General features: G+C 61.1%; 43 protein-coding genes and 3 pseudogenes. 26 read left to right on the forward strand and 20 right to left on the reverse strand.

Going from position 1 to position 45,713, the window contains the following annotated elements; genetic code table 11:
• Positions 1 to 816: ABC transporter substrate-binding protein (locus tag NW845_RS03845; RefSeq protein ID WP_414376926.1), on the forward strand; the 816-nt coding region annotated here is incomplete at its 5' end.
• Position 817: 1 nt separating this feature from the next.
• Here the strand turns inward: NW845_RS03845 and NW845_RS03850 are convergent.
• The 3 genes from NW845_RS03850 to NW845_RS03860 form a co-directional block, all read right to left on the reverse strand.
• Positions 818 to 2,983: a glycogen debranching N-terminal domain-containing protein gene (locus NW845_RS03850; RefSeq protein ID WP_414366104.1), complete on the reverse strand. Its 2,166-nt coding sequence runs from the start codon at positions 2,981 to 2,983 to the stop codon at positions 818 to 820.
• Positions 2,984 to 3,040: 57 nt separating this feature from the next.
• The gene (locus NW845_RS03855) at positions 3,041 to 4,123 is read right to left on the reverse strand and encodes a glycosyltransferase family 4 protein (RefSeq protein ID WP_414376928.1); all 1,083 of its coding nucleotides are present in this window, start codon (positions 4,121 to 4,123) and stop codon (positions 3,041 to 3,043) included.
• A gap of 207 nt (positions 4,124 to 4,330) precedes the next feature.
• The gene (locus tag NW845_RS03860; RefSeq protein WP_414376930.1) at positions 4,331 to 5,071 is read right to left on the reverse strand and encodes a hypothetical protein; all 741 of its coding nucleotides are present in this window, start codon (positions 5,069 to 5,071) and stop codon (positions 4,331 to 4,333) included.
• 252 nt (positions 5,072 to 5,323) lie between these two features.
• Here NW845_RS03860 and purF point away from each other — a divergent pair, with 252 nt between their 5' ends.
• The 11 genes and pseudogenes from purF to NW845_RS03915 form a co-directional block, all read left to right on the forward strand.
• Positions 5,324 to 6,871 (forward strand): amidophosphoribosyltransferase, encoded by a 1,548-nt coding sequence (gene purF, locus NW845_RS03865; RefSeq protein ID WP_414376932.1) that lies wholly within the window; start codon positions 5,324 to 5,326, stop codon positions 6,869 to 6,871.
• 41 nt (positions 6,872 to 6,912) lie between these two features.
• A complete protein-coding gene (gene def, locus NW845_RS03870) occupies positions 6,913 to 7,440 on the forward strand; it encodes a peptide deformylase (RefSeq protein WP_414376934.1) in 528 nt (175 codons plus the stop codon).
• 8 nt (positions 7,441 to 7,448) lie between these two features.
• Positions 7,449 to 7,865, forward strand: a complete 417-nt coding sequence (locus tag NW845_RS03875; RefSeq protein WP_414376935.1) for a thiol-disulfide oxidoreductase DCC family protein — start codon at positions 7,449 to 7,451, stop codon at positions 7,863 to 7,865.
• A 451-nt stretch (positions 7,866 to 8,316) separates the two neighbouring features.
• The gene (locus NW845_RS03880) at positions 8,317 to 10,371 is read left to right on the forward strand and encodes a pentapeptide repeat-containing protein (protein WP_414376937.1); all 2,055 of its coding nucleotides are present in this window, start codon (positions 8,317 to 8,319) and stop codon (positions 10,369 to 10,371) included.
• Between the two features lie 127 nt (positions 10,372 to 10,498).
• Positions 10,499 to 10,873, forward strand: a complete 375-nt coding sequence (locus tag NW845_RS03885) for a DUF1257 domain-containing protein (RefSeq protein WP_414376938.1) — start codon at positions 10,499 to 10,501, stop codon at positions 10,871 to 10,873.
• A 9-nt stretch (positions 10,874 to 10,882) separates the two neighbouring features.
• On the forward strand, positions 10,883 to 11,098 hold the full coding sequence (locus tag NW845_RS03890) for a DUF2997 domain-containing protein (protein WP_414376940.1): 216 nt from the start codon (positions 10,883 to 10,885) through the stop codon (positions 11,096 to 11,098).
• 98 nt (positions 11,099 to 11,196) lie between these two features.
• Positions 11,197 to 11,841: a helix-turn-helix domain-containing protein gene (locus tag NW845_RS03895; protein ID WP_414376942.1), complete on the forward strand. Its 645-nt coding sequence runs from the start codon at positions 11,197 to 11,199 to the stop codon at positions 11,839 to 11,841.
• Positions 11,838 to 13,367, forward strand: coding sequence for an Hsp70 family protein (locus NW845_RS03900; RefSeq protein ID WP_414376943.1), 1,530 nt, complete (start codon positions 11,838 to 11,840; stop codon positions 13,365 to 13,367). The genes NW845_RS03895 and NW845_RS03900 overlap by 4 nt, the downstream gene beginning before the upstream one ends.
• Positions 13,368 to 13,375: 8 nt before the next feature.
• The gene (locus NW845_RS03905) at positions 13,376 to 14,023 is read left to right on the forward strand and encodes a pentapeptide repeat-containing protein (RefSeq protein WP_414376945.1); all 648 of its coding nucleotides are present in this window, start codon (positions 13,376 to 13,378) and stop codon (positions 14,021 to 14,023) included.
• Between the two features lie 43 nt (positions 14,024 to 14,066).
• Positions 14,067 to 15,692 carry an AAA family ATPase gene (locus tag NW845_RS03910; RefSeq protein WP_414376946.1) on the forward strand — a complete coding sequence of 542 codons (1,626 nt, stop codon included), beginning with the start codon at positions 14,067 to 14,069 and terminating at the stop codon, positions 15,690 to 15,692.
• Between the two features lie 279 nt (positions 15,693 to 15,971).
• Positions 15,972 to 16,922, forward strand: a pseudogene (locus NW845_RS03915) (pentapeptide repeat-containing protein); the annotation flags it as partial.
• On the opposite strand, the pseudogene NW845_RS03920 reads toward NW845_RS03915, so the two are convergent.
• Positions 16,859 to 16,996, reverse strand: a pseudogene (locus tag NW845_RS03920) (hypothetical protein); the annotation flags it as partial. The pseudogenes NW845_RS03915 and NW845_RS03920 sit on opposite strands and share 64 nt — an antisense overlap.
• On the opposite strand from NW845_RS03920, the pseudogene NW845_RS03925 reads away from it, so the two are divergent.
• From NW845_RS03925 to NW845_RS03935, 3 genes and pseudogenes are all read left to right on the forward strand, one after another.
• Positions 16,947 to 17,102, forward strand: a pseudogene (locus NW845_RS03925) (pentapeptide repeat-containing protein); the annotation flags it as partial. The pseudogenes NW845_RS03920 and NW845_RS03925 overlap by 50 nt on opposite strands.
• Before the next feature lie 45 nt (positions 17,103 to 17,147).
• Complete coding sequence (locus tag NW845_RS03930) at positions 17,148 to 18,503, forward strand: pentapeptide repeat-containing protein (RefSeq protein WP_414376947.1); 1,356 nt, start codon at positions 17,148 to 17,150, stop codon at positions 18,501 to 18,503.
• Positions 18,504 to 18,513: 10 nt separating this feature from the next.
• The gene (locus tag NW845_RS03935; protein WP_414362442.1) at positions 18,514 to 18,684 is read left to right on the forward strand and encodes a hypothetical protein; all 171 of its coding nucleotides are present in this window, start codon (positions 18,514 to 18,516) and stop codon (positions 18,682 to 18,684) included.
• Here NW845_RS03935 and NW845_RS03940 read toward each other — a convergent pair.
• The gene (locus tag NW845_RS03940; protein WP_414376949.1) at positions 18,681 to 19,604 is read right to left on the reverse strand and encodes an NAD(+) kinase; all 924 of its coding nucleotides are present in this window, start codon (positions 19,602 to 19,604) and stop codon (positions 18,681 to 18,683) included. The genes NW845_RS03935 and NW845_RS03940 overlap by 4 nt on opposite strands.
• A gap of 173 nt (positions 19,605 to 19,777) precedes the next feature.
• On the opposite strand from NW845_RS03940, the gene ispE reads away from it, so the two are divergent.
• Entirely contained in the window at positions 19,778 to 20,746 is a 969-nt protein-coding gene (ispE, locus tag NW845_RS03945) for a 4-(cytidine 5'-diphospho)-2-C-methyl-D-erythritol kinase (RefSeq protein WP_414376951.1), read from the forward strand.
• Positions 20,747 to 20,844: 98 nt separating this feature from the next.
• Positions 20,845 to 22,248: a 3-isopropylmalate dehydratase large subunit gene (leuC, locus tag NW845_RS03950; protein ID WP_414364700.1), complete on the forward strand. Its 1,404-nt coding sequence runs from the start codon at positions 20,845 to 20,847 to the stop codon at positions 22,246 to 22,248.
• Positions 22,249 to 22,304: 56 nt separating this feature from the next.
• On the opposite strand, the gene thiD is transcribed toward leuC, so the two are convergent.
• The 9 genes from thiD to NW845_RS03995 all read right to left on the reverse strand — a co-directional run bounded on the left by thiD (position 22,305) and on the right by NW845_RS03995 (position 27,101).
• Positions 22,305 to 23,153, reverse strand: coding sequence for a bifunctional hydroxymethylpyrimidine kinase/phosphomethylpyrimidine kinase (gene thiD / locus NW845_RS03955; RefSeq protein ID WP_414364702.1), 849 nt, complete (start codon positions 23,151 to 23,153; stop codon positions 22,305 to 22,307).
• 37 nt (positions 23,154 to 23,190) lie between these two features.
• On the reverse strand, positions 23,191 to 23,391 hold the full coding sequence (locus NW845_RS03960; protein ID WP_414376953.1) for a hypothetical protein: 201 nt from the start codon (positions 23,389 to 23,391) through the stop codon (positions 23,191 to 23,193).
• A 30-nt stretch (positions 23,392 to 23,421) separates the two neighbouring features.
• Complete coding sequence (locus NW845_RS03965) at positions 23,422 to 23,730, reverse strand: 2Fe-2S iron-sulfur cluster-binding protein (RefSeq protein WP_414364706.1); 309 nt, start codon at positions 23,728 to 23,730, stop codon at positions 23,422 to 23,424.
• An 8-nt stretch (positions 23,731 to 23,738) separates the two neighbouring features.
• A complete protein-coding gene (locus tag NW845_RS03970; RefSeq protein WP_414364707.1) occupies positions 23,739 to 23,996 on the reverse strand; it encodes a DUF1816 domain-containing protein in 258 nt (85 codons plus the stop codon).
• 42 nt (positions 23,997 to 24,038) lie between these two features.
• Entirely contained in the window at positions 24,039 to 25,121 is a 1,083-nt protein-coding gene (gene rlmB, locus NW845_RS03975; protein ID WP_414376955.1) for a 23S rRNA (guanosine(2251)-2'-O)-methyltransferase RlmB, read from the reverse strand.
• A 32-nt stretch (positions 25,122 to 25,153) separates the two neighbouring features.
• A complete protein-coding gene (locus NW845_RS03980) occupies positions 25,154 to 25,585 on the reverse strand; it encodes a ribonuclease III domain-containing protein (protein WP_414364711.1) in 432 nt (143 codons plus the stop codon).
• A gap of 189 nt (positions 25,586 to 25,774) precedes the next feature.
• Positions 25,775 to 26,251, reverse strand: a complete 477-nt coding sequence (locus NW845_RS03985; protein WP_414364713.1) for a photosystem I reaction center protein subunit XI — start codon at positions 26,249 to 26,251, stop codon at positions 25,775 to 25,777.
• A gap of 125 nt (positions 26,252 to 26,376) precedes the next feature.
• Entirely contained in the window at positions 26,377 to 26,496 is a 120-nt protein-coding gene (locus NW845_RS03990; protein WP_011434365.1) for a photosystem I reaction center subunit IX, read from the reverse strand.
• A 59-nt stretch (positions 26,497 to 26,555) separates the two neighbouring features.
• The gene (locus NW845_RS03995; protein ID WP_414364715.1) at positions 26,556 to 27,101 is read right to left on the reverse strand and encodes a Photosystem I reaction center subunit III; all 546 of its coding nucleotides are present in this window, start codon (positions 27,099 to 27,101) and stop codon (positions 26,556 to 26,558) included.
• Positions 27,102 to 27,291: 190 nt separating this feature from the next.
• On the opposite strand from NW845_RS03995, the gene tsaD reads away from it, so the two are divergent.
• On the forward strand, positions 27,292 to 28,389 hold the full coding sequence (tsaD, locus tag NW845_RS04000) for a tRNA (adenosine(37)-N6)-threonylcarbamoyltransferase complex transferase subunit TsaD (protein ID WP_414376957.1): 1,098 nt from the start codon (positions 27,292 to 27,294) through the stop codon (positions 28,387 to 28,389).
• Here the strand turns inward: tsaD and mnmG are convergent.
• The gene (gene mnmG / locus NW845_RS04005; protein ID WP_414376959.1) at positions 28,350 to 30,284 is read right to left on the reverse strand and encodes a tRNA uridine-5-carboxymethylaminomethyl(34) synthesis enzyme MnmG; all 1,935 of its coding nucleotides are present in this window, start codon (positions 30,282 to 30,284) and stop codon (positions 28,350 to 28,352) included. The two genes, tsaD and mnmG, sit on opposite strands and share 40 nt — an antisense overlap.
• Positions 30,285 to 30,591: 307 nt before the next feature.
• On the opposite strand from mnmG, the gene thrC reads away from it, so the two are divergent.
• From thrC to NW845_RS04030, 5 genes are all read left to right on the forward strand, one after another.
• Positions 30,592 to 31,932, forward strand: coding sequence for a threonine synthase (gene thrC / locus NW845_RS04010; RefSeq protein ID WP_414376960.1), 1,341 nt, complete (start codon positions 30,592 to 30,594; stop codon positions 31,930 to 31,932).
• Between the two features lie 296 nt (positions 31,933 to 32,228).
• A complete protein-coding gene (locus tag NW845_RS04015; protein ID WP_414362426.1) occupies positions 32,229 to 32,504 on the forward strand; it encodes a ubiquitin-like small modifier protein 1 in 276 nt (91 codons plus the stop codon).
• 17 nt (positions 32,505 to 32,521) lie between these two features.
• Entirely contained in the window at positions 32,522 to 33,109 is a 588-nt protein-coding gene (locus tag NW845_RS04020) for a DNA-3-methyladenine glycosylase (RefSeq protein WP_414376962.1), read from the forward strand.
• A gap of 70 nt (positions 33,110 to 33,179) precedes the next feature.
• Complete coding sequence (locus NW845_RS04025) at positions 33,180 to 34,397, forward strand: peptidase C39 family protein (protein ID WP_414376964.1); 1,218 nt, start codon at positions 33,180 to 33,182, stop codon at positions 34,395 to 34,397.
• A 354-nt stretch (positions 34,398 to 34,751) separates the two neighbouring features.
• On the forward strand, positions 34,752 to 36,659 hold the full coding sequence (locus tag NW845_RS04030) for a hypothetical protein (protein ID WP_414376966.1): 1,908 nt from the start codon (positions 34,752 to 34,754) through the stop codon (positions 36,657 to 36,659).
• Here NW845_RS04030 and NW845_RS04035 read toward each other — a convergent pair whose 3' ends face one another.
• From NW845_RS04035 to NW845_RS04045, 3 genes are all read right to left on the reverse strand, one after another.
• Positions 36,660 to 38,126, reverse strand: coding sequence for a DASH family cryptochrome (locus NW845_RS04035; protein ID WP_414376968.1), 1,467 nt, complete (start codon positions 38,124 to 38,126; stop codon positions 36,660 to 36,662).
• A gap of 362 nt (positions 38,127 to 38,488) precedes the next feature.
• Entirely contained in the window at positions 38,489 to 38,803 is a 315-nt protein-coding gene (locus NW845_RS04040) for an HU family DNA-binding protein (protein ID WP_414371732.1), read from the reverse strand.
• A 239-nt stretch (positions 38,804 to 39,042) separates the two neighbouring features.
• On the reverse strand, positions 39,043 to 39,270 hold the full coding sequence (locus tag NW845_RS04045) for a cytochrome b6f subunit family protein (protein ID WP_414364736.1): 228 nt from the start codon (positions 39,268 to 39,270) through the stop codon (positions 39,043 to 39,045).
• A gap of 143 nt (positions 39,271 to 39,413) precedes the next feature.
• Between NW845_RS04045 and NW845_RS04050 the strand changes: the two genes are divergently transcribed.
• Positions 39,414 to 39,857: an ATP-binding protein gene (locus NW845_RS04050; protein WP_414376969.1), complete on the forward strand. Its 444-nt coding sequence runs from the start codon at positions 39,414 to 39,416 to the stop codon at positions 39,855 to 39,857.
• On the opposite strand, the gene NW845_RS04055 is transcribed toward NW845_RS04050, so the two are convergent.
• A complete protein-coding gene (locus NW845_RS04055) occupies positions 39,854 to 41,572 on the reverse strand; it encodes a DUF3352 domain-containing protein (RefSeq protein WP_414376971.1) in 1,719 nt (572 codons plus the stop codon). The genes NW845_RS04050 and NW845_RS04055 overlap by 4 nt on opposite strands.
• A 165-nt stretch (positions 41,573 to 41,737) precedes the next feature.
• Here NW845_RS04055 and pheT point away from each other — a divergent pair, with 165 nt between their 5' ends.
• Positions 41,738 to 44,215, forward strand: coding sequence for a phenylalanine--tRNA ligase subunit beta (gene pheT, locus NW845_RS04060; protein WP_414376973.1), 2,478 nt, complete (start codon positions 41,738 to 41,740; stop codon positions 44,213 to 44,215).
• A 106-nt stretch (positions 44,216 to 44,321) separates the two neighbouring features.
• On the forward strand, positions 44,322 to 45,224 hold the full coding sequence (gene argB / locus NW845_RS04065) for an acetylglutamate kinase (RefSeq protein WP_414376975.1): 903 nt from the start codon (positions 44,322 to 44,324) through the stop codon (positions 45,222 to 45,224).
• Here the strand turns inward: argB and NW845_RS04070 are convergent.
• On the reverse strand, positions 45,221 to 45,352 hold the full coding sequence (locus tag NW845_RS04070; protein WP_414364742.1) for a hypothetical protein: 132 nt from the start codon (positions 45,350 to 45,352) through the stop codon (positions 45,221 to 45,223). The two genes, argB and NW845_RS04070, sit on opposite strands and share 4 nt — an antisense overlap.
• Between the last annotated feature and the right edge of the window lie 361 nt (positions 45,353 to 45,713).

Raw genomic sequence — 45,713 nt, forward strand, 5'->3', positions numbered from 1 at the left:
TTTGTGGATCCCGTCAAAAGCCGCTGGTTCAACGATTTGAACTTCCGCCGGGCGGTGGCCCACGCCCTGAACCGGCAATTTTACGTCGAGAGCGTCCTGCAGGGGCTGGGCGAGATCCAGCACTCGGTCTTCTCCCCCGCCAGCCCCTTTTACCTCAGCCCGGCAGAGGGCCTGCCCACCTACGACTACGATCCCGAAAAGGCGCGGCAACTGCTCTTGGCTGCCGGCTATACCTACGACGCCGAAGGCCACCTACGGGATCCCGACGGCAACCGCGTCCGCTTCAGTCTCATCACCAACGCCGGCAACAACCAGCGGGAGGCCACCGGCGCCCTGATCAAGGCCGACCTGGCGCGGATCGGCATCACCGTTGACTTCACCCCCATTGCCTTCAACACGGTGGTGCAGCGCACCGACAGCCGCGACTGGGAAACCTTGTTGCTGGGCTTTGGCGGCGGCGGCACCGAGCCCAACAACGGCTCCAACATTTGGCGCAGCGATGGCCGCCTGCACCTGTTTAACCTGGGGGATCTGCCCGGCAATCCCGCCGAAGGAGTGGAAGTGAGCGATTGGGAGCGGGAGATCGACCGCATCTTTATTGCGGGGGTGCGGGAGCTGGACTTTGAAAAGCGCAAGGCCCTCTACGACCGCTTTCAAGTGATCATCCAGGAACAACTGCCCCAGATCGGCACCTTCAACCCCCTGGTGCTCTCGGCCCTGCGCAACCGCCTGCAAGGGGTGGATCCCCGCCCCATCCTCGGCCCTCTCTGGAACCTGGATCAGCTTTCCATCCAGGACATGCTGCAGGAGCGGTAGCCTACCTCACCGTCAGCTCCACCTCCCCCGTGCTCCTGAGGACGTTGATCCCCACCCCTCCTGCCTGGAGATACAGGCCGATGTCCAGGGATCCCCGCCCCACCTGGATGTTCTCAAGAGTTACATAGGGCAGCCACAGGGGCAGGGTGGGCTGGGTGAGGCGCACCTGCTGGGCCAGCCCGTCGATCTCCAGGCCTAGGCAGGCTTGCAGCAGCAGGAACACACTGGCCGCTGCCCAGGACTGGGGCAGACAGGCCACCGGGTAGAGGGTGGGGCCTTCCCGCTGGCGCCGGCGAAAGCCACAGAACAGCTCCGGCAGCCGCCGCAGCTCCAGAAACTGGCTGGCATCAAACAGGGCCGTCAATACTTGGGCTGCCTCCGCCTTGTAGCCATAGCGGGCCAAACCTGCTGCAATCAGGGCGTTGTCGTGGGGCCAAATGGAGCCGTTGTGGTAGGACATGGGGTTGTAGCGCCCTTCCCCTTCCGCCAGGGTGCGGATGCCCCAGCCGCTGAAAAAAGCGGGCTCCAAAAGTTGCCGCGCGATGCGCTCGGCATGCTGCGGGTGGGCGATCCCGGAAAACAGGCAGTGGCCCATGTTGGAGCTGCGCACACGGCAGGGCTGCTTGCGCCCGTCCAAAGCTAGGACATAGCCGCCCAGCTCCTCGCACCAAAACTGCTCCCAAAACCGCTGCTGCAGTTTCTGGGCCTGCTGGCGCAGTTGCGCTGCTTGCTCGTGCCGCCCCAACAGCTCCGCCATCTCCGCCGCCAACAGCTTGGCCTCGTAGGCGTAGCCCTGCACCTCGCACAGGGCTATGGGTGGCTCGGCCAGGGATCCGTCGGCATAGAAGATGGCATCTTCCGAGTCTTTCCAGCCCTGGTTGCGCAGGCCCCGCCGCGCCTTGCCGGCATACTCCAAAAAGCCGTCGCCGTCGGGATCCCCGTAGGTGTCCATCCAGTGGAGAGCTGCCTCGATATTCGGCCACAACTGCCGCAACAGCTCGAGATCCCCACTGCGGCGCACATAGCGCCCTGCTAGCACCACAAACAAAGGAGTGGCGTCGATGCTGCCGAAATAATTGCCAAAGGGGATCTCGCGCGTCTTGGCCATCTCACTGTAGCGCTGCTCGTGCAGGATCTTGCCGGGCTCGGCATCGCGGCTGGGATCCACCTCCTGCGCCTGGTGGGCTGCCAGGTACAGCAACACCCCCCGGGCCAAGTCGGGGAACCACCAGAGGGTGGCCAAGGCGGTGATTAGCGCGTCGCGGCCAAAGACCGTGGCAAACCAAGGCACCCCGGCGTGGGGATAGAGCCCATAGGGGGTGCGGGCCAGCATCATCACCAGGTCGTCCCGCGAGGCGTTGAGCCACTCGTTAAACTGGGCGTTGCCGGTATCGATGCGGTGGGCCAAAGCTCTTAGCGCCGCCCGCTGCTCCCGCTCTGCCTGCAGCGCCTCCTGGTAGGTCAAAGGCGGGATCTCCTCGCCGCCGTAGCTGCAGACGACCCTCACCTCCAAATCCCGCTCCTCCTGCGGCGCCAGCGGCACCCACCACTGCGCCAGCTTTTCCGAAACCACGTCCGGAGGAGGGGAAAACAGGATCCGGGTTTGCCGCTCCACCCCGTCCAGGCCGCGGTAGCGCAAGGTTACCCCTTCTGAGCTCACCTGGGCCGGCAGCAGTTGTCCCCGCTTTGTCCGCCGGATGCCGCGAATCTCAAACATATCGGCAAAATCGGCCTCAAAGCGCAGGGTAAGGGGCACGCGGAGCGTCTCCAAACCGTAGTTGTGAAGGCGGATCCGCTCATAGGCCACGTTGTTCCATAAAAAAGTGGTGCGCAGGACGTGCAACGTCTCCTGCTCAATGAACTGCCCCTCCGAGGTGGTGAACTCGGGGTTGGTGAGATCCACCGCCAGAATATCCTTGTCTTCCCGCACCTCCGAGCTAAGCAACAGAAACTGCTTCCCCTGCAAATCCAAGACCAGCCGCGACAAAAAGCGGGTATCGTCGCGAAACAGGCCGTGATCCCGGATGCCGAGGGGGCGCATGTTGCCCAAGCGGTCAAAAATAGCAAAGCAGTTGTCCTGCTTGAGGACATGGGGACGCGCCTCCACCAAGGAAGCGCTGGCGCGGATGTAGTACTGATCCTGAATCTGGATGATGTCTTCGGCCATCTGCGTCTTCCCACCCAACCAAAGGAGCAAAACAGTAGCCCCCAGATAGCCCCAGCTTTACCTAGGCAGGGTTGACAGGCCGGGGGTGGCTTTCTTCGAGCGCTCCTGCCGTTCGTTCACCAATTGGTTGTAAAGAGCCTCGTACTCCGACACCATCCTCTCAACGCTAAACCGCTCCTCAAACACCTGCCGCACCCCCGCTCGGTCAAGGGATCCCACCTTTTCCAGCGCCTCCACTGCCTCCTCCACCGAGTCAACAATAAAGCCGGAGCGGCGGTCGGCCATCACTTCTGGCACCGAGCCAAAGCGAGTGGCAATCACCGGCGTGCCACAGGCCATCGCTTCAATCATTACCAGCCCAAAGGGTTCCGGCCAGCGGATGGGAAACAGCACCGCATAGGCCTTGCCCAAGAACTCGCTCTTCTCTTGGTCAGTGATTTCCCCCACAATCTCCACATTGGGGTGGCGCCTGGCCAAAGGCTTAATCTCTAACTCATAGTACTGGCGATCCACGGCGTCAATTTTGATAGCAGCTTTCAGCGGCATCCCCGCCCGCGCGGCAATTTCAATGGCCGTGTCCAGCCCTTTCTCCGGCGAGACCCGGCCCAGAAAAGCCAGGTAATCTCCCTTTTCTGGATAGAAACGGTGCAGATTCAGGGGCAAGCCATGATAGACCGTCCCCACCCAGCGCGCCTGGGGCAGGGGCCGCCGCTGGGCATTGGAGATGGAGACCACTGGGATGTCCTGAAACTCGGTGTAGAGCGGCTGCAGCTCCGGAATGTCCAGCCGCCCGTGCAGGGTGGCCAAAAAAGAAACTTCAGGGTGGCGGCGGGCCAGGGCGTAGGGGTAGTAGTCAATGTGGCCGTGGATGATGTCAAACTCATCGGCCATCTGAAAGGCTTTCTCTACCATCAGGATGTGGGGAGCCACCGTGTCAATAGCCGTGGGATCCAAGCGCAAAGCCCGCTCCCGAAAAGGGATGAGACGCGCTTGGGTTTGGGAGTCGCCGCTGGCAAATAGAGTCACCTCGTGCCCACGTCGCACCAGCTCTTCAGTTAACCAAGAAACCACCCGCTCCGTACCGCCGTAGAGCTTGGGGGGCACGCTCTCGTGCAACGGGGCAATCTGGGCAATGCGCATCGTTATCCTCCGAACCCAAGGAGTAGCTGTTGGGGTTGTTGGCGCGTTGAAAGGCACTTTCCGAGCGCTGACCCTGGCAGCTTGTTACAGAATTCTCCTGCTGCCCGCAACCCCTTGGCCCAAGCAGGATCAAGACAGGAATCCATCCAGAGCCAGGCCTAACCTCTATGCTAGCCGGCTAAGCCTCCTGCAGGGGTTGGCGAATGGTTAGGTGGGCCTAGGGCTAGGCGTTGGTGTGGACGAAGGGCTGGGACGAGGGGAAGGGCTGGGCGAAGGCGACACTGAGGGAAAAGGATTGGGCGTGCCGGTCGGGGTTGGTGTTGGGGTGGGTGAGGGCGTCGGCAGTACCCGCAAGGGGGCTTTGGCGGAGGCAATGCGGCCTTGGCTGTCTGCTACCATGGCCGTAACCTCGTAATCTCCAGGGGGGGCAGAGGCCGGAATGGTGATGGGAAGGGTGCCGATGCAGGTTCTGCTGTTGACCTGACAGCCGGCGGCAGCGGCGGTGAAATCAAACGTGAGGGTGAGGGGGTTCTGTCGGATTTCCACCCGGAAGCTAATGCCGCTGCCCAAACCCGCAGGAGTTGTAACGGCCACCAAGACATTGAAGGGCACCGTCTGTCGGGCGTCCGTTAGGGCCACCACGGCAATCGAAGGTGGCTCTGCTGAGAAAGATGCGGTGGGGGAAGGACTGGGACTAGGGAAAGGATTCCAGAGTGGAGTGGGGGTCGGGGTGAGCAAAGGCGTCGGGGCAGGACTGGGGACGAGAAAAGGAGTGGGTGTTGGCGCCACAACCGTTACCGGCACAGGAGTAATGGTAACTGAGGGTTGCTCCCGGCCATCTTCTTGGCAGGCCACCAGTGACAACGACAGAAAGGCGGCTACACTGGCTTTCATCCAAGAGACCGCTAGCGCCCAACTGCGGCGGAATCCAGAGGACGGCTGTTTCATGGGCTTTGGCTCCTCACAACACAAGCTTGGGGGGTTTGTTAGAAGAACCGAGTCTCGGCAGCGTTCAACTCGAAAACCCGCACAGTCCTGCTCCCTTAACGGCGAGTCTCGCAGATCCTCCTAACACTATAGATAGAGTCTCATCTTTTCGCAAACACTATGAGTGGTTCCTGCTGCATGGGATCCGCCTTGGCGGTGAGATCTCAAGAGCGCTCGGGTTAGACTGATAAGTGCCACAGCAAGAGGGGATCCATGGCAGCAAAGGTGGAAGCAGAACCATCGCCAGCTCAGGAAGGGCCCAAAGAGGCCTGCGGCGTGTTCGGCATTTTGGCCCCCGGCGAGGAGGTGGCCAAGCTGACCTACTTTGGGCTGTTTGCCCTGCAGCACCGCGGCCAGGAATCGGCGGGGATTGCCACCTTTGAGGGGGCCTTTTGCCGAGTGCACAAGGCAATGGGGCTGGTTTCCCAAGTGTTTGACGAGGTGAACTTAGGCCAGCTCAGCGGCGATCTGGCAGTAGGCCACACCCGCTACTCCACTACGGGATCCAGCCGCATGGCCAACGCCCAGCCGGTGATTGTGGAAACCCGCTTGGGGCCGCTGGCTTTGGCTCACAATGGGAACTTGGTCAATGCCGAAGAGCTACGGCGTGAACTGGAAGCTGCCGAGTGCCACCTCACCGGTAGCACCGACTCGGAATGTATTGCCCACACCATTGCCCAGGCAGTGAACCAAGGTCAAGACTGGGTGGGAGCCACCTGTCAAGCCTTGCGCCGCTGCCGCGGGGCTTTCAGTCTGGTTATCGGCACGCCAGAAGGCCTGATTGGGGCGCGGGATCCCTACGGCGTGCGTCCGCTGGTGTTGGGGCTTTTGAGCAGCAACCCCGCCAGACAGGAGCTGCTGCAACCGCAGAGGCTGGGGATCCTCTGCAGCAACGGGACGCTCAACCACCCAGAAGCCCAGCCACTGCACTACGTGTTGGCCTCAGAAACCTGTGCTTTGGATATCATCGGGGCGGATTATCTGCGCCAGGTGGAGCCGGGGGAGCTGGTGTGGATTGACCGTCAAGGGCTGCAATCTCTGCGCTGGGCGGAGGCCAACCCCAAACTGTGCATCTTTGAGATGATCTACTTTGCCCGCCCCGACAGTTGCATGCATGGAGAGAGCCTCTATTCCTACCGCGTGCGGCTGGGGGAACAACTGGCCAAAGAAGCCCCGGCGGAAGCTGACTGGGTAATAGCAGTGCCTGATTCCGGCACACCGGCAGCCATTGGCTATGCCCGCCAGTTGGGGATCCCCTACACCGAGGGGCTAATTAAAAACCGCTACGTGGGCCGCACCTTTATTCAGCCCACCCAGTCGATGCGGGAGCGGGGCATTCGCATGAAGCTCAACCCTCTCGAAGATGTGCTGCGGGGGAAGCGGATTGTGATTGTAGACGACTCGATTGTGCGGGGCACCACCAGCCGGAAAATTGTCAAAGCCCTGCGCCAGGCAGGAGCTACGGAGGTTCACATGCGCATCTCCAGCCCCCCCGTTACCCATCCCTGCTTCTATGGCATTGACACCGACAGCCAAGATCAGTTGATTGCTGCCAAGTATTCGGTAGCAGAAATTGCTGAGAAGATTGGGGTGGACTCATTGGCCTACTTGAGCTGGGAAGGCATGCTGGCCGCCACAGGTCGGGATCCCAATTCCTTTTGCTCGGCTTGCTTTACCGGCCACTACCCCATCCCCATTCCTGAGGGGCTGAAGCGCTCCAAGCTGGCTTTGGAGACGGCAGCCAGCCGCAAAGATCGCTAGCAAATGCTGGAGAGTCTGCAGAGGGGGTCTGAGAGCACGCTATGACCTTGCGCCTGCGACAACTGGGGGATCCCATCCTGACTCAAGTGGCTGAGCCGGTCGCCGAGTTTGGGACGCCGGCTTTGCAAAACCTACTTGAAGAGATGCTGGCCACCTTGAAAGAGGCGCAAGGGGTGGGTCTGGCCGCTCCCCAGGTGGGATCCCCTCTCCAGATCCTCATCGTGGCTTCCCGTCCCAACCCTCGCTATCCCGATGCACCCCAGATGGAGCCCCTGGTCATGATTAACCCCCGTCCCTTGGCCTTGAGTGACGAGCAGGTGTTGGGGTGGGAGGGCTGCTTGAGCGTGCCCAACTGCCGCGGCTTGGTGGCCCGTGCCCGCGAGGTGGAGGTGGAGTATTACACCCCTGCGGGATCGCGGCAGCAGGTGGTCTGGCGGGACTTTCCGGCCCGCATCTTCCAGCACGAATACGATCACCTCTTGGGCCGGTTGTTCCTGGATCGGCAGCCGCAGCAACTGCTTTCCGAGGCCGACTACCAAGCCCGGATTTTGGCCCAGCCCCCTGCCTGAGGATCCCTATGCCCTACCTGGTCATCTACGACGGCCTGTGCAACCTTTGCGCCAATGGGGTCAAGCTTTTAGAGCAACTGGATCGCGGCCAGCAGTTTCGCTACGCCCCCATGCAAGACACGGCCACCCTGGCCCAATGGGGGATCCCACCCGAGCAGATGGAACTGGGGATGATCCTGATCGACCTGGAGCAGCCAGAGCGCCGCTGGCAGGGATCCGACGCCGTCGAACACATTGCCGCCCTCTTGCCCAGCGGATCCCTGTGGCTGGCCCTCTACCGCAACCTCCCCGGCCTTAAGCTTTTGGGAGACTGGGGCTACGCCCAGATCCGGGATCACCGCTACGAGTGGTTTGGCCGCCGCGACACCCTTTATCTACCTGCTGCCTGCGAGCGTTGCCAGGATCCCCTGGCCCAGACCGACTGAGGCATGGGTAGCTGAAACGGTTCGTTATGTTGTTACTGCTACGCAACGCAGTCGCGAACGCACCGGCAGCGCGGAGTGCCTAGAGAACGTCTTAATCGAGTTTGAAATAACCATCAATTCAATTGTCTGGCACAAGGGATCCCTTTTCCAGGTTTGAACTCCTCTTCTCAAGCCTGGCGTGCTTGAAATGCTCTAGACAATCTTAAGACTCGATTAAGACTGACTTCCTGCGGAGAACCCCTCAAGTTTGACTTGAGACCTCTCCAGGGTCAAGGTAAAAATAGAGACGAAGCTAGCCAACAGGGGGTGGGCCGTGGCTATCAGCGAGGGCGGACAAGTTGCCGGTAGTTTAGAAGTTATTCAGTTGGTTCCTAGAAGGGGGGATCTCGTTAGCGGAAATGGAGCTATTGGAAGTTTTGGCGAAAGAAGCAGAAAGCTTTTTCTACAGACAATGCTACAACCCCTGGATTGGGAAGTGCAGTTTGCGGTTTGGAAAACCCTACTGAACTCTGGCATCCCTCAACTGGTGCAAGTAGCAAAAAGATATCCCGTTCCCCTACGTCCAGTTGGAAACCCTGAAGAGAGATATCGAGCCGGCGAGCGGGACTTTCGCTGGGCAGATCTGGGGAGGGTCAACCTTAGCCGGCTAGATCTAAGGGGGCTTGACTTAAGCGGGGCCAGTTTAGTTCGGGCAAGGCTGAGCCAGGTCAATCTAAGCCACACCAGCCTGATTGGAGCCAACCTCAGCCAGGCAGACCTCAGCGGCGCAGATCTGAGAGGAGCCAACTTAAAGGGAGCTAATCTGATGGGGGCCAATCTCATTGGCGCCAACTTGCAGGGAGCCAATCTGGCAGACGCCAACCTGAAGTGGGTCGTCATTTCCCCCGAAACGCAAATTGACCGCAAGTGGCGGCTGGTCTGGGAAATTGTCAATGGCCATGCTCAGGGAAAAAACCTAGCTCAGGCGGACTTGAGCGAGGCCAACCTGGATTGGGCTGACCTGCGGGGGGCCAACTTGGCGCAAGCAGACCTAAGGGGGGCAAGGCTTGTCGGCGCCAACTTGCAGGAAGTCGACCTCCAGGGAGCCGACCTCCGGTGGGCCAGCTTGGAGAGAGCCAACCTCAGTCGGGCCGATTTGAGCGCAGCTTGCCTGCAACTGGCCAGCCTGCGGGGAGCTATCCTTTCCCCTGAAACCCAAATAGACCGCAAGTGGCGGCTGGTTTGGGAAATTGTCAACGGCCACGCTCAGGGAAAAAACCTAGCTCAGGCGGACTTGAGCGGGGCCAACTTGAGCTGGGCAAATCTAAGCGGGATCAGGCTCCCTGGCGTGAACTTGGTGGGAGCCGACCTGAGCGGGGCCAACCTCTGCGGCGTAGACCTACAGTGGGCAGAGTTGAGCAAAGCCAATCTAAGCCAGGCGGATCTGAGGGGGGCCAACTTAAACCAAGCGGATCTCAGCGGGGCAGACCTAAGCGGTGCCAACCTCAGTGGAAGCAGCTTGATCAAGGCCGAACTAGCCAAGGCCAAGCTTGTGGGGGCCAAGTTGGCGCAAGCCAACCTCGTCGGAGCCAAGCTGAGACGGGCTAAGCTCAACGGCGCAGATCTAAGGGGGGCCAGCCTCATCGGGGCCGACCTCAGCGAAGCCAAACTGGGCAAGACAGACCTGAACTTGCCTAGCTTGAGATGGACGGTGATTTCTGTAGAGGCCAGTCCGGAGAGTAGCTGGTGGTTCATGATTTTCCATGCTGGCGCCCCTTCGCAGGAGCTGAGCCAAACAGACTTGAGAGAGGCGGACTTGAGAAAGGCCAACCTCAGCCGGGCAGACCTCAGCGGGGTAAGGCTCAGTGGAGCTAACCTAAGCCAGGCTTATTTGATTGGGGCAGATCTAAGCGAGGCCAGCCTAGATGAAGCCAATCTAAAGAGGGCCAAGCTGGGCGAGGCCAACCTAACCCACGCCGATCTCAGCGGAGCCAAGCTGAGTAGGGCCTATCTGGGCAGAGCCAACCTCAGCGGCGCCGACCTGAGGGGGGCAGATCTGGAGCTGGCCAGTCTGCCGCGGGTGATCCTTTCTCCTGCAACCCAGATCGAGGCCAAGTGGCGTCTGGTGTGGGAGATCGTCAACGGTCAAGCCTCCAAGAGAAACTTGAGTGGAGTTGACCTGAGCGGCGCTAACTTGAATTGGGCCAAGCTCAACGGGGTGCAACTGGTCGGGGCAAACCTAAGTGGAGCCAGCCTCATTGGAGCGGATCTAGGAGGATCCAACCTCAGCCAAGCCAATCTGAGGAAGGCCAATTTGAGCTACGCCAACTTGGAGGGATCCAACCTAGACAATGCCATCCTGGAAGGCGCAAAACTTGATTTTCAGTGGCAGTGGATCTGGCTCTCCCTTTGGTTCAAAGGTTTGGCAACCATCTGGTTTGGTTACCCCAGTACCCCTCAACTGCCTCCTCCTCCTACGTCGGATCCCAATCGGTATCTCCCAGCCGAGAAGAACAGGGAGAACTAAACACTCTTGGTTGGCTCCATCAATTTCTTTGGCTAGGGCCACGCAGGTTTGTATCCTAGCAAACACTTTTTAATCCAAGAGAGCTGCTTTAGGATAAAGCCGTGTCCTTCTGAGGAGAATCCCCACAGTGTCTCACTTCACCAGCATCAAGGTTCAGTTCAAAAATAAAGAGATCCTGAAAAGCATTTTGGTTGCCCAAGGTCACGAGGTTCTGGAAAACACTTATGTCCGGGGGTATGGAGGGAACCGCGTCCGGGCAGATCTTGTGGTCAGGCGCAGCAACGGCTACGACATTGGCTTTCGCCAACGGGGGGACAGCCTGGAGATGATTGCCGACTTTTGGGGAACGGGAGTCACCGCTGAGGCTTTCTTAGCGCCAATCCGCCAAGCCTACACCCGCGAGCAGCTCCTTGCAACGGCAGTGGAGAAGGGGTTTACCGTAGAGTCGGAATCTGTGGACGAGAAAGGACAGATCAGGATTGTGTTGGGGCGCTGGGCTTGAGGAGGCGTTATGGCGGAATATCAACAGGTTGAATACATCATCGACAAAGATGGCAACGTGATTGAGCGCGTGCTTAATGTCAAAGGCAAGGGCTGCCTTGACCTAACTGAGGAAATAGAAAGGGCATTGGGCACAGTTCAAAAAAGGGAGCTGTTGCCTGAATATGACCAGGCCCCAGTCATAGACATAGAAGAAGGTGTCCAGCGTCAGGTAGAGCGTTTATGAATGCCCCAAACCCCTTTCTGGATCCCCTGTCTGGTTTAACCAAAGGGATCCAAAAGACTCTGGCTAGGATTCCATTTTGGAGTCGTAACTCTGATGAAATGAAAAGTCATGATACGAAAAGTCATGATACCCTGCTGCGCAATCTCATGCAGGCTGCCGGTATCTCAACCTGGCGAGAGCTTCGACAAAAGGCCAAACTGAGTCGAGGAGCCCTAAATGCCCTGAGAACTGGCCAGGCCGAAAAGCTGAAGTTAGCCGATCTCAATCGAGCGGCCAGCATTTTGCAAGTGCCCTTGCCGAGCCTTATTCAAGATTTCAGCGGAATCGAGCTAGCATTGGAGCCTGCAGAAACTGCTCAGGAAGTGCAGCGGCTGCACAAAGAGCTAGAACAGCAGGAAGGGCAGTTGCGCCATCAAATCCGCGCCGAACTGGTGGAAAAGCTCAAGTCTCTTTTGATGCAATACCCCACCCTGCAGCAGGTTGTGCAGAGGCGACCGGATTACCCTGCCCAGCAAGTCTTGGCTTTGCTGAACTGTCTGGGCAACTTGTTGGAAGACTGGCAGTTGGAAACCATTGGCCAGGTGTGGCAACAGGTGGCCTATGACCCAGAAAGCCACGAGGCGGATGAGGAGGATATCCAGGCGGGCGAGCCGGTCTACGTTCGCTTTGTGGGCTATCGACTTAGGGATCAAGTTTTAGTTCGAGCCAAAGTCAGTCGCACTCTACCTTCCTTGGCAGCATGACGACGTTGGCTATTGATTTTGGCACTTCCAATACGGTGGTCTGTGCCTATCAAAATCGAAAGCCCATTGTGATCGACATACCAGGGATCACCCACCGCTACGACGGCAGCCCGCCTCTAATTCCCTCGGTTCTCTTTGTCGGCCAAAACCAGCAATTTTTGATTGGGGCACCTGCCCAAGCCAAACGGGATCCCAAGCGCCTATTCAAAGGCTTTAAGCGGGATCTCTCTCAACAATTCCAGCCGGCCCCAACCTATGTGGATGGACAGGCCTACACAGCCCAAGAGGCCACGCGGATCTTTCTGCAGCAGCTTCTTGCCAAACTCAAGGCGGAGGGCTGGCAGCCCGATAAGGTGATCTTGACCGTGCCGGTGGGAGCCTACGAGGCCTATTTGCACAACCTGCAAGAGGTGTTTGGCTTCCTAGGGATCCAACAGGTTGTGTTCCTCGACGAGTCCACCGCGGCTGCTTTGGGCTACGGGGTGCAGGAACCGGGATCCCTGATTTTGGTGGTCGATTTGGGGGGCGGAACTCTCGACCTCTCTTTGGTCAAAATCTTGAAGCCAAAGCAGGGCACTGCTTACCGAGCTGAGGTCATTGCCAAAACTGACCGGGCCTATGGCTGTGGCGGCGTCGATATCGATATCTGGATTGCCGAATGGCTGCTGGAGCAGTTGGGCCGCAAGCGACACCAGGTTCCGGCCAGCAGCTTCCAGGTTCTGTGCGAGGTTGCCGAGCGGCTCAAGATCCGCCTCTCCAGCCATTCTCAGGCCAGCGAGGCCTGGCTGGATGAAGACTCCTTTGAGACCCACACTTTAATGCTTCAGCGCGAACGACTCCAGGAGCTGTTGGAAGAGCGCGGCCTGCTGACGCGGCTAAGAGAAGCCATCGATGAGGTCATCGAGAAAGCCCACAACAAAGGGATCTCTAAACGAGATATCCACCAGGTGGTGTTGGTGGGTGGCACCAGCCTCATTCCAGGGGTGCAGCATCAGGTCATTAGCCTCTTTGGCCGCGACAAGGTTAAGTACCACAAGCCGTTTGAGGCAGTGGCCCACGGTGCTCTGGCCTTCACCCAGTTTGCCCGCCTTCAAGATCATCTCCGCCATACCTACGCCCTGCGGCTCTGGAATCCCTATTTGCAGGCGCCCGACTTTTTCCCTCTCTTTAAGAGCGGCACGGCCTATCCTGCCACGGTGGAACTGCCTCCCTTGCAGGCCAACGCCAATGGACAAAGCCACATCAACCTGGTGGTTGGTGAGATGGCCGAGGAAGGGGCAACCGAGGTTGTTTACGGTCCCGACGGTCGGATGCAGATTCGCAACAGCAGCGCAGCTTCTAGCTTTCGTCCCCTTGGGAGCCACAAGCAGCTTTCCATTCCTCTCAAGCCCCCAGGGCAGGTAGGAGTGGATCGTTTGCAGGTCACCTTTGCCGTCGATGCTGGGCGAACTTTGCGGGTAACGGTAGTAGATTTGCAAACTCAAAAGACCCTTATGCAGCAGCAGGTAGTTGGAAGGTTAACTTGAGGTTAGGGATGGCGGAAAACTTTGATCCCGTTCTGGGTGGGCAGCAATTGGCCGGCTCCGATCCAGTCATGGGAGGCTTGGTAGCCGTTGAGCAAGCCCTAGACAGTCCGGATCCCAAGGTGAGAATCCAAGCAATCAAGGGTGCTCTGAAGTACGGATCCAGAGGGGCCGAGCTTGTTATCCACGCCCTGCAAAATGATCCCAACTGGGAGGTGCAGTTTGCGGCTTGGGAGACGCTGCTGGAAGCGGAGGATCCGCAGCACGTGCAGGTGGCAAAGGCCCATCGCCTTCCCCTCCGACAGGTTGGAGATGTCCGAGCAAGGTATAAAGCGGGAGAGCGGGATTTCCGCTGGGCTGACCTGAGCGGGGCCGACCTGTGGCGGGCCAACCTGAGCCAGGCCGACTTGAGGGGAGCCAACTTGAGCAGGGCCGGCCTAAGCGGGGCCAACCTGAGCGAGGCCAACCTGTGGCTGGCCGACCTGAGCGGGGCCAACCTGAGCGGGGCCAACCTGAGCCAGGCCAACCTGAGGGGAGCAAAGCTGGGTGGCACGAACCTAAGGGGGGCAAACCTATGGGGCGCAAAACTAAGTCCCGGCTGGGATCAATTCGCTGACTTGAGAAGGGCGATCCTCCCCGACGGAACCATCCATCCCTAGCCGGATCCCTTTGCTAGACTACCTACAGCTAGCAGCTAGATCCATGAGTTCCTTAGATCTCGCCTTTGCCAGCAATCACCAAGACATTCTCACGCTGCTGGACTTGGTGGTTCGCGCTCGCTACCCTTTGATCTACCTGGTTACTCCCGAAGAAGCCCCAGCAGAGGAGCTGCTACAAGTTCTGGCCGATTCTCTCAAACCCAAGCGCAAACTCCTAATCTGGGATATCGTCTCTGGCTGGTCAGACAACGGCCAAAACAAAGGTCAATTGATGCCTGCTCTGGGCCGCATCGGCGCTATCAAAGAGGACGAGGCGGTTATTTGTGTTCTCAAGGATCTAAACCCTACCCTGAGAAATCCAGAACGCTCAGATAACTATCCCGTTATCCGCTACCTAAAAACCTTGGCCAGAGAGGGCCGCCACAGCCGCAAGTCCATCATCCTCCTGGGCCAAGAAGCCGTTGTCCCTGCCGAGCTGCGCGAGGAAATTGTAGTCTATGATTTTCCCCTGCCCAGCATCGACGAAATTGAGCGGATCGTTACCCGCGCGATCCCTGCCCGTCAACTGGAGCTAAGCGGCCCAGCGCGGGAACAACTGGTTCGAGCCTGTCAAGGGCTGACCCGGCAGCGCATTGAGCGGATCCTGGCCCGCGCCCTAGCCGCCAAAGGCAAGGTCAGCGAGGGCGATATTGACCTGGTTCTGGAAGAGAAAAAGCAATACATCCGCCAGACGGAAATCCTGGAGTTTTACAACCCCTCCGAGACCCTGCAAAATGTCGGCGGCCTGGAAAACCTCAAAGCCTGGATTCGCCAGCGCCGCAACAGCTTTAGTGCCCAGGCCCGCGACTATGGCTTGCCCAGCCCCAAGGGCATTTTGCTGGCCGGGATTCAGGGTACCGGCAAGTCCCTCTGTGCCAAAACCATAGCCCGCGAGTGGCGCATGCCCTTGCTCCGGCTGGATGTGGGGCGACTCTTCGGCGGGATCGTCGGCGAAAGTGAAAGCCGCGTGCGCCAGATGATCCAAATTGCCGAAGCTATGGCCCCCTGTGTTTTGTGGATTGATGAGTTGGATAAGGCCTTTGGCGGCGTCAACAGCGAGTTTTCAGGAGATTCGGGCACCAGCAAGCGGGTCTTCGGCAGCCTAATTACCTGGATGCAGGAAAAAACCAAACCCGTTTTTATTGTTGCCACCGCCAATAATGTCCGCATCTTGCCGGCTGAGTTGCTGCGCAAAGGCCGGTTTGATGAGATTTTCTTTGTCAATTTGCCCAACCAGCGGGAGCGGGAGGAGATCTTCCAAGTCCACATCCAGCGGCTGCGGCCCAACCGCTTGCGGGATTTCTCCTACCCTGAGCTGGCCATGGCCAGCGAAGATTTCAGCGGGGCAGAAATTGAACAGACCATCTACGATGCCATGCACATGGCCTTCAACCAGGATCCACCCCGCGAGTTTACCCAGGAGGACATCCTTAGCGCCATTCGCCAAACTGTTCCTCTGGCCGCCATCGCCCGCGACCAGATTCAGGACTTAAAGGCATGGGCTGCCGAGTCCGGGGCGCGCACAGCCTCCCAAGACCAACAGCTTGTGCAGGAGCTGCGAACGCTGGTGCAAAAAAGAGGGCTGGGCCCCATCGAAGTCGACAGCCCCTCTTCGTTTTCCCCCTCCTAACTTCTCAGTCCCGGTCTTCTGGCGGGATGTAGCAGCCCTACCAAAACCATTAGCTCCCCAGGGATCCAACAGACAGCGGCTGCTTTGGGCTACGGGATCCCTGATTTTGGTGGTCCATTTGGGGGCTGGAAGCTTACCGAGCTGAAGTAATTGCCAAAACTGACCGGGCCTATGGCTTATGCAGCAGCAGGTAGTTGGAAGGTTAACTTGAGGTTAGGGATGGCGGAAAACTTTGATCCTGTTCTGGGCGGGCAGCAATTGGCCGGCTCCGATCCGGTCATGGGAGGCTTGGTAGCCGTTGAGCAAGCCCTAGACAGTCCGGATCCCAAGGTGAGAATCCAAGCAATCAAGGGTGCTCTGAAGTACGGATCCAGAGGGGCCGAGCTTGTTATCCACGCCCTGCAAAATGATCCCAACTGGGAGGTGCAGTTTGCGGCTTGGGAGACGCTGCTGGAAGCGGAGGATCCGCAGCACGTGCAGGTGGCAAAGTCCCATCGCCTTCCCCTCCGACAGCTTGGAGATGTCCAAGCAAGGTATGAAGCGGGAGAGCGAGATTTCCGCTGGGCCAAGCTAAGCAGGGCTGACCTGAGCTTGGCCAAGCTGAGTGGGGCCAACCTAAGTGGAGCCAACCTGAGCGGGGCGGACCTGAGCGGGGCCAACCTGAGCGGGGCCGACCTGAGCAGGGCCAACCTGTGGCGAGCCAACCTGAGCGAGGCCAACCTGAGCAGGGCTGACCTGAGTGGAGCCAACCTGAGCGGGGCCGACCTGAGCAGGGCTGACCTGAGGGGAGTGAATCTTCAGGGATCCAACTTGTTCTGGGCCAGGTTGAGGGGATCCCTGCTCTCTGCCGAGACGCAGATGGATCCCAAGTGGCGGCTGGTCTGGGAAATTGTCAACGGTCAGGCGAATGTCAAGAACCTGAGCGGGGCCGACCTGAGTGGAGCCAACCTGAGCGGGGCCAACCTGAGCGGGGCCGACCTGAGCAGGGCCAACCTGTGGCGAGCCAACCTGAGCGAGGCCAAGCTGTGGCAAGCCAACCTGAGCTGGGCCAACCTGAGCAGGGCCAACCTGGGCAGGGCCAACCTGAGCAGGGCCAACCTGGGCAGGGCCAACCTGAGCGAGGCTGACCTGAGCGAGGCTGACCTGAGCGAGGCTGACCTGAGCGAGGCTGACCTGAGCGAGGCTGACCTAAGCGAGGCTGACCTAAGCTGGGCCGACCTGAGTGAGGCCAAGCTGTGGCAAGCCAACCTGAGCTGGGCCAACCTGAGCGGGGCCGAGCTAAGGGGAGCAAACCTGGACGGCACGGATCTGAGAGGAGCAAACCTGAGGGACGCAAAACTGAGTTTTGGGTGGGGATGGTTCAAAGACCTAACAGGCACCATCCTTCCTGATGGGCAAGTTCACTCCTAACTTTTCTCTCAGCGCCAAGTACTGGCTAAACCAGGGAGGCAAGCGGTGGCGGAAAACTTTGATCCCGTTCTGGGTGGGCAGCAATTGGCCGGCTCCGATCCGGTCATGGGAGGCTTGGTGGCTATTGAGCAAGACCTAGCCAGTCCCGATCTGGAAGTGCGAATCCGAGCGATTGAGGAAGCGCTCCAATATGGCGAAAAAGGGGTTCAACTTGTTATCCAAACCGTCATGCAAAAAGGTTTGGCTTGGAAAGTTCAATTTGCAGCCTGGAAAACACTGCTGGAGTCAGCGGATCCGGAGCTTGTGCAGGTAGCAAAAGCGCATCCGCTTCCTCTCCGTAAAGTCGAAGATATCCAAGCCAGATACAGAGCCGGAGAGCGAGACTTCCGCTGGGCTGACCTGAGGGGAGCCAGTCTAGATAGGCCTGACTTAAGTGGGGCAGACTTGAGGGGAGCCGACCTAGGGAAAGGAGAGAGGGGGGGAGCAGCCTATCTGTACCAGGCTGACCTGAGCCGAGCTGATCTGAGCTGGGCTAACCTGAGCGAGGTATACCTAGAGGGGGCCAACCTAAGCCGGGCAAACTTGAAAGCAGCACGCCTGAGCAGGGCCAAGCTAAGCCGCGCAAACCTGAGTGCAGCATACCTAGGCGAGGCCGACTTAGAGGGGGCCGATTTGCGCTCCGCAAACCTAAGCCGAGCCTACTTAAGGGGAGCGAACCTGGACAACGCCAACTTAACCGAAGCCGATCTGAGTGAAGCTAACCTGGAGGGGGTCAACCTCAGGCAAGCCAACTTGACGGGGGTTAACCTGAGCCGGATACGTCAGGCATGTCTGAGAGGATCCAACCTGAGCGGAGCTAACCTAAACGAAACATATCTGCGAGGGGTCGATCTAAGCGAGGCCAGCTTGGCCCAGACCTATCTGAGAGGATTAGACCTCAGTGGGGCCAACCTCAGCGGAGCCAACCTGAGGGGGGCCAATTTGAAGCAGGCTAACTTGAGAGCAGCCAACCTCAACGGAGCCAACTTGAGCGGGGCTGACCTGAGCCAGGCTGATCTCAGCGGAGCCAACTTGAGCGGGGCCGACTTGAGCCGGGTCAGTCTAGAGGGATCCCTAGTCTCTGCCGAGACGCAGATGGATCCCAAGTGGCGGCTGGTCTGGGAGATTGTTAACGGCCAGGCTGATGTGAAAAACCTCAGCGGGGCTGACTTAAGGGCAGCAGACCTGAGGGGGGCAAACCTGGAAGGAGCCGACCTGAGCGGGGCAGACCTGCGGGAGGCAGACTTGCTGAACGTTTCTCTCAAAGGAGCAAACCTAACGGGCGCAAAACTAAGTCCCGGCTGGGATCGATTTGTCGACTTGAGGGGGGCCATCCTCCCTGACGGAACTATCCATCCCTAGGCGGATCCCTTTGCTAGACTACCCACAGCGTCGCCCCTTGGGTTTTGTGGATTGCTTTGGCGGCGTCAACAGCAAGTTTTTAGGGGATGCGGGCACCGGCAAGCGGGTCTTCGGCAGCGCCTCCATCCAACGGCCTCCCAAGACCAACAACTTGTGCAGGACTCCTAAGTTCTCCGGCTAGGGCAGCTCTACCGAGGTAGGCTTAGAAGCATAAGTTAGGCCCCAGCCCAACTTCTCGCGCATGACGCGGAAGAACTCCGGTCGGCGGAGGCGAATCAAATCTGTCCAGTAGGGGGCGCGGACAACGCGGATTTGGTCTTCTGCCAGGATGTAGCAGCCGGCATTGCCGTCGGCTACCAAAACCAGCGGTTGGGGGCTGGCGGGGCTGATCCACACCTCTTCCGAATCGGGAAAAACCAGAGCCCGTGAGGCCATTGAGTGGGGACAGATAGGGATCAACTGCAACACCGGCAGACTGGGAGTGATGACAGGCCCTCCCGCCGAAAGGGCATAGGCCGTCGAGCCAGTGGGGGTGGCTAAAATGATGCCGTCGGCAGCTACATCCAAAGGTGAGTGCTCCCCAATGGTTACTTCAAAGTGGCACATGCTGGTCAAGGGCTCGCGGTGCAGCACCATTTCATTGAGGCTGAGCACCTCCCAGCGCAACTCATGGCCGCGGTAGGCCTGCACCAGCAGCATGCTGCGGCGATCTAGGATGTACTCGCCGGCAATGGCTGCCTTGGCTGCCTCTTCTAGGTGGCTGAGGTAGGTCTCCGTCAGAAAGCCCAAGTGGCCAGTGTTCACGGCCAGCAAAGGGATCCCTTTGGGGGCCAGTTGCCGGGCTGCTGCCAAAACAGTGCCATCTCCCCCCAGCACCACGGCAAACTTCATGCTTTCGTCAAAGCCGGCGGGGGCCAAGCTGTCCACCTTCGTCAGGCAGACGGGACTACTGGGCTTGGCGTAGCCGAGAATGCCGCCCCAGTTGGGGGCAACACAGACCTCCCAGCCCTGTTCTTGAAACCAGCGGGCCAAGGTTTCGCTGCTGCGCTTGGCGGCGGGCTTGGCGTCGTTGTAGAGGATCCCAACTTTGGGCTTGCTCATGGGGCAGTGGTGAGGCAGAGGGTGCCAAAACTTTATCAGTTCTGGAATAGCTGCAGCAAAAAGTAGCTAGCCCCAGGGTTCTACCCAGATCCCTTGCCTTAGAATCGGGCTGAAAGGGCTCCCCAGATTAGGTCTGTGTTTGCGTTGGTCTGGACAGGCTGAGGGGAGTGGAGATGCATTGCCAACCCCGTTCTCACCCCATGCAAGCCTGTACCCTGATTGCCCGCGCCAAGATCAATCTTTACCTGGAAATCCTCGGATCCCGCCCCGATGGCTATTCCGAGGTGGCTATGATCCTGCAGAGCATTGCTTTGGCGGATCGCGTGCGTCTCCAGCGCCGTGCCCACGGCATCCACCTAATCTGCAGCCACCCGGAGGTGCCGGCAGATGGCCGTAACCTAGCCTACCAAGCGGCTGAGCTGCTGCAAAAGGAATGTCAGGCCGATCTGGGAGTGGAGATCCAGCTGGAAAAACAGATCCCAGTAGCAGCGGGCTTGGCGGGCGGCTCAGCGGATGCGGCGGCAGTTTTGGTGGGACTCAACCAGCTCTGGGGCTTGGGCCTAACGGTAGGAGAACTCCAGCAGTTGGCGGCGCGTCTGGGATCCGATATTCCCTTCTGCGTACAGGGAGGGACGCAGCTAGCCACGGGGCGGGGAGAAGTTTTACAGCCCCTGGCCGACTGGGAAGGGATCCCCCTGCTCTTGGCCAAGCCCCGGCATCTAGGGGTTTCCACCGCCTGGGCCTATCAGGCCTTTCGCACTCGCACTGCCGCTTCCTTACCTTCTGTCGCGTCCTCCTTGCCGAGCTTGCCCCAGGTGCTGGCTGCTCTGGAGCAGCGGGATCTGCTGGCCTTGGCCCGCAGTTTGCGCAACGATCTGGAACAGCCGGTTTTGGCGGAGTACGCCATTGTGGGAAAATTGCGCCAGGCCTTGCTTGAGGCAGGGGCATGGGGGGCCTTGATGTCGGGCTCGGGGCCGACGGTGCTTGGGATCATGCCCAGCCTGGAATTGGCCGCCCAAGCCCGCGACAGCCTGCGTCGCCACTTTCCGGAGGTGGATTTCTGGGTAACCCAATCTGCTCCCACCGGCATTTTGCTCGAGCCGGATCCCCAGCCGCTTGACCCCCCTAGAGGTGCCAGCTAGCTTGGCTGGGAAAAGGGCCCTGGCCGCCCCTGCCTTGGCAAACCTTAGAATTAAGAGAAATTAAGAAAGATCGGCTTGGCCGCGGGCTAGAGAGGAAGATGAGCGAAAGAACGCTTTTTGACAAGGTCTGGGACGCCCATACGGTGCGGGTTTTGCCCTCGGGGCAGACGCAGTTGTTTATCGGCCTGCACCTCATCCACGAGGTGACCAGTCCCCAGGCTTTTGCCATGCTGCGGGAGCGCCATCTGCCGGTTCTCTTTCCAGAGCGCACCGTGGCTACAGTGGATCACATCATTCCCACGGACAACCGGACGCGGCCCTTTGCGGATCCCTTGGCAGAGGAGATGATCCAGGAGCTGGAGCGCAACTGTCGCCAATACGGCATCCGCTTTTACAACAGCGGCTCCGGTCGGCAGGGGATCGTGCATGTAATTGCGCCGGAACAAGGGCTGACGCAGCCGGGGATGACCATTGCCTGCGGCGATAGCCATACTTCTACCCACGGCGCCTTTGGGGCGATTGCCTTTGGTATTGGCACCAGCCAGGTGCGGGACGTGCTGGCCACCCAAACCTTGGCCCTGTCTAAGCTCAAGGTGCGCCGTATCGAGGTCCAGGGCAGCCTGGGGCCAGGAGTTTACGCCAAGGATGTTATCCTGCACATCATCCGCAAGCTGGGGGTCAAAGGCGGGGTGGGCTACGCCTACGAGTACGGCGGCAGCACCATCGAGGCAATGAGCATGGAGGAGCGCATGACCCTCTGCAACATGTCCATCGAAGGGGGAGCCCGCTGCGGCTACGTTAATCCCGATGCGGTAACTTTTGAGTACCTAAAGGGACGGGAGTTTGCTCCTCAGGGATCCGACTGGGAGGAGGCAGTGGCCTGGTGGAAAAGCTTAGCCAGCGACGCCGACGCTGTCTATGACGACGTGGTGGTGTTTCAGGCCTCTGAGATTGCCCCCACGGTAACTTGGGGGATTACCCCCGGCCAGGGTATTGGGGTGGACGAGCGGATCCCTGCTCCCGAGGAGCTGCCAGAAAGCGAGCGGGAGCTGGCTAGGGAAGCCTATGCCTACATGGGTTTGCGGCCTGGGGATCCCATTGTGGGCACGCCAGTGGATGTCTGCTTCATTGGCAGTTGCACCAATGGCCGCTTGAGTGACTTGCGGGAGGCGGCCAAGATTGCCAAAGGACGGCGGGTAGCACCTGGAGTGAAGGCGTTTGTCGTGCCTGGCTCGGAGCGGGTCAAGCAGGAGGCAGAACGCGAGGGCCTGCGCGAGATCTTTGAGGTGGCAGGGTTTGAGTGGCGGGATCCCGGCTGCTCCATGTGCTTGGCCATGAACCCAGACCGCCTGGTAGGCCGGCAAATAAGCGCTTCTTCTTCCAACCGCAACTTCAAGGGCCGTCAGGGATCCCCCACGGGACGCACCCTGCTGATGAGTCCGGCCATGGTGGCGGCAGCGGCAGTAAGCGGCAAAGTGGTGGACGTGCGGGAACTGCTCTAGCCAACCCTCCCCTAGCAGGGTGAGCCCGTGCCACCAAGCTTGCTTTCTGGGAAGGGCTAGGACTGCAGCAGCGGGTAGAAGTGCCCTACCGGCCCTTGTCCTGCGCCGATGGCCAGAGGATGCCGCAGGGCGTCGGTAACATAGGCCTTGGCCGCCAGTGTTGCCGTCAGGGGATCCTTTCCCCAAGCCAGTTGCGCCGCAATGGCTGCCGAGAGGGTGCAGCCGGTGCCGTGGGTGTGACGGGTGGGGATGCGCTCGCTTTTGAGGACCTCCAGCCGCTCGCCGTCAAACCACACATCCACCCCCTGCAGTTCCCCTGGCATACCTCCCCCCTTGACGAGTACAGCCTTACAGCCCAGGGCGTGGATGCGGCGGGCCGCTTCCTCCATATCCGCCAGCAACTGCAGCTCCATCCCTGCCAAAATCTGAGCCTCGTAGCGGTTGGGGGTAACGACCTGAGCCAGAGGGATCAGCCGCTCGCGGATGGCCTGGATGGCATCCTCCGCCAGCAGCTTGGCCCCCGTGCGGGAGACCATCACCGGATCCACTACCAGCGGCTGCAGCGCCCAGCGTTCCACCTGGCGGGCCACCTCCCGCACAATCTCGGCATTGAGCAACATGCCGGTTTTGATCCCTTGCACCCCAATGTCTTCCACTACCGCCTCAATCTGGGCAGCCACCGCCTCCGGGGGTAGGGGATCCACTCGCTTAACCCCCAGGGTATTCTGGGCAGTTACGCAGGTAAGGGCGGAAGTGCCGTGAACGCGCTGGAAGGCAAAGGTGCGCAGATCCGCTTGAATGCCTGCTCCGCCGCCGCTATCGGAGCCGGCGATGGTGAGGGCCACAGGGGGACGCTGCTCGGCCAAAGTTGGAGCTGGGGCCGCTTCAGGTTTGGAGACAGACATGGCAACTGCCGGGGGTACCGCTAGCCATTTCTATAGCCTAAACCCAACTCGCCTCGTCCGTGGTAGCCACCACCTCCACCCAAACCCTCTCCCCCTCCACCGCCGTCAGACTCCAGCGCAGGAGGCGGGCTGGCTGCCCCAGCTCTTGGGCCACTTGTTGGAGAAGGGATCCCTCCAGTTGAGACGCAGAAAGCGGCAAACTTAGGGGCAAAGCTAGACGCAGAAAATGGAGCTTCACAGCTTGGAGATACTCGATGCTAGACCAGGGCTAGGAGCCAAACTGCAAGCGGTAAACCTCCTCCTCTTGATCCGTTTCCACCTCCAAGTCGGAGGTAGGGTAGGCTACGCACAGCAGAACAAAGCCCTGAGCCTTGAGTTCCGGCCCGATCCCCATTGCGTCAGCCTGGGCTACGGATCCCGACTTTAGCCGCCCCGCACAGGTGGTGCAGACTCCCGCCTGGCAAGAGGAAGGTAGCTCCAGGCCGTGCTCGAGAGCTGCCTGTAAAACCGTCTGATCCGCCGCGGCAGGAAACTGGTAGGTCTGGCCCCGATGATGGACAGTGATCTGGTAAACCATAGCGAACCTCAAGAACCCACCTGTGAAGGGGTGTGAACCACCGTCAGCGTCTGCGGCTGGCGCATTTTCTTTATCCGAGCCTCGATCTTCTCAGCCCCCTCCGCCTTTAGGTCGGCGATGTAGTGGCTTTTGTGCGCTTCCGCTTCTTTCTCGCTGGCGAAGGGGCCGTAGTAGTAGGTGCAGTCGTCGGTGGTGATCTCAACCCAGACCGTTAAGCCACGCAGCTTATCCAACAGCCAGACCAAAGGGTTGCCCACGGGATCCATCCCCCCTATTAAGCGCAAAGGATGACTCAGGATCTTTTGCAATCACCTAGATTCTACTGCCTTCGTTGAGGATTTGTTGAGAAATGTTTCGACCTCGGTGCGTTTGAGCTGGTGGGGGGAGCGCTGCCGGTGGATCTCATAAAGGGCGATGCCTGCTGCCACCGAGGCATTTAAGCTCTCGGTGCGGCCTGGCAAGGGAATCGACAGCAGTTGGTCGCAGTGGCGCTGGGTGAGTAGGCTGATGCCTTCCCCTTCGGATCCAATTACCAAGGCAACGGGTCGGCGAAAGTCGGCGCTATAGACAGGGACAGCCCCCTGGCTGGTGGTGCCATAGACCCAAAACCCCTGTTCTTTAAGATATTCCAGGGCGCGGTTTAAGTTCACCACCCGCGCCACCGGCAGGGTAGAGAGGGCCCCCGCTGCCACCTTCATCACTGTCGCCGTGACGCCTGCCGCCCGCCGCTGTGGGATCACCATCCCCTGCATGCCAAACGCCTCCACGCTGCGGGCAATGGCCCCCAGGTTGTGGGGATCCTGGATCCCGTCTAGCACCACCAGCACCGGATGGGGGCCGGACTGCCGGCTCTGTTCCACCAGCTCTTCCAGATCCACGTAGCGGTAAGGGGTGGCCTGGGCGGCGATCCCCTGATGGTTGGCTCCGGCGGTGAGAAGGTTTAGCCGCTGGGGAGACACCTCATCGATGACGGTACCCCGTGCTTTGGCTTCTTCCAACAAAGACAAAAATTGCGGGCTGTAGCGCAACCGCGGCAGTACCCACACTCGGTTAAGGGTGGCCTGGCTTCTCAGCGCGGCCAACACGGTTTGGCGACCGTAGATGATCTCTTGTTCAGGTTCGGCTTCGGGATCCCAGTTAACCTGAAGCGCCTCTTCCTCTGGACTAGCAACAGGAAGGCTGGGATCCGACTGGGGGCGTTCCTGCTCAGCCTTGCGACGAAGCGGCTTTACGGGCGGCTCTTGCGCCGCCGGCTTGGGATGGGGAAGAAGGCTGCCATCGCGGCGTTTAGGCCGCTCGCGCTTGCCAACGGGCTGCCCCGCCCCTCGCCGCTGCAGCTTGTCCCGGCGAGACAGCCGTACAGGAGGTTTGCGCTGGGAAGGCTTGGGCATGGGCGGAGAAGGGTGCAGAGTAAAAGCTGATCCTAACCTTCCCCCTCGCCTATCGTCTCGGCCAAAACATCGGTGAGAGCGAGAATGTGGCGTAGCCGCTCGGGATCGGTGAGGTAGAGGTAGCCCAAGATGGTTTCCAGGCCGCTGGCATTTTGGTAGTCGGCCAAGGGCAAGTGCCGGGGTGGACGACCGCAGCCGTTGCGGCCCCAGCGGACGATCTCCCGCTCTTCAGAGCTGAGATAGGGCAAAAGCGCCAACAGCAATCTGGCCTGAGCAGATCCGCGTACCCGCCTCACCACCTGCCGATGGTAAAGCTCTGGCCGGGTGGGAGGAAACAACTGCTGCCGTCGCACGTGCAGTTCGTAAATAGCATCCCCTAGGTAGGCCAGGGCTGCAGGTGACAGGCGACGGATCTCAGCCAAAGAGAAACTTGCAGAGGTGGGATCGGACAGTAGATCGCTCACGACAGCTTACAACAACTATTTGGAGCACTGCCTAGAACCGCTGCCGTCGGTTCATAGCAAATTCGAGACTCCACTGGCTGGTTCAGTCTATGCTAGGGCAAGCTTCCTGCCTTTTGCCAGTCTTCCTGCTGCCCGGAAGAGGCCCTCAAAGACGTCGTAGATGAGGGGATGGACTAGAGAGGAAACCGCTTAGCCGAAATTGGGGAATAACAGATCTCCATTGAGCAAAAGCAGATAGGCGACAATTGCCCCGCCCATGCCCCCTATCAAAAAGCCGGCGGCCAGCTCGCTCCAGGATTGGGATCCCTGCACTGGCCCGTTGTTGCGCTGCGGGGAGACGGTGCCGTAGAGAGAGAGAGCTGCCGTCATGATCAAGATCAGGCCACAGGCTCCCAGGAAACCGCTCAGCAGGCCGATGGGCTCGCCGCGCAGCGGCCCCAGCTTGGCAAAAGGTCCCACTAACCAATAGCCGTGGGCCATGCCAATTTCCAAACCCCGCCAAACAGGGCTTACTCTCGGCCGGTTAATGGGCAGCCAATCTAGGAAAAGGCGGACGGCAGGAGCATGGTTGATTGGCGTCCAGAAATCGCCAATCTGCGGATCCCCTTCCGGAACGGCGATATATCCCCTATTGGGGGAAACGGTATCGGCAGTGGGTTCAACCATGTCGGCAACTCTGGTTCCAGTGCAAAAAGGGTTAGAAAAATCTCAAATTCCAAAAAGTCTAGTTTAAAAGACCAGGGATCCCTGTGGGTGTTGTTGCCGACGCTAGGGATCCCTGGCTTGGGGGTTCAGAACGTCAAAATGTCGGGGAAGAAGCGGTTGATCTCAATGAACAGGGCAAAAACGAAGCTGGAAAACAAGATAAAGGCCACCGGAGCCGTGGTAAGAAACTTGGTGAAATCAGCCATACATACCTCTCAAGTCGGATAGGTCAAGCTAAGCCAAAAGCAGAGGAGAAGCTCCTTCTTCAGCGAGGAGAGATGGGCACGGCCTCTTCCGGCTCCTGAATTTCGCCGCTGGCAATTTCCTTGAAAGCAGCGGCAGGCCAGGCTAAAGCCGTGAGGAAACAGCGCAGTGCCAGGGGGACGTCGATGATGCTTTCTTTCATCTCCGGCTCGTCGCTATTCCGGACAGCAATCAGGTAGGAGCGCCCAGCCCAGCCCAGCCAGCCAGCGATGTAGAGGAAAAGCAGGCCAGGGATGAGAAACTCGCCCGCATGGCTCCAGCGGCCATCGGTAACCAGGTGGGGCAAGCCTTCCTCGCCACAGAGCAGCTTGCTGTAGCGTTCAAAGCGCTTCGTGGTTTGGGCCAACTTTTGCTGGTAAAGGGGAGCTAGGGAAGGGCTGGCGTTGAGGATCTTCTCTTCGAGGCTGCTCAGGCGTTCGTTCATGAGGGCCTGAAAAGCGGGAACTTCGCTGCAAGGCTTCAGACCGATCAAGGGCTCTGCCTGCACAGCCTGGGCGAGGCCAAGCGCCAGGCAAAGGGCCAACAGGAGACTCAAAAGGGTTCGCATAGCAGGATGTGTCCTTGAGCTAGGGGTCTAGGTCTGTCTAAATGTGCAGGAATGCTAAGTGCAGAAACGGGCACTAAACGGTTAGTATCATACTCCCGAGCGCCTCACCTCGATGGATCCTGAGTTTTAGCTCACACAATTCTTAAGGATCCTGAAGCGTTCCCAACCCTTTTCCCCCACTTGCTCTCCCATGGCCCGCGTCCTCGCTATCGAAACCAGTTGCGACGAAACGGCTGTGGCGGTGGTGGAGGCGGAGCCGAGCTGGCCAGCCTTTGCCCCGCGGCAGCTTAGCTCTGTGGTGGCTAGCCAGATTGACCTTCATGCGGCCTATGGGGGCGTGGTGCCGGAGGTGGCCTCCCGCCGCCACGTGGAAACTCTGCCCTTTGTGCTGGAATCGGCCCTGCAGCAGGCCGGGCTGGGCGTGGCCGAGGTGGATGCCGTTGCCGTCACCTGTGCGCCGGGTCTGGTGGGATCCCTGCTGGTGGGGCTGATGGCGGCCAAGACCTTAGCCTTGCTCTACAACAAACCTTGGATCGGGGTGCACCATCTGGAGGGCCACCTGTTCAGCGGCTTTTTGGCCACCGCCGATTTGCGCCCTCCCTGCCTCTGCCTTTTGGTTTCAGGGGGCCACACCAGCTTGATCTGGATGAAGGACTATGGGGAGTACCAGACGATGGGCCGCACCCGTGACGATGCTGCCGGCGAAGCCTTTGACAAGGTGGCGCGGCTGTTGGGGCTGGGCTACCCCGGCGGGCCCCAGATCGACCGCTGGGCGCAACAAGGGGATCCCAACCGCTTCCCCCTGCCCGCGGGCAAGCTGGATCACCCCTACGACACCAGCTTCAGCGGCTTGAAGACGGCGGTGCTGCGCCTGGTGCAACAGTTGCAGCAGGAAGGCCGGGAACTGCCCGTGGCCGATATTGCTGCCAGCTTCCAGGCCTGCCTCACCCGCGGGCTGACCGAAAAAGCGGTGGCCTGTGCCGAGGCGCTGGGCCTCTCGACCCTGCTGGTTACAGGGGGGGTGGCCGCCAACCGGGAGCTGCGAGCTCGCCTGCTGGAAGCGGGCCGACCCAAGGGCCTGCGGGTGATCATCCCGCCTGTTGCCCTCTGTACCGACAACGCCGCCATGATCGGGGCAGCCGGCCTCTGCCACTGGCTGCGGGGAGAGATCTCACCCCTGGATCTGGGCGTAGCTTCGCGCCTGCCCCTGGAAGAGATCCCTGCCCTCTACGGCAAGGGGGGCAGAGATTACCGCGAGGTGCTAACGGGTTCTGCCGTTGCCCTCTGACGTTGCCGCACCTCGAGGTAGATGAGCAGGGCGTTGATGTCGGCGGGGTTGACGCCGCCAATGCGAGCGGCCTGGCCCACCGTCAGGGGTCGGACGGCCGCCAGTTTCTCCCGCGACTCTTTGGAGAGGGTGGGGATGGAGTGGTAGTCCAGATCGGGGGGCAGGGGGCGGTGGTACTGCTTGCTCACCTGCTCAATTTGGTTCTGCTGCCGCTGGATGTAGCCGCTGTATTTGACGGCAATTTCTGCTGCCTCCTGCTCAAAGGGATCCAGCTCCTCATTGCCCAAGCCCAGCTCCAGCAGGTCGGCGTAGTGGATCGGGTTGCGGCGCAGGATCTCGGCCAGCGTGGCGGATCCTTTGATCCCCTGGCCGGTCAATTGGCTGAGGTGGATCCCGGCGGGGTCGTGGGCCTTAACCCGCTGGGTTTCCAGGCGCTCGATCTCGGCGGCAATGCGGGCTTGCTTGGCCTGGAAAAGAGACCAGCGGCGGTCGTCGATGAGGCCCCATTCCCGCCCCAGGGGGGTGAGGCGTTGGTCGGCATTATCGGCGCGCAGGATAAGACGGTATTCGGAGCGGCTGGTGAGCATGCGGTAGGGCTCCCGCAGCTCTTTGGTGCAGAGGTCGTCGATGAGGGTGCCGATGTAGCTGGACTCGCGCGGCAGCGTCACCAGCGGCTTGCCCTGCACCAGGCGGGCGGCATTGATCCCGGCTATGAGCCCCTGGGCTGCCGCCTCCTCGTAGCCGGTGGTGCCGTTAATTTGGCCGGCGCAGAACAGCCCCTGCACTTTTTTGGTCATTAGGGTGGGGTAGAGCTGGGTAGCCGGCAGATAGTCGTATTCCACGGCGTAGGCAGGCCGCAGCATCACGCACCGCTCCAGGCCAGGCAAGGAGCGCAACATCTGGATCTGGATTTTCTCCGGCATCCCCGTCGAGAACCCCTGGATGTAGAGCTCCGGCAGATCCCGCCCTTCCGGCTCGATGAAAATTTGATGGCTTTCCTTGTCGGCGAAACGGACGATCTTGTCTTCGATGCTGGGGCAGTAGCGGGGCCCCTTAGCCTCCACCCAACCGCCGTAGACCGGGGTCTCGTGGAGATTTTCGCGGATGATGCGATGGGTCTCCGGCGTGGTGCGGGTGAGGTAGCAGTCCATCTGCTCCCGCGGCACCCACACCTCCGGGTCGAAGCTAAACCAGCGCACGTCGGGATCCCCTGGTTGCCGCTCCATCACGGAAAAATCGACGCTGCGGCGATCCACACGGGCAGGGGTGCCGGTTTTCAGCCGGCCCGTCTCAAAGCCCAGTTGGCGCAGGGTGTCGGTCAGGCCTTCGACGGCAAATTCCCCCGCCCTGCCGGCAGGTTGCCAGTGGCGGCCAATCCAGATGCGCCCCCCCAGAAACGTGCCCGTGGTCAGGATCACCGCCCGACAGCCGAAGACACTGCCAAAGTGGGTAACCACGCCCACCACCTCATCGTTGCGCCCCAGCACCAGGTCGGTGACGGTGCCCTCGCGAAGGGTCAGGTTGGGTTGGTTTTCCACCACCGAGCGCATCACCCGCGCGTACTCGCGTTTGTCGGTTTGCGCCCGCAAGGCCCACACCGCCGGCCCCCGCGAGCGGTTGAGGATCCGCTTCTGTAAATAGGTGCGGTCGGTAACCTTGCCCATCTCGCCGCCAAGGGCGTCGATTTCGTGCACCAGTTGCGACTTGGCCGGGCCGCCCACGGCGGGGTTACAGGGCTGCCAGGCAATCTTGTCCAGGTTCAACGTCAGCATCAAGGTATTGCAGCCCAAGCGTGCTGCCGCCAAGGCCGCTTCACAGCCGGAATGCCCCCCACCCACCACGATCACATCGTAGTGGTCGAGAAAATCCACGTTGTCTCGTCCAACTTTGAGCATCGGATTGCCCCTTGCTGGCTACCGGGATCCCCTATCCCAATTGGGTTGTTACAGCTTGTTTCTCCAGTCTAGCGATGGATAGAGGGCTATCCCCACATCTCGGCAAGAGGAAAAGGCTCCTTGGCCAGACCCCCACCAGTTTGCCGCCCCGAGGTTGCCCAAACCGGCCAGGATCCCGCTCTCCCCAGTCGAATCTAATCCAGACTATTTTAGTCGGATTTGGTTGACGGGATAGATCGGGGGTGATAAGATGGCCCCCGACGATGGGTAAACAAGATCCAGCCCTTTCTCCTGCCTGAGGCTCCCTATGACGCAAACCCTTTCCCAACGCCCGCTCGTGCCTGCCGCTGCCCCGGCGGCTCCTGCCCTGCGCAACCCCCAGGTGGGCTTCAGCCGCTTGCGCTGCCGCGAATGTGGGGCTGAGTACGAGCCGGTGGCTAAGCACGTGTGCGACCTGTGTTTTGGCCCCCTGGAAGTGGTCTACGACTACGACTGGCTCAAGGGCACCGTCAGTCGGCAGAGCATCCAGGCCGGGCCGCTGTCCATCTGGCGCTATCGGCCTTTTCTGCCGGTGGTTTCGGAGCGGCCCATCGATGTGGGCACCGGCATGACGCCTCTGGTGAAGGCGGAGCGGCTGGGCCGGCGGTTGGGGTTGAAAAACCTCTACATCAAAAATGACGCCGTCAACATGCCCACCCTCAGCTTTAAGGATCGGGTGGTGTCGGTGGCCCTAACCCGCGCCAAGGAGCTGGGCTTTACCACCGTTTCCTGCGCCAGCACGGGCAATCTGGCCAACTCCACCGCCGCCATTGCCGCCCACGCCGGCTTGGATTGTGTCATCTTCATCCCGGCGGACTTAGAAGCGGGTAAGGTGCTGGGATCCCTCATCTACAACCCCATCGTCATGGCGGTGGAGGGCAACTACGACCAGGTCAATCGCCTCTGCGCCGAGGTGGCCGATCGCTACGGCTGGGGCTTTGTCAACATCAACCTGCGCCCCTACTACGCAGAAGGCTCGAAAACCCTGGCTTACGAAGTGGTGGAGCAACTGGGGTGGCAACTGCCGGATCAGGTGGTGATCCCGCTGGCGTCCGGATCCCTGTACACCAAGATTTACAAAGGTTTCCAGGAGTTTGTGAAGGTGGGGCTGGTGGCGGAGAAGCCGGTTACCTTCCATGGCGCCCAGGCCCAGGGCTGTGCACCCATTGCCCAGGCCTTTCGCGAAGGACGGGATTTTGTTACTCCTGTTAAGCCCAATACCATCGCCAAGTCCATTGCCATCGGCAACCCTGCCGACGGCATCTACGCCCTGGAGATTGCCCGCAAGACCGGCGGCCAGATCGCGACGGCTACGGATCCTGAGATTATCGCTGGCATCAAGCTCCTGGCCGAGACTGAAGGCATCTTCACCGAGACCGCCGGCGGCACCACCATTGCCGTGCTCAAACACCTGGCCGAAGCCGGACAGCTCGATCCCGAGGCGGTTACGGTTGCCTACATTACCGGCAACGGCTTGAAGACCCAGGAGGCGGTGCAGGCGCAGGTGGGCCATCCGCTGCTGATCTCGCCCAAGCTGGAGAGCTTTGAACAGGCGCTGGAGCGGGCCCGTACGCTGGAGCGGCTGGACTGGCAGGAGGCCTCGGTTTAAAGCGAGGGGGATCCCCCTCCCAAACCCAAGTGCTCAAGAGCTCTGCACCATGCCTCTTCGCCTTTGCCCCTTCCAATCTGGCCTTTGGGCAATTGCTGCCGGGCCCTGGGGAGACGTGGTTGCAGCCGGCCAAGCGGGATCCTCCCTACCCCCTTGGCAGGGCTGCCGCTGGATCCATCCAATGGCAGCATCCGGGTCGAAGGGGCCGGCGTGAACTTACGGCGTGATTCACGGCAGCGATGGGGTGCTGCTACCCTAGTCTTCTAATGTTGGTCAATGGACAAAGCATTGGACTTATGGCGGTCAAGGTGTTAATTCCCACCACGTTGCGGGCGCTCACCCGGGATCAGGAGGTGGTCAGTTGCGAGGGATCCACCATTCGGGAGCTGCTGGAGGCCTTGGAGCAAAGCTATCCAGGCATCAAGGCGCGGCTGTGCGATGAAAAGGGGGAATTGCGCCGCTTTGTTAATCTCTATGTCAATAGCGAAGATATTCGCTTCCTTCAGGGATCCGACACGCCTCTTCAGGATGGGGATGAGGTGAGCATCGTCCCTGCTGTTGCCGGCGGCTGAGGGCTGCCGAGCCTGCTGTGGATCCCAGGGACTGGTTAAGCCAGCCGGCGCCGCTGGTGGCGCCTGCTTTGCTGGGCATGGTGCTGGTGCGGCAATTTGCCGATGGGCTGCAGGTGCGGGCCCAGATCGTGGAGACAGAAGCCTACACCGCCGGGGATCCGGCCTGCCACGCCTATCGCCGCAAGACTCGCCGCAACCAGGTGATGTTTGGGCCGCCGGGCCATCTCTACATCTATCGCATCTACGGCCTCTACCACTGTCTGAACATCGTCACCGAGGCGGAAGGGATCCCGTCAGCAGTGCTGATCCGGGCAGCCCAGTTGGATTGCCTGCCGGAGTGGATCCCGGCTAACAAACGACAGAAACCGGCGCGGGTGGCGGCGGGGCCGGGCCTGCTCTGCCAGGCGCTGCGCATCGATGGATCCCACAACGGCTGGCGGCTGGATCCGGTGCCAGCCGGTCAGGAAGGCATTTGGCTAGAGGGATCCCCCTCTGGGCCAGCCCAATGGACCATTGTCCAGACCACCCGCATCGGTATTACCCGCGGCGTGGAGCTCCCCTGGCGCTGGTACATTAAGGGGCATCCGGCGGTGTCGCGCTACTAGTGGGGGCAAGCAGAGCATGGGGGTTGCAAAAGGCCGGAGCGGTTGGCAAGGTCTGCTTAGGCTGGCTGGCGTGACTGTACTGCTTCTGCCGGCGTTGGCCCAGCCGGCTCCCACTTCCCCAGGACTCCTGACAATGCAAGTCCAGGCCCATGTTACCTATCGCACCGGATTGCAGCGCTGGCAGGCCCCCCAAGGCTTTCAGGACTGGCTAGCCCGCGGGATCCGGCTGAATGCCCAAGGGCAATTGGTTCTGGATCCAGAGGGCTGGCGCCAAGCAGTCAGCCTTGAAGGGCCTGAGTCGGCGTTTCAGGGCCGGCCTTTTTATCCCCCCGGCCGCTATTGGGTGGGAGAAGCCGTCAGCCCGGAGGTTCCCGCCGGCTTTCCTCTGGTGGAAGCGATCGTCTCCTGGAATGCCACCACGCCCCCCGGCACCTGGCTGGAAGTGGGGATCCGGGCCAAGCTTGCGGGGCGCTGGACGAAGTGGTACCACGCCGGGGTGTGGGCCGCCGATCCGGCCACCTTGGCCAGCCACTCCGTGGGCGGGCAGGCCGACGAGGACGGCAACCTCAACACGGATTTGTTGGTGCTCAAGGATACCCAAAGGGGGGCAGAGGCTTTTCAGGTCAGGGTGCGCCTGTTCACGCAAGAGCCAGGCCGTTCCCCCCTTGTGGATCAGGTGGCGGTTGCCTTTTCCAACCAGCCGGTCCAGCCCAGCCACCTCCCCCCTGGGGATCCCAGCCGCTGGGGCCAGGTCTTGGATCTGCCCTTGTGTTCCCAGATGGTCTACGCCGACGGGGGAGCAGCTTGGTGCAGCCCCACCGCTTTGGCCATGGTGATGGCCTACTGGCAGCGGGATCCCCGCCCCTGTGAGCCGTTGGTGCGCGCCGCGGTGGCCGGGGTATACGACCGGGTTTACCAGGGCCACGGCAACTGGGCCTTCAATGTGGCTTATGCCGCCGAGCGAGGGTTGGCCGGCCTGGTGGCGCGGCTGCAGAGCCTGGCCCAAGCAGAAGCCTGGATTGCGGCGGGAGTGCCGGTAATCCTCAGCTATGCCTGGGGTGAGGGCGAGCTGGAGGGGGCGCCGCTCCCCCGCAGCAACGGCCATCTGGCAGTCCTGGTGGGGTTCGATAGCCAAGGGGATCCCATCCTCCACGACCCGGCGGCCCCGACCCACGCAGAAGTTCGCCGCACCTACCGCCGCGACCAGCTGGAGTCTTTGTGGTTGGCACACTCCGGGGGTACTGTCTATTTGATTTATCCGCGGGACTGGCCGATCCCAGAGCTATAAGTCTAACGACCGTCGCTCACCCTGCCAGACGCTTCTGCTCGAAGAGGGTGGGATCTCGATCTGGACACTTGAGCAGACAAACGCAGACACAACTTGGCAAGCACCCAACTGCCATCTGGCTTTTCGGCGGGGATTTGAGTAAGGATGTAAAGAGTGAGGAGTGTAACTCACCTGTGGGTGAGGGCAGTTGGTTATGAATAGAAATGCAGTTCAGGGCCTGAGGCATTGGCTGGGCTGGCTCCTGCAGCAGGGAAGGTGTTGGGCAGTTTTCGCCGGCTCGTACGCTGAGGAAGACAGGCATGGAGGTTTGGGTTCCCGCCATTTCCCAGTTTGGGGGAGAGGATAAGCTGCATCATGCCACGACGGGTTTCCCCTGCACCGCTATCCTTGCCGGCGCTGAGTGCCCTGGTGCTGGCCCTTTCGGCCTGCGGCGAGCTTTCTTCTTCTAATTTGTCTCCCAGCGTCGTTCCCCCTTCTGCCCTGCAACCGCTTTCCACTCCAACTCCCCTCGCCCCCTCCGCCTTTGCCCTCACGCTCGAACAGGCCCGCCAAGCGGGTCTGGCGCTGCCCAGCAACCGCATCGTTTTGCTGCTCCAGGAACAGGGATCCGATCTGGTGGCCCAGCTGCCAGCCTCCGAGGTGGAGCGCTGGCTGGCCCGCACCGCCACCTGGCCGGGGGTGGAAGGGATCGACCTCAGCATTACCCTAGGCAGCTATCGCCAAACCGCCACCGCACCCCTGCGCTCAGGGCAGCCGGCCACCTTCACCTTTACCAACCCGCCCGCGGGCGAAGCGGAGCTGAGCGCCGTCGCCTACCGGGGATCCACCACCTTGGCCCAAGGGAAGGGATCCCTGACCCTTTCTGACCGCTCTGGAGCTTCTGGCGGGACCAATCGCCGCCTGGCCATGCTGGTCCTCGCCGAGGTAGAGGTGCCGCTGCTGCATACGGGGTCGGGGGTGCCGGCGCCCGGCCAGCCCCTGCTGCTGTTAGGAGAAAACCTGGAGCGGGTGGAAACGGTTTTGTTTGCTTCAGCCGTCAATCCTGAGCGCAGCTTGAGAGGGGAGATCCGCTCCCGCAGCAGCGACCGCCTGACGGTGATGCCGCCGGCCTCCCTTTCCGGAACCGTTTGGGTGGCCGTTGCCGATGCGGCGGGGCAAGGGTTGGGAACCTTGGTTTACGAGTGGCCAGCCCCTACCCCCTCACCCACCCCTACTGCGGCGGCAGCCTCAGCCTGGCAGGTGGAGACCTTGCTGAATGGCCGCACTGCCTCGGCAGTCCTTCCTAGAAACAGCGTCTCTGATAGCGGCGGCGAGGCCGAGATCCCTCTCAAACAGATTGGCGGCATTGCTGTTGATCCAGAAGGGTTCTTTTACTTGGCCGACCCGGCCCAGCACCGGATTTTTCGCCTTTCTCCCGAAGGGGAACTGGAGGTTTGGGCCGGCAGCGGCAAGGCCGGCTATCGGGATGGAGCGGCTAATCAGGCCCAGTTCGACTCCCCCCAAGGGCTGCTCTGGGATCCCAAAGGGGGAGTGTGGGTGGCCGACAGCGGCAACCACTGCCTACGCCACATCAGCCCTCAGCGGCAGGTAACCACCTTTGCCGGCACTTGTGTAGCCGGCTACCGTGATGGGGAGCGCGACCAGGCGCAGTTTCGCGAGCCCTTTGGCCTGGCCTTGGGTCTAGAGGGCAGCCTTTATGTGGCCGACCGTGCCGACCGCCGCATCCGCCGCATCACCCCCGCCGGCGAGGTGACCACAGTGGCTGGCACCGGACAGCCGGGATCCGCTGATGGTCCGGCAGAGCAGGCCCAGCTCCTGCAGCCCACGGCCCTGGCGGTGGACAGGGAAGGGAATCTCTGGATCGCTGACCGGCATCGCCTGCGCCGGCTCTCTGCCGACGGAGAACTGACCACCCTCTCCAGCCCAGAAGCGGGCTACCGCGATGGCCCCTTGGCGCAAGCCCGTTTTCAAACCCTTGCAGGGCTGGCCTTCGATGGGTCGGGGAGCCTCTGGCTGGCCGACCGAGATAACCAGCGCATTCGGCGGCTGCAGCCCAATGGACAAGTCTCCACCTTGGCCGGAGGGGAGGAGCCAGGCTGGCAGGATGGCCCCGCCTCCTCGGCCCGCTTCCAGCAGCCCGGCCATCTGCTCATTTTGCCGGATGGCAGCGTGGTAGTGGCAGATAGCGGTTTACCCGGCTTGCGCCGTCTTAGCCGCCTCCTCCCCCCGCCCGCTACTCCCGTTTCCAGGGGATCCCCCTAGCTAGCGGCGCCGGTGGCGGGCCAAGGCCGCTTCGTAAGCCCGCCGATTGGCCTGCAGGGACTTTTCCAGATCCACCAGAGGGCGGGGATAGTCTACCCCTAGCCGCACGCCAAACTGCTTTTGCTCAGCGGCGCTGAGGCGATAGGGCTCGTGGATCTTCTCCCCCGGGATCCCGGCCAGTTCCGGCAGCCAGTGGCGTAAGTAGTGGCCTTGGGGATCGTAGTCGCGGGACTGCTTGGGAATGTGGAAGTAGCGCAAGCCGCGGGCGTCGTTGCCCACACCGGCGGTGTAGTTCCAGTTGCCATAGTTGCTGGCCACGTCATAGTCGATGAGCAGCGACTCAAACCATTCCGCCCCCAGGCGCCAGTCAATCCCCAGGTTTTTGGTTAGAAAGCTGGCCACATTCTGCCGCCCGCGGTTGGACATAAACCCCGTGGCCGCCAACTCCCGCATGTTGGCATCCACCAGGGGGTAGCCGGTCTCGCCGCGGCACCAGGCCTGAAAGCGATCCCAGTCCTGCTGCCAGGGGATGGGGATCCCCTGGATCCCGGAGGGGCGAAACAGCTTGGCCCCGTGCTTGGCCAAGATGAAGCGAAAGTAATCCCGCCACAGCAGCTCGAACACCAACCAGTAGGTGGATTCGTTGCGCACCCGCTCCTGCTCGTAGCGCTTGACTTCGGCATACACGGTGCGGGGGGAGAGGCAGCCTAACGCCAACCAGCCAGAAAGGCGCGAGCTGTCGTTGGGATCCAGCATGCCGTTGCGGGTTTCTTTGTAGACGCGCAACCGGTCCAGCTCCCAGATATAGGTCTGCAAACGCGCCTGGGCGGCGCTGCTGCCACCCGTGTAGACAAAGCGGGCGCGGGGATCCGGCGGAGGCAAGCTCAGCCCCAGCTCAGCCAGGGTGGGCAGAGGGCCGGGATCCAGCCCCGGCGGCAACGGCGGGAGAGAAGGGATGGGCAAGGGATCGCGGACGCTGGCCTTGGCTTCCACCTGCTGGCGAAAGCGGGTGAACACCTCTGGCAAGTCTGCCAGGGCAAAAGGGAGATCGGCGGGGTGGTAGAGGGTGTGGCCCCAGTCCAGGTGCAGCGGGATCCCCAAGTTCTGAAGCGCTTCCTGGAGGGCAGTGGCTACCGCCTCCTCCTCCGTGCCCACTTCTGCATGGGCATAGACAGCCTTCACCCCCCACTCCCGCGCCAGGGCCGGGATCACCTGCTCCGGCTGGCCCTGGCGGATGACGAGGTCGGAGCCGCGGACTCGGAGCTGCTGCCGCAGATCCGCCAGGCTTTCCAGCAGGAACTGGGCGCGGAAAGGGCCGGTTTTGGCGAAGCCAAAGGCCGTTTGGCCAAAGTGGCGGGGATCCAGGCAGTAGAGGGGAATGAGGAAGGAGCCCTGTTGGCATGCCCGTGTTAGCGGCTGGTGATCCAGCAGGCGCAAATCGGTGCGAAACCAGAGCAGGACGGCCATTCTGCAAGTATCCTAGGGGGGTGACGCTCTCCCCAGCCCTAAAGGGCGGGGATTCTTCCTCGCTCATCGCAAGCTACGCAAGCACGCCGGTGGGGCTGCCACCCCACGCCTGTGGAAGACGCCATAATCCCAACTCCTGGGCCTAGGCCCAGATACTGGCGCCGAATGCAAAAGGCCCGCAGTAAAGTTCAGCAGGGCCAGCGTATCCAGTTGCGGAGTTGGTTTTCGATGGACGGTTTGATAGCAGCAAGTTGCGCGCCTCCTGCGAGGCCATCCTGATACTACTCCAGGCTACATACTGCCGAGATTAGGCGGCTTATCCCCAGGACTAAAGACCGGGGCTTGCGCCGCCGTATTCGTGGTCAAACCGAGCCCAGCCGCTGCTCCCCCCTGGGTCGCCCCAGTTCTGGGCTGGGAACGAAATGGGGCACCTGAGCAGGCGGGATGTGGATGGGGGCTTTGGTGCGCGGGTGATAGGTTTGCCGAGCGGGGCGGTAGCGCAACGAGAAAGTTCCGAAGCGCGCCAGCCGCACCGATCCCCCCTCGGCCAAGCAGCGGCTGATGCTCTCCAGCATCGCCTCCAGGGCGGCAGCAGCCATCTCCACCGTCAGGCCATCCACCTGGGCAGCCATCTGGCGGGCCAGCAAACGACGATTCAAATGGGGAGGAGAAGCCACGACCACTTATCCAGACAACGGCAACAGGACACCAGCGACCCTGGGCTTGATGCTCACAACCTGTGTAGCGAGAACCCCCTCCAAAAGGGAACGGCGTCACCCGGGCCGGCTACCTAAAGCGGAAATGCAGGCTTGAGGAGTTTGGAGCCGGGGCAACTCCTCTGGCGGAAACTTACACGCAGAGGGGATCCGACACTGCAACTGCCCCTGATCCCCTGTCTAGCCGGTATCCAGACTGCTCAACTCGGCTCATCCTTGGCGTGGCCGGAATCGACCGCTTCCAGCTCGCTCTCGAAAAACCAGTGCCGGGATCGATCGGGAAATTCCAGAATATAGCCAATGCCACTGCCATCGACCACCCGCCGTGCCAGCACTACGGCCTCCTTGCCTACCAGCGCGCTCACCTCTTCTTGGCCGCGATCCCGAATAGAGCGCACCTTAACCTTATCCCCAACTTTGATCACCATAGCTGATCAGGGTAACTGCGAAGAGCTTCTCCACTCAAGATGGTACGTCAAAAAGGATCCCTGCCGGGATCTGGCCCGACCGGGCTGAGGCCGACGGGGATTGGCTAGAATGGGGGGAGAGCGTTGCGCCCCCAACTGCCCCTGTGATTGCCCTCTCCCTCAAGCCCGCCAACTGCTCCTGGAGCGTTATCAGCTTTCCCTCCACCCTCTACACCCAGCCGGTTCTGGATTTGTTGATCGCAAAAGTTCCCCCCCCCTGGAGAGCGGAGGTGCGTTTGGGCCTGCAGGAGGCGATCATCAACGCCGTTCGCCACGGCAACGGCCTGGATCCCAACAAGAGGGTGATTGTCGAATACGCCAGCTCCGAGTCGTTTTATCAGTGGCTGGTGCGGGATCAGGGCTCCGGCTTTCATCCCCAGGAGGAGCTAAACCGCTGCCGCTGCGGCATCCTGGAAACGGAAGAGTCGGGGCGGGGAATGCTCCTGCTCACCCAAATTTTCGACTTTGTGCAGTGGAACGAGACGGGCAACCAGCTCTACCTGGGCAAGTACATTCACCCCGGCTGCCGGGATCCCTGGATCGTCTAATACCACTGCCAAAACAGCTTGCCCCTCTGGAGAAGCCAGCGCCCCCGATCCGGATAGGGAGCCTCGGACAGCGTCAGGGCAGTGGTGGCGAAGGCCAGGCGCGTGGACGACCAGCGGGATCCCTGCAGTTGGGGCAGCCAAGTTTCCGGTAGAACTCCCAGGGATCCGTACCCATAGCCCAGGTTGCGGTGGGGCAGGGGGGCCACCAGGCGGCGCCAGGCGCGGTCGGCGCTCAAGGGGGGATCCGCCAGGGCCGCTTCCAAAGCCGCCAAAGAAGAAGCCAGGTAGGCATAGCCTTCCCGGTCAGTGTGGTACACCTGGGCCAAGAGGGGCGATGCTCCCGGGATCGCGGGCAGGGCTTGGGGAAGAGCCTCTGCCGCCTGCAGCTGGGGAGAGCCTCCCCCGCCGCTGACCTGCAGCAGCTTAGCGGCCAAGAGGGGGATGTCTTCTCGCGGCGTGGAGTGGCTTGGCTGGGGTTGCGGCTGGGCCACTGGCTTGCTCCAGGCGGTGGTGGTGCCACGCTTAGTTGCAATCGATACCACCTGCCAGCCCTGGGCGATTGCCCGCTCATCCAGCGTTGGCGCATCTGGCATCTCGCCAACCCACAGCCAGGCCAGTTCTCCATCCGTGGGCAAAAAGGCAAGGGCGAACTCTCCCCTTTCCGGCAACACGTGCTGCCAGTCCAGCTCCACCTGCGATTGCAACTGCTGCAGCCATTGGCCGGGATCCAGCCGCAGCCCGAAGAGGCTCAGGGGCTGCATCTGCCCCAGGCTCTGCCAAAGGGCAGCCCAGTTCTTTCCGGAAATTAGCGCTAGCGTCTCATCAGGCAGATGCCGAATAACCTGCGGACGAAAAGTTTCTCCAGTCGGCAAAGCAAAGTCAGCAGGCGTATGCCAAAGGACGGCAGTTTCGGCCACCAACCCCCGGAAGTTTACCCCCAGCCCCAGCCCCACTGCCTGCAACGCCAGGGCGTCGGGAGAGGGGGATTCTGGATTTTGCCAGAAAGCCCAACCCACATGCGCCTCCCGTAACGGCTGGATCACCTGCCGAAACCGTGGCTCGGTCACCAACGACAATTGCGGCAACTGCCAGGCATCGATGGCGGCGCGAATGGCAGCAGCCTGTTCTGCCAGCAGCACATAGCGCTTGCCGAAAAGGGCTGCCGCGAACCCCTGCAACTCCGGAAGTGGGCTGGACACCACCTGAATGCCCTTGTAGGTATCCACCTGCACCGGCAAGCCGGCCAAGCTCTGCCGCTCCCACAATAGGTTCAGCTCGAATTGGGCAAGCGCCGCGTCGCGAGTTTCCAAGGCAACCAAGGTGCCCCACTCCGGCAAGCTGGCCAAGAGGGTACTCTTCCCCAGCCAAGGCTGCACCTCTTGCTCAAAGTCCAGGGATCCCCCCGCCAACACGGCTCCCAGCCAGCCCGGGCCTGCGCCAGAGAAGAACTTCCGCCACTGCTGGCGGGTGGCGCGTCGTTGGGAAGCGGGGGTTGCCGCTTGCCAGAATGCCTGCAAATCCTCGAGAGGGGCGGCCAGCAGCAGCAGCGCCTGGGTGGAACGGGGGGCTAGGCCTACAATCGGCGGCAGCGGCGGACGAGACAGCAACAAAGCCAGAGGGCTTTGGGTGAGCAGCCAGGTGATAGCCCACACCATCATGGCAGCTAGAAGGCCCAGACCGATCAGGATCCTGCGCAAGAGTTGCCGTTGTCCCATACCCACATCCACAGCCTGAAATACGCGCTGTCTCGCCTCGGTGCCAGCACCTCAGCATGGCGTAACCATCTTACCTGCGAGGGGAAGTTTGCGCGCCTTGCTTACCTTTGGCCCGGAGTCGGAGTGAGCGATAATGGGTGCGGCGTTTGCAGCGATGGCTCAGCGATGCGCATTTCCTTGAAGTGGCTGCGGGAATTGGTGGACTTTGAGCTTTCCCCGGAAGAATTGGCAGAAGCCCTCACCCTGGTGGGGTTTGAGGTGGAGGAGATTGAAGATCGCCGCAGTTGGGCTGAAGGGGTGGTGCTGGGCAAGATCCTAGCCGCCGAGCCCCATCCCAATGCTGACAAGCTGCGCGTTTGCCAGGTGGACTTGGGCTCCGAGCAACCGGCCACCATCGTCTGCGGAGCGGCCAACGCCCGCGCTGGCCTCCTCGTGCCTGTGGCCACGCCGGGCACTCATCTGCCCGCTGTGAACCTGACCATCGCCAAAGCAGAGAAGCGGGGAGTGATCTCGGAAGGCATGATCTGCTCTTTGGCTGAGCTGGGGCTGGAGAGGGTTTCGGAAGGGATCCACGAATTTCCGCCTGATTTGGATCTCAACCTGTACCCGCTGGGGTCTGACGCCCGCCCGCTGCTGGGCCTGGATGATGTGGTGTTGGATCTCACCTCCACCGCCAACCGCGCCGATGCTCTGAGCATGGTGGGGATTGCCCGCGAGGTGGCCGCCCTCACCCGCAACCCGCTGCGCCTGCCACCAGTTCAGCCCCTACAGGCCAAGCCCATCCCCAATTTCAAATTGCGCATTGCCGACGCCAAGGCCTGCCCCGCCTACAGTGGCGTGTTGATTGAGGGAGTGAAGGTCGGCCCTTCTCCCGACTGGCTAAAGCATCGCCTGGCCGCCGCTGGCATGCGCTCCATCAACAATGTTGTGGATGTTACCAACTTGATCTTGCTGGAATGGGGCCAGCCCCTGCACGCCTTCGACTGGGATCGCCTGCTCCAAATCATGGGCAGGAAGAAGCCCACCATTGAGGTGCGCTTTGCCCAGGCGGGAGAAACCCTAAAAACCCTGGACGGCCAAACCCGCACCTTGCACCCTGAAAGCCATCTCATCGTGGCCGGCGGCCAGCCGGTAGCCCTAGCAGGTGTGATGGGGGGAGAAGAGACAGAAGTGAGCTCGGCCACCACTAGCATTTTTTTGGAGGCAGCCCTCTTTGACCCAGTGGTGACGCGCCGCTCGGCCCGCTCGCAGGGGCTGCGCACAGAAGCCTCGGCCCGCTACGAGCGGGGGGTTAATTTTGCTACCCTCGACCTGGCGCGGGATCGGGCGGTGCAGTTGATTTTGGGGCTGGCGGGAGGATCGGTGGTTGGCCTCACTACCTTTGACCAACGTCCGCCCTTAGAACGTACCCTGAAGCTGCGGCTGTCGCGCCTCATCGACGTGTTGGGGGAAGAGGTGCGGCCAGAGGAGGTGGAGGAAATCTTGTCGGCTCTAGGCTTTCAGCTTTCCCGCTGTCAGAAAGTTGCCCCGGAGGCTCCCTCCCTCCCTGCTACGGAGACAGCGAGCGTGGCCTGCTGCGTTTGGCAGGTAACTGTTCCCCCCTACCGCCTGCGGGATGTCGAACGGGAGATCGACCTGATTGAGGAATTTGCCCGTCTCTACGGCTACGACCGCTTCTCGGAAACCCTGCCCACGGAGCCGCAGGTGGGATCCCTCTCTGCACGGGAAACATTGACCCGGCAAATTCGCGAGGTGATGCGGGGCATCGGTCTGACGGAGGTGTACCACATCTCCCTCTGTCCGGCGGAGGAGGACAGCTCCCTGGTCAAAATCGCCAATCCGCTTTCCCCCGAGTACTCCGCTGTGCGCAAGGCGCTGTTGCCGGGCTTGGTGGAGGCTTTTCGCTTCAACTGGGATCAGGGCAACGGCCCCCTACAGGCTTTTGAAATTGGCCACGTCTTTGCCTATGCCCCTCCCTCCAGTCCTGAGCCCTATCAGGAGGCGGAGCACCTGGGCGGCATCCTGGGCGGGGATCCCAACCCCAACGACTGGCGGCACCACAACCGACCCATGGACTGGTTCGAGGCCAAGGGGCTCTTGGTCTCGGCGCTGGAGCGGCTGGGATTTGCCCCCGAGTTTCGCCCGGATCCCCCTGAGGCGCAGTCGCGGCTGTTGCACCCCGGTCGGCAGGCCGGTATTTGGATCGAGGGATCCCGCACCGGCATCTTCGGGCAGTTGCACCCCCGCCTTTGCCAGGAGAAGGACTTGCCGGATGAGGTCTATGGGTTTGAGCTGGAGTTGGATCCCTTGCTGGCCAGCCTGGAGAGGCGGGGCCTGGCACAATTTTCTCCCTTCTCGCCTTTTCCGGCCTCGGATCGGGATATCGCCTTCTTTGCGCCGCTGGAGCTGTCAGTGGCAGAAATTGAGAAGGTGATCCGCCAGGCGGCGGGCCCCCTGCTGCAGTCGGTGCAGCTTTTCGACGAGTACCGCGGCCAAAGTGTGCCGCCGGGCCAGCGCAGCCTCGCCTTCCGCCTGGTCTATCGCGCTCCGGATCGCACCCTCACCGATGCGGAGGTGGAAGCCGCGCAAAACCAAGTAAGAGCCCAGTTGGAGAAACACTTTCCGGTTACCTTGCGCAGCTAGCAGCCTGTCAGTTTCTAGTACGATCTTCTGGAAGTTTTTGTCTTACACGGGATCCCTAGCCGTGCAGACCAACGCCTCTCTTTCAGGAACAACCAGCCCTCAGGCTGTGGCCTGCGATCCCCTGACGCGGGCGCAGATTCTCATCGAGGCTCTGCCCTACATTCAGCAGTACCAAGGCCGCGTCATGGTCATCAAATATGGCGGCGCCGCCATGGTGCAGCAGGAGCGCCGAGCTGAGGTGCTGCGGGATATTGTTTTTCTTGCCTGTGTCGGCATTCGGCCGGTGCTGGTGCATGGAGGAGGGCCGGAGATCAACAGTTGGCTGCAGAAGTTGGACATCCCCTTCAAGTTTGTCGATGGCCTGCGAGTAACCGATGCTGCCACCATGGAGGTGGTGGAGATGGTGCTGGTGGGCAAGGTTAACAAACAGATCGTGCAGCTCATCAGCCTGGCCGGCGGCTCGGCAGTAGGGCTGTGCGGGCGGGACGGCAATTTAATTCGAGCCCGCTCCCAGGGCCGGGCGGAAATTGGCTTTGTGGGAGAAGTCAGCACCATCAACCCCCAGTTGGTGCAAACTCTGTTGGAGGGCGGCCAGATCCCGGTGATCTCCAGCGTGGCCGCCGACGAGACGGGCCAAGCCTACAACATCAATGCTGATACGGTAGCCGGGGAGCTAGCAGCCTCTCTGGGGGCCGAAAAGTTAATCCTTCTCACCGACACCCCTGGCATTCTCAGAGATCCTGAGGATCCCAGCTCCCTGATTCCACTCCTGGATATCGAGACGGCCCGCCAGTTAATCCAGAGCGGCGTGGTCAGGGGCGGCATGATCCCCAAGGTGCAGTGCTGCATTCGCGCCCTGGCTCAAGGGGTTCGGGCTGCCCACATCCTAGACGGGGGATCCCCTCATTCCCTGCTCTTGGAACTGCTAACCGATGCCGGCGTGGGCACTAAGCTTGTCCCCTCTCAATTTTCCGCCCAGTTGGAGAGGCTCAACAGCGGGGCTGGCTAGGCCTCTTTGATAAAGCGGCGGATCTCCCCCACCTGGCCAAGAAATTGGCTATCCACGCTCAGTTGCGCCACGGCTTGGCGGGTCTCTTGTCGGATTTGGCTGGGCTCTAGCTCGTTGCTGGCGCGCACCTGTTCCGGTTGGGTTTTATCGAGAGCCCAAAAGCCCGAAACAGGCCAAACAGGAGGCCACCGCTGATCAGCAGCAGCCCCGCCACCCAAATCGGGAAAAAGATTTTCGCGTAGGAAACTGAGTAGGACGTTGAGTAGGTAGACATCGCCGGTTTTTCTTCATTAAGCTGCCTACAGCCTGCCCTAGCCAAGCGGCCAGAATGCCCTGAAACAGCCAGTTTTCCATCTGTCCCCCAGCAACAAGCAGCGCAGACCCCACCCCCCCCCGCCCGAGGGGGGGGGGGGCGGGGGGGGGGGGGCCCCCCCACCCCCTCACGGAATGGTCGCACGGGTACGGGACATGCCCAATGAGAAAGCTGGG

It is taken from the genome of Synechococcus sp. H60.2 (assembly GCF_047462315.1).
Lineage (GTDB): Bacteria > Cyanobacteriota > Cyanobacteriia > Thermostichales > Thermostichaceae > Thermostichus.

Bases quoted from the DNA above. Each gene is read 5' to 3' on its own strand.
- NW845_RS03940 (WP_414376949.1), bottom strand. From the start codon at position 19,604: ATGAGCAAGCCCAAAGTTGGGATCCTCTACAACGACGCCAAGCCCGCC.
- tsaD (WP_414376957.1), top strand. From the start codon at position 27,292: ATGGCCCGCGTCCTCGCTATCGAAACCAGTTGCGACGAAACGGCTGTG.
- NW845_RS03910 (WP_414376946.1), top strand. From the start codon at position 14,067: ATGAGTTCCTTAGATCTCGCCTTTGCCAGCAATCACCAAGACATTCTC.
- thiD (WP_414364702.1), bottom strand. From the start codon at position 23,153: ATGTCTGTCTCCAAACCTGAAGCGGCCCCAGCTCCAACTTTGGCCGAG.
- NW845_RS03965 (WP_414364706.1), bottom strand. From the start codon at position 23,730: ATGGTTTACCAGATCACTGTCCATCATCGGGGCCAGACCTACCAGTTT.
- mnmG (WP_414376959.1), bottom strand. From the start codon at position 30,284: ATGCTCAAAGTTGGACGAGACAACGTGGATTTTCTCGACCACTACGAT.
- NW845_RS03880 (WP_414376937.1), top strand. From the start codon at position 8,317: ATGCTACAACCCCTGGATTGGGAAGTGCAGTTTGCGGTTTGGAAAACC.
- thrC (WP_414376960.1), top strand. From the start codon at position 30,592: ATGACGCAAACCCTTTCCCAACGCCCGCTCGTGCCTGCCGCTGCCCCG.
- ispE (WP_414376951.1), top strand. From the start codon at position 19,778: ATGCATTGCCAACCCCGTTCTCACCCCATGCAAGCCTGTACCCTGATT.
- NW845_RS03900 (WP_414376943.1), top strand. From the start codon at position 11,838: ATGACGACGTTGGCTATTGATTTTGGCACTTCCAATACGGTGGTCTGT.
- NW845_RS03860 (WP_414376930.1), bottom strand. From the start codon at position 5,071: ATGAAACAGCCGTCCTCTGGATTCCGCCGCAGTTGGGCGCTAGCGGTC.
- NW845_RS04015 (WP_414362426.1), top strand. From the start codon at position 32,229: ATGGCGGTCAAGGTGTTAATTCCCACCACGTTGCGGGCGCTCACCCGG.
- NW845_RS03895 (WP_414376942.1), top strand. From the start codon at position 11,197: ATGAAAAGTCATGATACGAAAAGTCATGATACCCTGCTGCGCAATCTC.
- def (WP_414376934.1), top strand. From the start codon at position 6,913: ATGACCTTGCGCCTGCGACAACTGGGGGATCCCATCCTGACTCAAGTG.
- leuC (WP_414364700.1), top strand. From the start codon at position 20,845: ATGAGCGAAAGAACGCTTTTTGACAAGGTCTGGGACGCCCATACGGTG.
- NW845_RS04035 (WP_414376968.1), bottom strand. From the start codon at position 38,126: ATGGCCGTCCTGCTCTGGTTTCGCACCGATTTGCGCCTGCTGGATCAC.
- NW845_RS03890 (WP_414376940.1), top strand. From the start codon at position 10,883: ATGGCGGAATATCAACAGGTTGAATACATCATCGACAAAGATGGCAAC.
- NW845_RS03850 (WP_414366104.1), bottom strand. From the start codon at position 2,983: ATGGCCGAAGACATCATCCAGATTCAGGATCAGTACTACATCCGCGCC.
- NW845_RS04055 (WP_414376971.1), bottom strand. From the start codon at position 41,572: ATGGGACAACGGCAACTCTTGCGCAGGATCCTGATCGGTCTGGGCCTT.
- NW845_RS04045 (WP_414364736.1), bottom strand. From the start codon at position 39,270: ATGGTGATCAAAGTTGGGGATAAGGTTAAGGTGCGCTCTATTCGGGAT.
- NW845_RS03970 (WP_414364707.1), bottom strand. From the start codon at position 23,996: ATGGATCCCGTGGGCAACCCTTTGGTCTGGCTGTTGGATAAGCTGCGT.
- NW845_RS04030 (WP_414376966.1), top strand. From the start codon at position 34,752: ATGCCACGACGGGTTTCCCCTGCACCGCTATCCTTGCCGGCGCTGAGT.
- NW845_RS03905 (WP_414376945.1), top strand. From the start codon at position 13,376: ATGGCGGAAAACTTTGATCCCGTTCTGGGTGGGCAGCAATTGGCCGGC.
- rlmB (WP_414376955.1), bottom strand. From the start codon at position 25,121: ATGCCCAAGCCTTCCCAGCGCAAACCTCCTGTACGGCTGTCTCGCCGG.
- NW845_RS03855 (WP_414376928.1), bottom strand. From the start codon at position 4,123: ATGCGCATTGCCCAGATTGCCCCGTTGCACGAGAGCGTGCCCCCCAAG.
- NW845_RS03990 (WP_011434365.1), bottom strand. From the start codon at position 26,496: ATGGCTGATTTCACCAAGTTTCTTACCACGGCTCCGGTGGCCTTTATC.
- NW845_RS03985 (WP_414364713.1), bottom strand. From the start codon at position 26,251: ATGGTTGAACCCACTGCCGATACCGTTTCCCCCAATAGGGGATATATC.
- pheT (WP_414376973.1), top strand. From the start codon at position 41,738: ATGCGCATTTCCTTGAAGTGGCTGCGGGAATTGGTGGACTTTGAGCTT.
- NW845_RS03995 (WP_414364715.1), bottom strand. From the start codon at position 27,101: ATGCGAACCCTTTTGAGTCTCCTGTTGGCCCTTTGCCTGGCGCTTGGC.
- purF (WP_414376932.1), top strand. From the start codon at position 5,324: ATGGCAGCAAAGGTGGAAGCAGAACCATCGCCAGCTCAGGAAGGGCCC.
- NW845_RS03875 (WP_414376935.1), top strand. From the start codon at position 7,449: ATGCCCTACCTGGTCATCTACGACGGCCTGTGCAACCTTTGCGCCAAT.